Here is a 57,243-nt window from a genome sequence, read left to right on the forward strand (position 1 = left end):
CATAGCTTAATCCATCGTTCCACACTTTTGATGTAATAAACAGGTCTTCACGTTGTAAACTAGTGGATGTTAGTGCCTGTTTAATACCTTCTCCTACACCTTCTTCATTGCCATAAATAGCAGCTGTATCGATGCTTCGATAGCCGACCTCGATGGCGTTTTTGACCATTTCTGCAGTAGCGCCATTCTCGACTTGGAAAACACCTAAACCCATACCAGGCATTTGTAAGCCATTATTTAATGTGATTGTATCTTGTAAATGAGTAATCATTTTTATTCCTCCAATATGTGAGTTTGCTTGATTGCTTTTTCATTATGATGTTTCGATAAGGTGAAAAAAAGTACGCACATTTTTGTTTCATAGAAACGTCGAGGTAACTTTTGTGAGCTGACAATGGTTAGAGGAATAAAAAATTTTGCTATTAAACAAAATGGTAAGCCCCTAATTGGTCACGCATCTTCTAATCAGAAAAATATGGGGCGCTATGGAATGACAATTGCCTGTACAAAGAGTATTTGGACTGAAGTAAACGAATGACTTTTTTTGTAATAAAGGGAATTTTTGTTGGATAGCGAAATTAAATTAAAAATAGTAAAACTTTATAAAGGGGAATTGGAAGATGAATCGGTTAAATTTAATCACATTAGGTGTTATAGATATGGTGAAATCACTAGCATTTTATCGAGAGGGGCTTGGCTTTGAGGTAGTCGTGTACGGAGACGAAACGAATCCAGATGTGATGTTCTTTAATAATGGAGGAACGAAAATATCGCTTTTTCCAATTGAACGCTTAGTCAAAGACATCAATGAAGCCAACCCACCAGAAATTGGCCGTGGCTTTGGCGGAATTACACTTGCCTATAATGGTAAAACAAAAGAAGAAGTAGATCGTGTATTTGCATTAGCAAAAGAGGCTGGAGCGACAATTGTGAAAGAGCCAGAAACTGTGTTTTGGGGAGGCTATAGTGGCTATTTCCAAGATCCAAATGGCTACTACTGGGAAGTAGCCTATGGTGACATGTGGCAGTTTGATGAAAATGATATGCTGATTATTCAATAATAATCCAAAAAGAGAGCAAACTAGAAACATTAGTTTGCTCTCTTTTGCATGAACTGTTAAATATCCTAAGTTTTGAGCAGCTTTAGACAAGTAAAGAATCTTTTCATCCACAGGGCAGTAGGATTTTGTATGTATAGCTGCCTATTCCCACAATTAATAAGATTTTACCCTATAATAACCATGTATGGGATTTATATTGTTTTTAATTTCTAATTAAATGTATAATGCAAAATATGGTATTTTAATATAATTTTTAATTAGTAATAAGGAGGGTGACCATTGATTCGTATATTGTACATAGAAGATGAGAAAGAAATAGGGCAATGGGTCAGTAAGGAATTAACTGAAAGAGGCTATGAAGTAACCTGGTTAGAGTCTGGAGAAGATCTTGAGCAACATATTGCCTCAAAGGATATTGCTATATTGGATGTGATGCTACCTGGCTTAGATGGTTTCTCCATTGGCAAAAGAATTAAACGAGAAAATAAGGACTTACCAATATTAATGTTATCAGCTCGAACGGCTATTGAGGATAAAATTGAAGGGCTCCACTTCGCTGATGATTATGTAACAAAGCCATTCCACCCCGATGAACTAGTAGCAAGGCTTGAAGTATTACTGAGAAGATATCAAAAAAATGATGATGTCCTAGCATTGCAGCACCTAAAAATTTATACGAAAGATATGCGAATTATCAATACATTGGATGAAGAAGAAATTCTTTTGACTGGTAAACAATTTTATTTATTGCAGTATTTTATACGTCACCTCAATCAAATTTTAACGAAGGAACAACTCTATGAGGGTGTTTGGGGTGAGAGTTATATAGAAGGTGATAAAACATTGATGGTACATATCCGTTACTTAAGAGAAAAGATTGAAGTAAATCCTGCAAAGCCTCTGATTATCGAAACAATTCGAGGTATAGGCTATAGGGTGAAACTATGAAATTTTTCCGATCACTATTAGCAAAATATATGCTAATTATTTTATTAGCCATATCAATTGTGCAAATATCCTATCTGGGTGTTGCGATTTTCGTGTTAGGCATTACAAAAACAGCGTCTGGAGAATTTTCAAGTGATGTTCTTCTGGAAAGTGAAATCGAGGAGCAATGGCATACAGAGGCCAACAGCATAAAACAAGCTTCAGATCATACTGTTGCCGAGTTTTTTCAAAAATGGCAAGAGCAATATCCTACAGCCTCTATGTTTTGGGTAAGTGAAGAGGGCAATCTCCTGACTTCTGTCAATGTGAAGGAGCAGTTACCAACAAAATGGACACCAGCCTATACAACTCAATTTATAAAGGAACGCTATGGAGGTAATCCATTTACTGTTATGGCTTTCGTAGGCGGTGATGTATCAAATGGCTTTATTGTATTAGAGATTTCAAGGGAAGCCTTTAATCCACCGCTTATTAAGGTCTATGATAACTATGGTAGCTTCTTACTTTTTGGTGTAATTGCCGTTATTTTATTTTTTATTGTCGTTTCGCTTTTATTTTTCAAAGGAATCCGAAAAAGATTATTACATCTCCAAGAGGCCATGGAGATACGTGATGTAGACGGTCTACCTATTGAGATTCATGTGAAAAAGCGGGATGAAATTGGGCAATTAGAGCATAGCTTTAACAGAATGGTTTGCGAGCTGAGAGATAGTAAACAGCGTCAACAGAAGGAAGAACAGCTAAGACGGGAACTGATTGCCAATTTATCACATGATTTACGGACACCGTTAACAAAAGTAAGAGCCCAGTCCTATACGATTAGCAAAGAAACCTTGTCAGAGGAAGGCAAACAAGCTTTGAAGGCAATGGAAACATCTATAGTGAATATTGATGCTTTAATCGAAAATCTAATGTCCTATACATTGTTAATGGCAAGTAAATATAATTTCGAACCGAAAAACATCAATGTTATTCGGTTTGTGCGGGAACATCTAACAACCTGGTATCCAGTTTTTGAGCGAGAAGGTTTTACGATCGACATTGAACTGCAAGCATTTGAACCTAATGAATGGCGTGTTGATCCATTATGGTTAGGACGAATATTTGATAATATATTCCAAAATGTATTGCGTCACGCTAACAGTGGGAAATATATAAAGGTGACAACGGAATCAACGGAGAGTTACATAGCATTTGTGATTGAGGACCATGGTCAAGGGATGAAAAATGAATCGAATGCTAAGGGGGCAGGAATTGGTTTATCCATTGTTGATGTAATGGTAAAGGGTATGGGTTTAGAATGGGACATAAACTCCAATCACTCGGGCACAAAAATTAGTATAAAAAATGTGATTCAATCTGCGAAGCTTGGGAAGTAAAAGCTCGCAGATTTTTTTATGTTGATGCAACAATTTTTTTGTATGGAAAGCGTTGCGGCAGAAAAAGAAAGGCTCTTATAAAAAGGTAGAAGTTTTTTAAACAAAATTTAAACTTGGTCCATACCTGTTTTTAACCTTCTCTTCTTATGATAGTAAATGAGGTGAGAACATTGGAATATATCGTACAAACACAAAACTTATCAAAACACTTTGGGAAAGAGCAAGCTGTATCAAATATGAATTTACAAATACAAAAAGGTGAAATATACGGATTTTTAGGGCCAAACGGAGCAGGGAAAACGACTACGATTCGTATGCTTCTTGGTTTAATGAAGCCTTCCACAGGTACCATTAAAATTTTTCAAAAAGACATTACGAAGGAGCGTATTCAAATCTTAGCCAATGTAGGTTCATTAGTAGAGAATCCTTCCTACTACCCACACTTAACGGCATACGAGAATTTGGAGGCACTAAGAAAAATAGTAGGTGTACCGAAATCTCGAATCGATGAAGTTCTCGAAATTGTCCGTTTGAAGGAAGCTGCTAATAAAAAGGTAAAGGGCTTTTCGTTAGGGATGAAGCAACGTCTCGGTATTGCTGCTTCTCTACTGCATAATCCTGAATTACTTATTTTAGATGAACCAACGAATGGTCTAGATCCTTCAGGAATTATTGAAATTCGCAATTTAATTAAAAGGCTACCAAAGGAATACGGCATGACCATTATTATTTCCAGCCATTTATTATCAGAGATCGATCAAATGGCGACTCAAGTAGGGATTGTTTCTAAGGGGAAATTGATTTTCCAAGATTCTATTGAGGCGATGCGTAGATTTGCTCAACCAAAAGTTCTATTTAAAGTGAACAATGGTGAAAAAGGATGGCGCTCTCTATTAGCCCATGGCATTAAAGCAGATTATCAAGATGGGGTTATTTTCTTAGAGGCATGCTCAGATGAAAAAGTTGCTCATATTGTCCATGTTCTTATTCAGGAGGGTATTTCAGTATTCCGAGTGGAGGAAGAGAAACGCTCATTGGAGGATATATTCCTGCAAATGACGATGGGAGAGCAGGCGATATGATGGGCAAGCTGTTAACTGCTGATTTTTTAAAAATCAAACGCAAAGGATTATGGTTTTTAACGCTCTTAGGTCCCTTAGGTGTTGTCGCTCTACAAATGGTCAATTATGGAGTAAGAAAGGATTACCTCTTACAGCAAAGTGAAGATGATTGGGGCTATTATTTACTAAATGTTCATTCATTCACACCGCTTGCCATTGTGTTGGGCATTGCCATTTTAACATCCTTCATGGCGAGTATTGAAAACGAGACTAACGCTTGGAAGCAGTTTATCGCATTACCTGTATCCAAATTAACCGTATATTTATCTAAATATACTGTGTTAGCTATCCTACTATTTTTGTCTTCAACACTACTCATGATTTTTACGCTGAGTTATGGGCTGTTTTTAAATCTAGGTGAACCTATTCCTTATATGGAGTTAGTTAAATTTAGTTACTTTCCTGCACTTGCAGCATTGCCTATTTTGGCACTTCAATTGTGGATTGCGAGTGTAAGCCATAATCAAGGGATTCATATTACAGTAGGCATTTTGGGGGTGATATTTGCTTATTCCTCCTATGTTCTACCTGACTGGATGATATGGAAATGGCCATCATTGATGAACCACTGGGATGAGCCGATAATCAATGTCGTGCTAGGTGTAGGGATTGGTATTTTACTCTATATTGCTGGCATGGTCGATTTTGCAAGAAGGGACGTGAAATAATGAACGCTTTACTGAAAGCTGAATGGTTTAAATTGCGTAAATCAAAAATGGTACCTATTATTTTGGCGGGGCCCATGATTGGGCTTTTCATTGGACTATCAGCAAATTTAGAGGACAATATGCAGGGACTGGAAATAAATGAATGGTATATTGCCTTATTTTCAATGAATTTAACATACGCATTATTATTTTTACCTCTTATTACGGGCGTTTTTGCGAGTCTCATCTGTAGATATGAACATCAGTCTGGCGGATGGAAGCAGCTTTTAGCATTACCGGTAACGAGAGGGAAAGTATTTGTAGCAAAATATGTGTTAATTATGCTGCTTGTTCTAGCGATGCAGCTCTTGTATTTAGGCTCCATCTTTGCTGTAGGTATGCTGAAGGGCTATACAGATCCTTTTCCAATGGGAATCGTATGGAAAAGTATTGTTGGAGGATGGGTAGCAACATTGCCTTTAGTGGCCCTTCAATTATGGTTATCCATAATGTTTAAAAGCTTTGCTGCTCCATTTGCTGTCAATGTCATATTTACGTTGCCATCAATTTTAGCGGTGAACTCTGAACGAATTGGTCCATATTATCCCTGGGCACAGCCTTTTTCAATGATGTACATAGGTGGCAAGACAGACGATGTATTCTTTGTGCCATGGGAGCAATTATTAACAGTAGTAGGTGGTGGGTTCATCCTATTTTTCCTCGGAGGATATTACTATTTCCAACGAAAAGCCATTTAACACCTTAAAGGAGAATTGACATGAGAATAATGAAACGAAGCTTCCGATTTTTAACTGCATCAATGCTATTAGTAGCTTTAGCTGGATGTGGGCAGGGGGAGTCTATAAAAGATGTCTCGCAGTATACTAGTGAAATAAAAGATATCAATATCCCTGATGATGTAAAAATTATTGGGTTTGGAGAAGCAACACATGGCAATATCGAATTTCAAACATTAAAAAAAGACCTATTTAAAGCGATGATTAAGAATGAAAATGTCCATGTTTTTGTCTTAGAAGGAGATTTTGGTGGAGCCCAGCAGATTAATCAATTTATTTTAAACGGTGTTGGAACGGCGGAGGAAGCTATAAAGGCTCTTGATTATGGCATTTATAAAACAGAACAAATGATTGAACTTGTTCAATGGATGCATGATTATAACTTAACAGTCGATGAACAAGATAAAATTTATTTTTACGGAAATGATATGCAACGCTATGATTATAGCAAAAAGGGATTGCTTGATTATTATGCACAGGTACATGCTGACAATGCTAAGAAATTTACGACTGAGCTAGAGCATGTTTCCAACAAAACGATGAGAGATTTATCGAATAATCAGCTAATAGAGCTTGATAAAACGATTGATACAATCATCAACGATTTACAATCAAACAAGGCGATATATGAGAAAAAATCATCAAAGGATGCCTTCTCCTTTGCTGCTCAATATGCACAAATTATGAAGCAACGTACGCAATTATTTGTAAATGATGGAAACTATATGAATTTGCGGGATGAATATTTGGCTGAAAATTTACAATGGATTGTGGAGTACGAAGCAACGCAAGGGCATGATAAAGTGTTAATGTCTGCTCATAACGGTCATATTGAGAAAACCTCTGCTTCGATGGCAGGCTATCAATCAATGGGACAATACTTAAATGAGCAATATAAAGAACACTATTTTGCGATTGGCACAGACTTTGTCAATAATACATTTCAAGCACAAAACGGCTCTGGTGAACGAAAGGAATATTCAATTGAACATCATAATGTGTTAGTGGATGCTTTTAGTGACATCGATAGCAACATCTTTTATGTGGATTTTGAAACTGCCAAACAATCGAAGGAGCTGGCAGATATCCTTTCCCAAAAGCAAAGAATGGGCAATATCGGTGATGATTTCCGTCCGTGGTATAAGCTAACACAAATGCTGTATACCATTAAAATGACACCTGAAGAGGCTTATGATGGTCTCATTGTTGTGCAAGAAGCAACACCAACAAAAATAATTGATTAAGTTAAATTTAGCAACTTCCATCAAAAAATCTCTTTCCTTCTTCAATATAATAAAGATGAGGTGAGTAACATGGAGTATAGTCAGGCAACACAAAGAACGATTGCCTATATCGAGGAGCAATTGATGGAAGAAATTTCACTTGAACGTCTTCCTAATAATGCTGGCTACTCGAAGTTCCATCTAAGTCGTATTTTTAAGCAGGAAACGGGGATTACGATTGGTGAATATATTCGTATACGTCGACTAGCCATGGCTGCGAGTTATTTGATGTACTCTAATGTATCGATATTAACCATTGCATTTACACTTCAGTTTCAATCACAAGAAGCTTTTACAAGAGCCTTTAAAGAAGTTTATGCATTACCACCAGGGAAGTATCGAAAATTGATGCAATCACTTAATATGTTGGAGGAGGAAAATTACATGGAAACAGTTGAACAGGTTAAAGGTTGGATGTTGAGTGGAGCGAATCCAGAATTATATAAATTTCATACAGATGACAAGGTGTTTCATTCAGGGAAGCGTTCAGGCGTATTGTATTCCACAGCTGCATCAGCAAATCAGGGACAATTTGCTACGATGATGCAGGGCTTTCAGGCTACTGACTATAAAGGAAAGCGCTTGAAAATGTCTTGCTATTTAAAGACGGCAGATGCCACAAAGTGTGGTGCATGGATGCGTATTGACAATGGTACGGGTGATACTATTCAATTTGATAATATGGATCAGCGTTCTGTGACAGGTTCTACTGAATGGAATCATTATTCTATTGTCTTAGACGTACCTGAAGAAGGTGACTCCATTTATTTTGGTGTGTTATTAATTGGTTCTGGGAAAGTATGGGCAGATGGTTTCCGATTTGAAGAGGTAGATGACAAAGTTCCAACAACGAATATGCTTTCACAGGAGCATTTACCAACCCATCCAGCTAATCTAGACTTTAGTATGGCTTAATGGAGGCAATGTAATCATCGATTGACTTTGTTTAACAACGTATTGTTTACCTCTAATTTGTTAAAACTAACAAAGAGGAGGTGTGAGACAATGGCACAAGAAATTCTTTGTGAAGTCAATAACTGCACATTTTGGGATTCTGGTAACAAATGTACAGCCGAAAAAATTTATGTTGTCAGCCAAAAGGGACAACATGCTTCCAACAGCGAGGAAACAGACTGTAAAACATTCGAACCTGAAACGCATTAATGCCAAAAGGGTAGCCATGTATATGGTTACCCTTTTTCCCTGTCTTTATTAATAAAAAATATCCACCTTTTCTTTACTAAATAAAAGTGCATGTGCATTGCTCACTTTTTCTTCCACATAATCTAACGAGTATTTACCAACGGAATCTGTTAAATCACCAATGGCCCGAGATAAATTATCGATAATTGGAATGAGTTTGTGTAATTCAGTACGGTCTTTGTCTTTGTGCATCTCATCCATGATTTCATATGCAAGACGCTGAATTTTCCTTAATCGCAATTTTTCAGATTGCATTGAATCCTCCTTATTAAGCAATTTAAGATGTCTCATTATATGAGCTACAATAAGGTTTCATGAATTTTTTTCTTTAGAAGTAATTGCTAGGACTTTGAAGGGCTGATGCAATTTCCCTTATGCCAACGTTGATTTTAGATTCCTCCACATTGGACACATTTAGCTTTAATATTCGCTCATGATCAAATGCATCTAAATAATTGCGGTTAATCGTATCTAGATAAATTTTGTGTTGCATCAAATGCTGAATAAGCTTTTGAGTATTGACCTGTCTTGGTAGAACGATATGGCTATGCATACAGACTTCTATTGATGCCTGATATTGGGCTAAATGCGTTGCTATGGATTGCTGAAGGCTATTCGCTCGGCTTGCATAAGCTTCGGTGACTTTCTTTTGATAACGTTCAAACATACCACTTTTCAAGTAAAGCTCTAAGGCAGCCTGTGAAATCATGGAGCTATCAATATCAGTGGTATTTTTGTACTGCTGAAATGTGTCAGTAAAGACATCTGGTAAAACGGCAAGTCCAATACGTAAGCCAGGAAACATGATTTTAGAAAAGCTTTTTAAATAGATAACATATTGCTGTGTATCATCTGTATAAATGGGATCTATTTTCGAATTTTGCTCGAAATCTGCCAAATAATCATCTTCAACAATGTAAACATTATATTGATAAGCAAGTTTACGGATTAGATCTTTTGTCTTTTTACTATAAGAAGTACCTAGAGGATTGTGCAGACGTGGCATCGTGTAAAAAAACTTTATGTCATGTTTACTAAAAATGCTTTCTAATTCATGTAAATCAATGCCATCCTTTGTTCTTTTGATGCCGATTGCCGAAACTCCATAGGTTTTTAAATAATCCATATATAAATGGTAACTAGGTTGTTCCACTAAAATGGTTGAACGACCATTTGGAAATGGCATAATACTTAGCAAAGTCAGGGATTGCTGGACGCCAGAAGTAATAAAAATATTTTCTTCTTTTGCGAATACTTGATAGTTTGCTAATAATTTTTTCGCTTCTGTTATTAAAGATGGTAAGCCTTTTGGTGTTCCATATCTAAATAGATCTGTTTGGTATGTATCAATAGCTTTGTTTATACAATGTTGAAAATCCTGATATGGGAAAGCATTCCAACTGGGTGAAGATGTAGCAAAATCTATGTGATCTCTTTCCTGTGGTTGTAAGGGTAACTGATGGTCAACAACATAGTAGCCGCTTTTCGGTAATACATAGATAAGATGCTGATCCTCAAGTTTTTTTAAAGCAGTTAAAATAGTACTTTTACTACAGGAAAATTGCTGTGATAACTGGCGGATAGAAGGTAGTTTTGCCCCTGATTGAAGAGTACCTGCTTGTATTTGAGTCAGCAGCTGAGAATAAATCCATTCATATTTAAGCATAGACAGCCTCCAGCACATCTGTATCGGTACAGATGTGTTTTTTTCATATCGTCTATAGGTTCTCTTTTTAATACGATAACTATACCGGCCGGAATGATTTGAGAAGGAGCATTATCGTATGTCAGAAAAAAGAAAAGCCTATATAGCAGCGATTTCGTATGCATTTATCATTGGCCTTTCATTCATGTTTGTGAAAGTTACATTAACGGTGGCGAGTCCAACTGATATATTAGCCCATCGCTTTACGTTTGCCTTCATCGGTATTGTTATTTTAATGGTATTTACGAAAAATAAGCTAACAATAAAAAAATATGATTTACTAAAAATTTTACCGTTAGCCATATTGTATCCCATTGTTTTTTTCACTTTTCAAGTGCTTGGGCTTGCTAAAATTTCCTCTTCAGAGGCTGGAATTATTCAAGCAACGATTCCTATTTTTACATTAGCACTAGCAGGTTTATTATTAAAGGAAAAAGCTACTCGTGGACAGCTCGTCTTCATTAGTTTATCTGTACTTGGAGTTATCTACATGCTAATTATGAATGGGGCCAATGCAACTACAGGAAATGTCATCGGCAGTGGACTTATTTTACTTTCAGCCCTTGCTGCGTCGCTTTATAACGTGTTTGCACGAAGGCTTACAAAGCAATATTCATTACTGATTTTAACGTATGTAATGACATTATGTGGATTTGTCATTTTTAATGGGGTGGCTCTTGGAAATCATCTGATGAATGGTACAATCGATGAATTTTTTCAGCCATTAACACATGTTGATTTTGTCATCGCGATTTTATATTTAGGGCTATTATCCTCGCTCGGTACGTCCTATTTATCCAATTATGCGTTATCTAAATTAGAGGCTTCTAAAATGAGTGTTTTTAGTAACTTTGCTACGCTCATTACAATACTTGCAGGCGTTTTGTTTTTACAGGAAGTCTTTCACCTTTATCACTTTATTGGTGGAATCATCATCATTATTGGCGTCATAGGAACAAATTATTTTGGGCAGAGGCAGGTAGTGTAATGAGAAAATACAGCCTTTTGCTATTAATAAGTTGTATATGGGGCTCTCAGTTTTTCTTCGTAGCATTAGTTACGAATGATGTGGGAGCTGTCACTTTATCTTTGTTAAAAGCTTTAATCGGTGCAATCTGCTTAAGTATTATGGGCTTATTTTTGAAAAAAGAAAACTACTTAGCAAATAGTAAATTATACATTGGGATTGCCATTTTTGAAGTAGTGATTCCCTTCGTCCTCATTGCGCAAGGTCAAAAATATGTATCCAGTAGTATTGCGTCTATGCTCATAGCAATGGTCCCGATTATCACGTCAGTTCTCTTTGTTTTTTTCTTTAATAAAAAAGTTAGTTCGTTTCAAACGATTAGCATTCTATTAGGCTTTTTGGGGGATCATCATTCTTTCTTGGCCAATACAAGGGGTGAGTGGTTCAGGGACAGTATTAGGGAATGTGCTGCTACTATTAGCAGCACTGAGCTTTGCATTTTCGTTAATTTTAATGGAGAAGTTAGAGGGTGGTTCACCAATCGTTCATATGAGAAATGTTTTAGGAATTGCCACTGTGATTTTATTACCAATGGCATTTATCCTTGAACAACCATTACGATTAAGCATAAATGGGATTCAGGTCGTCTCCATTGTTATATTAGGCATTTTCCACGCAGGGATTGTGTATATGCTTTATAATCTTTTAATTAAAAGTGAGGGTGCTTTATTTGCCTCTTTTAGTAATTATATCGTTCCTGTAGTAGGTGTTCTACTTGGATATTTGATATTGAAAGAACCGTTATTAATCAAACATTTCATAGGGATATGTATTATTCTTTGTGCTCTTTTGTTGTCGAAAAGAAACAAGAAGTGAACGTTGGTTATAAAAAATCACCTCGATAGTGTACGAGGTGATTTCAGACTGTAGACAAGCTCGAAATAATGAAGAGCTTGTCATACATTATTTGAAAAATCTATAAATCAAAATAGTAATTTATTGTTGCTTTATTTTTATTCTTAAAATCATTTTATGATAAAGTGACAAAATCATATAGGCTATCATAGAAAACAGTCCAATGACAATTAAACTTATAGTAAAAGCATGTATATAATTTAACAAAGAAGCGCTCTCTAAACTTGTTCCTAAATAATAAGAAAATAGTATACTAATACCTGCGACTGCTAAGGAATTTGCTAAGTACATAAAGGTTGTAAATAGACCAGCAGCAACCCCCATATGAATCTTTGGAATGTTACCCAATATGGCATTTGCTAAAGGTGTTGTAGCAAGACCAAGTCCAAGGCCATAGACGAATAAAAGGATTATTGCATCAGTTCTGAGTAAATTATATTGCTCCATCCATAAAAAGAAGACAAGTAAAAAAGTACACATACTCATACATAATGCACCCATTTTTAAAACAATAAAACCATACTTATTAATAATTTTTGAAGAAATAATAGACGTTACAAAAAATCCAATTCCTATTGGTAGAAAAACTAAACTCGTTTCTCCTGTATCATACTTTAGGCCATATTGTAAAAAGTAACTAAGGATAAAGAAAAAGGCAAACATACTTAAGTAAATAGCTAGCACAGAACAAATGCCAAATACAAAAGGGCGATGCTTAAATAAACTTAGGTCTACGAGAGGTGATTGTTGAAGTTTTTGCTTAAATCGCTCAAGATAAATGAACAGAATAAGTACAACAAATGAAAGCAGTAGACAGCTAAAAATCCATGTTTGCCATCCTTGTTGTTGGACTTCGGATAAAGGATAAATAAGTAGAAATATACTAACCATTAATAAAATTGAACCCATCCAATCAATATGATTGGATTTCTTATCCGTTGACTCCGGTATAAAAGGGAGCAAAAGGAGTACTAGCATGCCAATTGGAACATTGAAAAAAAATACAGTTCGCCAACCGCCGTTAAATATATTCCATTGAACTAATAATCCCCCTAATATTAAGCCAAAGGTAAAGGCTACTCCAATGACAGCACCATACAAGCCGAAAGCTAAATTTTTTTCTCTAGGCGGAAAAATTTCCTGGATTGTTGATAAAACTTGAGGCTGAATAAGGGCTGCGGCTAAGCCTTGAACAAATCGAATCCCAACTAATAACAATGGGCTTGAAAGTATTCCTCCTAAGAAAGCAGTAAGGGTAAAGAACAATACGCCAATCCATAATATTTTTTTTCTACCGTAAATATCGCCTAGTTTACCTCCAATTATTAGAGCAGTTGCAAGCCCAACCGAATATCCTGAAAATAGTAATTGAGCGTGAGAAAAGGATATATGCAAGTCGTTTTGAATGGAAGGTAATGCAATTTGTATCATGTAAGTATTTAAGGAGATTAATAATGTTGGAAGTAATATCACCGCTAATGCCAACCATCTATATGAATAGAACGTACTTGATTTTTCTGATGAAATTGGATTCATAGATACTCCTCCTTATATTGATTGGTTGTCAGTCAAAAATAGCTTTAGTGATTAGGTAAAGCTGGATGATACGCAACGACTATATTATTCGTATCATTATTTTGATAGATACAACAGTCAACTTCATAAACCTCTTTTACTAATGAAGGTGTTAGTAGCTTCTCAGGCTTGCCATGTGTTAGTATGCGACCATTTTTTAGTACATATAAATATTCACAATACATGGCAGCAATAGATAGATCATGCAATGCGGCTAGTGTACCAATCTGTAATGATTGCACTAGTGATAAAATTTGAATTTGATATTTAATATCTAGGTGATTTGTAGGTTCATCTAAAATTAAAAACTGTGGTTCTTGAGCTAAGGCACGTGCGAGAATGACACGTTGCTTTTCACCACCAGAAAGATAAGAGAAATGTTTTGAAGCATAATGCTCTAAGTTTACTTTTCGTAATATGTTATCCACAAGTTCAATATCATTTTTTGTATCTGATTCTAACATTCTTTTATGTGGTGTTCTTCCCATCATCACCATATCACGTACAGTAAAGTCAAAATTCGAGTTGTTAAATTGTCCAACAACCCCCATTTTTTTCGCGATTTCTTTGGCAGAGGATTTAACAATATCTATATCATCTAAAAAAATCTTGCCACTAGTGGGTTTTATGACTTTATAAATGTTTTTTAATAGTGTTGATTTTCCACAACCATTCGGTCCAATAATGCCAACAAATTGTCCTTCTTTCACCTTTAGCGAAATACTTTTGATAATTTCAACATCTGATACTGCGAATGAAACATTTTCTACATCTAATTCCATATTAGTTACCCCCAAAACCATATTTCTTTTTTATTAACATGTGCATAAATACTGGGGCACCTAATAATGAGGTTACGATGCCAATTGGTAATTCGCTGTTAGGAATGATTGACCTTGCTAATAAATCTGTCCAGATTAAAAAGATAGCCCCTACTAAAATAACAATAGGTAGTAGTTGTTGATGATTTGACCCTGTAAAGATGCGTACAATATGTGGAATGATAAGCCCAACAAAGCCAATGATTCCACATGTTGAAACTATAATGCCTGTCAAAGCGGCAGAAATAACTAAAAATACTTTTCGATAAGTATTTATATTAATACCTAATGTCATAGCAGCATCATCTCCCATAAGCATTGCATTCATAATGCGCCATTGGGAGAGGAAAAATACAGCTATAATAATAATAGTAGTAGCGATTAAAGGCAGGTCATCCCAATCAGCAGTGGACAAACTCCCCATTGTCCAAAATGATACTGAACGTACACCTTCCGCATCTTTAGCAAAATATATAAATAGATTAGATAGAGCTGTAAATAGTGCATTGACAACAGTTCCGGCTAGAATAAGTTTAATAACAGACATTTTTTCCCCAATACTTGATAGCAGCAATACTAGAAATGTTGCCAATAACGCACCTAGAAACGCCCAAATCATTAAATTTGATTCTCCAAAAAGGCTGAGCTGATACCCTAATATGATAGAGAATGTTGCACCTAGTGAAGCACCTGAGGAGATACCAAGTAAATAAGGATCTGCAAGTGGATTCTGAATGGTTGCTTGCATCACACTACCGCAAAGTGCCAAACCACTCCCGACGAATAGTGCTAATAAAACTCTGGGAAAACGAATTTGCCATATGATTTCAAGTGTCATGTTAGAAATAGTTGTATCTATATGACCTATGTTTATTCCTGTAATTTGATATAAAACAATTTTGCAAGAATCAAGAAATGGTATACTGACTTGTCCTATGGAAACAGAAGCAATTATAGAAATGAAAACTAGCACTATCAAAAATAGAAGTAGGGTAAAAAAAGAAAATTTACTTTTGAGCATTTTTTTTCACTCCATTAACTATTTCAGGGTTGATAAATGCAGCTACTTCCTCATATAAATCAGCAATCTCAATACCACCATTTATAGCTCCTGTATATTCTACGGCCATAACTTCATTATTTTGAATGGCTTTTACAGTTCGAAGCTTTTTATCATTCATTAAATTATTTTTTGTTTTTTCTTGATCAGGCTCTTGGAATTCTGTGATGATAATTTTATCTGGATTTGCTGCAATAATTGCCTCTGTTGAAAGCTCAATATAGTCTTCTTTCGAAAGTTCTAAATATGTAGCGCCTGCACCTTCAATCATCTCGTCAATCATGGCCCATTTTGCTGAGAAGTAGAAATACTTACCTCTAGCGCCACTTATCAATAGGACAGTAGGCTTTTCTTTAGAATCCTTAACTTTAGAAGTAATGGCATCTATGCGTGTTTGTTGTTCAGTTAGATATTTGTTCGTTTTATCTTCTATATTAAAAACCTTCCCAAATGTTTGAATTTCCTCAAAGTAAATATCTATGCTACGTCCTATTGTAAAGTTGGTGGAAGAAACAACAGGCAGTCCACGGTTGTTCCAAGAAGGGATACTTCCAATTAATTCTTCTCTAAATGCAGAAGCAATAGAGTAGATTAAATCAGGTTCTAGAGCCATGATAGCCTCCTTAGCTGGCCACATTTCACTAACTAAAGGTAGTTTGTCAATGTCATCTTTGTAGTCTGAATTTGTTAAATCACTATATGCAAATCCAACGACTTTTTCTTGCTGTCCAAACTTAACTATTAACTCTGCGACAGCTGAACCGATGACCATCACTTTCTCGGGAGCATTGGGGATAGTCTGAGAGATTTTCTGTCCTTCATAAGTGTAGGTATCTAGTGTTAATGGATAGTTTCCATTAATAGTTGTATTGTCTTTTTTCTCAGAAATAGTTTCCTGTGATTGTGCACAACCTAAAATCAGCAATATAAGTGTGAAACCTAATAGAGAAAGGGTTTTTTTTAACATTTAAATCCTCCTAAAAATTAGTATTTGACTGACAGTCACTCAATAATGTTTCACAATATTTCTTCTCACTCTGATCATTTGACTAGTTATTAGTCAAATGCTTAAATGAAAAAAGGGGGTAGTTCAGAAAATGATTAGAGTAACAAAAAGTGCATCAGAACGACGAAATGAGATTTTAGATACAGCAGAGTCTCTTTTTAGTGAAAAAGGTTATGAAAAAACCTCAACTACTGATATAACTAAAAGGATGGGAGTAGCACAGGGAACGCTGTACTATTACTTTAAATCCAAAGAAGCATTGGCAAATGCATTAATTGATAGGCAACTTAAAGGAATAAAGCAAGAATTTACAGAAGTCATCTATAATGAGACACTTACGGCGTATGAGAAAATTGCATGGATTTTTGTTTATGAGCTTGATGATCCAACAGGCCATGTCGAAATCTTTAAATATTTACAACATGATAGTAATGCTACTCTGCGTCAAATATTACATGTACAAACCATTTGTCAGTTTACGCCACTGCTAACAGATTTAAATATACAAGGCAATAAAGAGGGGCTCTTTCACATTGAAAATCCAACGCTAGTGGCAGAATTTTTCCTATCGACAATCCACCATTGGGTAGATTCATCGTTATTTAAATGGAATAAAGATGAACGTATTGCTAGAATTAAAGCCATTCAATCTACGTTCGAACATTTATTCGGAGTCCCTCATGGAAAATTTGATTTATCCCTCCTAAGACAAACTGTGAAAGTTAAATTTAATTATTGAGTGAAAGCATCTTAAATGATAATCAATATCAATTAAGATGCTTTTATTATAATTATTGACTGACAACCTGTCAAATTGTTTTTATTAGATCGAAGCTAGAAATGATATGGAGTTAACGCATAAAAATTTGGAAAATGAACTTCTATGTATTGTAACTGTTTGTTATTATTTTTAAAGTACAGCGAGTATGGTGCAAATTTTCCATCATACCTTTTTAATTAGGGAGGACAACAATACTATGGAGAAGATTTTTCAAGAAATATTGGAATCGATCAGATTTGCTGATAAAAGGATTATTATTGGCATTTCAGGTCATGGAGCTGCAGGAAAAACAACATTTGCTGAAAAGCTTTTAAAAGTTTTAAATCAAGCTGAAGTGAATTATTTGAATACTGATCCTTATATTGTTAGTTCAGATATTCGCAAACAGACAATGATTAATTATACATATCAAAATGTAAATCATCGTTTTAAAATGACCGCTTGTCATCCCGCTGCCCATCACCTTCCTTCATTGGAAAGAGATGTTCAGATGATAAGAGCAGGGCTGGATTTATTGACAATCGGTACACATTATATGAAAAGCACATTAATTTCTTCAAAAAAACAGATCACGATAGTAGAAGGAATGAGTGTAGCATTTATAGATCCAGAGTTATTGGATTTCAAAATTTATTTTTATACAGATGGGGCTACAGAGCTTAAGCGAAGATCAGATCGTGATGTACTTGATAGAGGGACAGATATAAATTATTTAAAACAATCACATGATGAACGACGTATTCAATATGAATTATTTATGCATCCATATTGCCAACATTTTGATATGGTTATTAAAACAGAGGATGATGAAATCCTTATTGAAAAAAATACACTTGTAAAATAAATGAGAGCCTTCTACTAATCAATTAGTGGAAGGCGCCTGTCTTTAGTATTGGAATTTTACGCGGACAGTAGCATCAATAGCAATTTGTCCCTGTTCTATAGGCGTAACTCCTGAGGAAACAGCCATAGAGCGGTAAAGGATCGGTGTGTTAGCTTGCTCTTCCACAATTTCTATAGGGAGTGGCTGTAAAGGAAGATGCATGGTTTCTGCTATTGTTTTCGCCTTCAACTGTGCATTCTGAAGAGCAAAATTTAATGCTTGCTGATAGTAAGCGTCTATATGGTCCAATTTGAACTGAATGTTGGCAATACGATTTGCTCCATTTTCTATGGCTGTATCAATGACTAAGCCCAAATTATCGATGTTTGATACATTGACGGTAATGGCATTGACCACTTCATAGCCATTAAAAATTTGTTTGCCATCCTCAAAATGATACTGTGGTGTAACTGTATAACTAGCTGTTTGTATTTGTTCTCTTGGAATACCGAGGGCTACTAGTGACTGAATGACTTGATTCATGATCCTTGCATTTTCCTGCTGAGGGCCTTGTACATTATTGCCTTGTGTTTGGACTTCTATTTGTATTTGTACAGAGCTTGGAGTAGCCATTACCTGGCCATTGCCAGTTACCGTAATAACGCGTGATAGATGGGGTACTTGTTGATTGACTTGTGCATAGTACATACAAAACCACCTTTCGTAAGGTATATAATAATGCTATGCAAAGAAATTTATTCCTTGTTTAGTCTTTTTAAATATTTATCATGAAGCTTTGTGAAGAAAAGTAAAGTTAAAATAGTTCCCAACAAGGCTAAAAACATGTCCCATTGTGCATCCCAGCGATCTCCCTGCATGCCTAAAAAATCTTTCGTCCCTTTACTGCCCTTCGAGATTCTTGTACTTAACCATTCGATGATTTCATAAAAAGCAGCAATTGCGAGCAAAATACTAATTGTAATACCTGTTAGCCAAGCTCCTTTAGTAAGCTGCGTCTTTCGAAGTAATATTTCCCTTATCACGATGGCTAATAAACCTTTTAAAAAATGACCGAAACGATCATAGTGATTGCGTTGGAAATGAAATTCTTCTTTTAGCCAATTAAAAAGAGGAACCTCTGAATAGGTATAATGTCCACCTATAAAAGTAAGGATCGACAATAGGGCAATGATGATATAAGAAAATGTGGTGAAGCGAAATTTATGATAGATACAAACTACGACTATTATTGCCACAACTCCTGGGCTAACCTCAGCCAGCCAATCTAAATAAGAGGATGGTTTAATGACTGACCAGGTAAATACAATTAAGACGATAGCAAGTAAGGTTAGATGTATCTTAAAATGTTGACCATTATTCATAACAACAACTCCCTTTGTCCCACAGTATGTGGAAGGGGATATTTGCTTATTCAACTATCGGTTGGCAAACAAAAAAGAAAAGCGTCTAGTTGACGCTTTTTTATAGCCAATTAGATCATTTTTAAAAGTGCCTCTACGCCAGTCATTCCTTCAGTAATACCAAGTTGTTCTGCTTCATACGTTACCGATTCTAATGGGGCTGTTAATAGCTCATCAATTGTTTTAACACCTACTGCACGACCAGCAACGATTTTCCGATCAACTAAGCGACTATTTAATAGGCCAACATCTAAAGCTCCACACATAATGTAGCCTGTCGTATTAGAAATGGTCAGTAGCGTTGTTTTAGGTAATTGAACAACTACTGCAGTGAAGAAATGCCCTTTAATCATAATAGGTTCAATTGTCACCATCGAAATCACTCCTTTTCTCTATATACATATGGTGATGACTAGCAAGGTGTTCAACATTTCCTTGAAAAAAGTCATCAGATGAATAATGCTGAAAACGAATGAGATGATGGATGAAGTTAATGGAGGCAATTAAAAAGGGAATCTACTCCTGATGAATAGATTCCTTGTATCTCTTTACCTTGTATAAGAAAGCAGAGCAGTTTGTTTAAATTTATGTAATGCAGTTGTTGCTTCACTTTTAGAACGATATTCAAACATTCGATAAGTGTTTTCTTCAAATACTGTAATAACCCACATATATGTCATCCCTTCCATTGTGTTACATAACATTATTTTTTTATAAAATTGTTATATATCAGTTGTGATTTTATTTTACATCAATAAAGAAATAAATAAAGCACTAACCCTTGTTTTTCACATATCGTTCAAAATTGTTATGAAATAATTAAAAGGAGAAAACAGACAATCCTTCACAAGTATATTTCATTGCAATTCGTAAATAGTAAGTTGACGGAGTTCTGTGAATTCGGACTTGGGAGGTGATGCTATGACACGTATACATGTATTGGTTTTTACAGTTTGCTTTTTAATCATCTCGGGATTTTTAGGAGAGAAAGGCTATGCTGATAAGGGTCGCCCTTATTATGAGGAAACAGGAGAAGTGGTATGGGATATCAACACAGAGGATAAAATTGTCGCCCTCACCTTTGATGATGGCCCACATCCCAAGTACACTGCGGCAGTGCTTGATTTATTAGCAAAATATGATGCCAAAGCAACCTTTTTTATTATTGGAAAGAATGCAGAAAAATATCCAGAGCTTGTTTTACGTTCTTATACAGAAGGCCATGAATTAGCCAATCATACGTATACACATCCGTTTAAAGTTTCCATCAAAAAATTGCAAGAGGAGCTTCAAAAGACAAATGACACGATTTATAGTATTACTGGTTTTTCCCCAGTTTTATTCCGTCCTGTAGGTGGAAATTATACGGATGCTATGATTAATGCTGCTGTAAAGGATGGCTACAAGGTTGTGATGTGGTCTTGGCATCAGGATACGCAAGATTGGAAAGAGCCTGGTGTAAAGAAAATTGTGCAAAAGGTGATGAAGGGAACGAGGCCTGGAGATGTCATTTTATTTCATGATGGTGGTGGGAATCGTACACAAACCATTAAGGCATTAGAAGAAATCCTCCCTGCATTAAAAAAACAGGGCTACACATTTGTCACAATATCCGAGATGATTGAAAGTAAACAACAGCAACAGGAGCAAGTTCAATAATGAAAAATGAGCCATCTCAACAAGGTTTGAAATGGCTTATTTTTCACATATATTAAAAGTTTGAGTTAGAAGAATATGATTGGAGCTAGTGCAATCCCTAAGATTGTTCCTAAAGCAATTCCATAGCCAAAACCTTCCCCACCAAATCCTCCAAATCCCCAAAAACCTAAACCATAACCACTATGTCTTCTATCAGGTAGAATCCATACCTGTCTTCTGTCTACCTTAGTGATTTCCCCAACATGTACCCTACCAGATGAATCCGAGATTCGAACGCGTTTGCCATGATATTTACAGCAAAGATTATAAGCATCAGCTGGATTCAATATTATCCCTCCTTTCGATGTCATTACAAGCTAATATATGCGATCCGAAGCATTTATCACTAGCCGATTGTCTATTCACGACATATGCTGAGAAGAGGTGATGACATGGCAGTTGTGCCAACAGATAAGTGGTTAGATGAATTTGTTTATGCCAGAAAATCCACAAAAAAAGATGAGTTACATAGTTTGCAATGCTCCATTCTTTGTGATCATTTAGTCGAATTATTTCAAGATGGCTTGTCAGAAGAAATACACTATTCTTTACAGCAACAGGGACTTTTTCTACCAGATGAGACAGTCGATGTAGAGCAATTAAAGCAGCATAATGTGTGGGATTGCGTACAGCAAGAATTTATATACTTGCAAAAGAAATGGAATGGTCCGACTATACCGATTTATATTTTCCCAATTACCCAACAGCAAACGATGACCAATAAAAACGGTGTGGCTTATCCTCAGGCTCTTTTTTTATTTATTGGAGAAGTAGAGACACAGGAACTGCAAGCATTGTTCGCACATGAATATAATCATGTCTGCCGTTTACACAATTTAAAAAAATCCCTCGATGAGATGACTTTGTTGGATGCTCTGATTTTAGAGGGCTTAGCAGAAAGTGCAGTGAAAGATTTATACGGAGAAAAGTGGCTTGCACCATGGTTAAAAAAATATTCAGCTACAGAGCTTTTAGTTTTATGGAAAAGTCATTTTTTGCAGAATTTACAGGTTGAAGGAGTAGAAAAACATAGGCCGTTTTTATACGGTGGTGAGCTGCCACCTTGGATAGGCTACTGTATAGGCTATAAAATTGTTCAGTCGTATAGTAAGAAGCATTCATCCCGACATCTCCTATTTACGTCAAGCAAAGATATACTTGCTGGTTCAGATTTTCCGCTACAATAGAGGAAAGGAGTGATTGTTGTGTCCAGTGAAATAAAAAATGTATTATTACCAGTCGTAGATTCAGCAACAAAGGTGCTCATTGTAGGCTCAATGCCAGGAAAGCAATCATTAGAAAAGCAACAGTATTATGGCAATCCACGCAATCACTTTTGGCCCATTATGAGTGAGCTGTTAGAGACGGAGGTTCCTGACGATTATGTAAAGAGAATCGCATTGTTAAAACACAATGCAATCGGTCTTTGGGACACGATTGAAACTTGTGAGCGTGAAGGAAGCTTAGACGCAGCAATTCGCAATGAAAAACCAAATGATTTTCAAACCTTATTTGAAGAATATCCTAATATCCAGTTAGTACTCTTTAATGGAGCGAAAGCATTTGAGGTTTTTAAAAAGCATATAGGTCTAGAGCTTTTAGAAGAACGAGCTTATAAAAAAATGCCATCAACCAGTCCGATCCCAGGAAAAAATATAAAATCTTTTGCTGAAAAGCTAGAGGACTGGCGGATTATTCAATCCTATTTATCCTCTTAAGTCAGAGGTAGAATTAGCGTGATGAAATGGTTGTCTTTGTGTGAATAGCATTTCTTGTGCTTTTAAACCATTGATAAAAAAGGATATAAACAAGGATGATTTCAATTGCATCGCCACCATAGTACATGATCTTGGCACCTAGCTCTGCCTGTGTGACAGGGACATGCTGAGGAGGATTTGCATAAATATATTTTGCCAATATAGAATGAGCTGCTAGTGCTACTACTAATATAAGTGATCGAAAGACATAAGGGTATGGATGGGGTGTAGGATCAATATAAATAAAGGCAATGGTAAACACATAGCCTGCTAGAAAAATGTGAAGGTGAATGAAAATATATAGAAGTATATGTTCATGCATAAGATTGAAAAGTGATGTCGTATAGAGTAACCATAAGCCACCTACATTTAAAATAGACGCATTAATTGGGTGAGAAATAAAACGAACATAAGGATTCCTCATTGTACGAGAAAGAGTACGAGCCGTATTCACTGATAATGTCCTTAAAAGGAGTGCCATGGGAGCTGCTAATGCCATAAGTAGGGGGGCAAGCATGCCAAGCAATAGATGCCCTATCATATGTGCTGCGAAGTGGACATGACTAAGAGAAGCCAATGGACCGATTAGTGTCACGATGGCACTTACATTTCCCACAAGCCAACAGATAGTACGAAAATGCGGCCATTGTTTTTTATGTTGATTCGAAACAATGACAGCTACGATATAAAAAATAATGGCTATAAAAAATGGCAAAGCTATTAGTAGCTGTACTATAATGGGAAAGCTTTGAGCATGAGCAGAATGCAAAACGGGCAACCTCCTAATGTCCCTTTTGGTTGGTTTGGAGTAACAAGACCACACCAATAACAATTAATAGAGCCGCTAATATGTTCCAAACCACATCATATGGGAGAATATCAACATGATAACGAATTTGATGCAGTTTCATGAATTTATGTTGAATAATCCCGTCGTATAATTGAAATATGCCAGCTCCTAGAAAAATACCACCAAGCCATCTTTTTAGCCAAAATCCATGCTTTCTATGTAGGTCAGCCAATAAAAAAGCAGAACCAATCGTCGCGAAAAAGCTGAATGCATGAAATAAACCATCTGACACTAACCCAATAGCAGCTGTAGATTTATCATAAAAATGATGCCAATGTAATAATTGATGGAAAATGACCTCATCTATAAATGCCACAACCCCAAGGCCGAATAATATGCCTGTCCACATATTACGTTGTTTATATTGAAAGCGGTTTTCGTGTTTATGATTTTGTTCCTCGTACATCTTTGTCATACCCAATCATATCACCTCAAGCTGAATTTCTTTTAGTCTACCCATGAGGTGAGCACTTAAACAAAATACCCCCACAAAAACAGTAGTGTTTTAGAGGGGGGATATCATCACTGCCAGGTATTATAGTATGAACCAGCAGGGCTATAAAAGAATTTAAAATCAAACTTCTCAGCTAATACACGACTTTTTGTTTCATCTTCAAAACTAATTGCCATAACCTGTGTACCAAATTCATCTCGTATATGGACGAGTTTTTGCATCATATCGAGTGACCATTCGTCTTTTCCTACCACTGGGTAAGAAAAGTCTTCCCACATAATAAAGTCGACATAGGGTGCTGTATAATCAGCTAGTGTTTGAAACCCCCAATTCTGAGCAACAGATAGATCAGGATTGTGTTTTTTAATTTGTTGGAGAAATGATAACATGGCTTCATTTTGCCATGTTTGCTCGTCTTGGGGTAAATAAGAATTAATATTACCAACCGTATCTAAAAACACACCGTCTAAGCCTTTCTGTACAATTTGCTTCTGGATTTCCGTTAGTAAAAGTTCTTGATAATGACTCGAAGTCATATCCATTAAATAGGAATCCCATTCAGCAAAATACACTTTTTCACCTTGTTTATTTCGATAAAAGTCTTCTTCGTTTAATTGATGGTAGAGGGCTTTGTTCCATTTATCTGCCTCCATTGCATTAATATAGCCATACACTAAAGTACCGCTTTTTTGGGCACTGTCAATATACTTCTGCTGCATTTCAATAGGTTCTACAATCACTAGATCAAGCTTCGTCATGTCCTTACCAATGGCAGCATTGCCTTTATCTAAGTAGTATTTGTAATCTTTCACGTCAGCAATTTTTGCTTGGATACTAGTGGAAGAAGATACTGGATTTTGAGCAAGTAGCAACCACATACTTCCTGCGATAAGAATGGCTAGTAAGAGTAACAGTAATTTTCTCATAAGGACTCCTTTTAGAAAAATATCCCTTTCATTATACATTAATAGGTAACGGATTACCTTCGATAGATGGGCAATGGCTCAACGGTTAATCGCCCTTTTACATATATTGAGTAATGTAAAAGGAGGGTTTGTGTGTACAATAATCCATTTAGAGAAGATAATTTTAGAAGACCTGGCTGGGGAGATTATGATGATTTTGAAACAACGTCATTTGGGCCAACTCATTTCGGACCTCCTCCGGTAGGACAAATGCCCATGAGCACACCACCAGGTTTTTCGCCACCGATTCCTGCATGGCGAGTAGGATCAAGTGGTATACGTTCTTGTTTGTTTAGAAATACGTATATTTGGATGAACACTGGTCGGAGTTTTTGGTTTTTCCCAACTGCTATAGGAAGGGAAATCATTGCGGGTTTCCGCTGGAGCCGCAGATATGGCTGGTATTTCCGTACCATTTCAAGAAATCAAATTCGCTCCTATGAATGTTTTAGATAAACCTACTCTAGAGTAGAGATTTTTATTTTTTAATAAAAGGTGTTACAATGACGGTAACTAAAAATGAAGGGAAGATGGGTGGCTAATGAATAACTAATCTTATTTTTTACACATGAAATTTATATTTCACGAAAAACAAAAATAGGATTAGTCTGCCCATTTTCCATAATAATAGCTAAATATTGGCCCATAGTTGCTAATATTTAGCTCCTCCAAAACTTGCTTTTGGAGTGATAAATATAGCTATTACAATAGCTTATTTGTGCATGATATTGTAGCGACTAATCCTTCCAAAATAATTGGAGGGATTTTTTGTCCCTCCAACTGGAGAGGGTGGATAGTATGAAGGAACTTTTAAAATTACAGGATGTACGTTATGAAATAAAGGATACTTTACTATTTGAACATGTGACAGGCACCGTAAAACAAGGTGAGGTTATCGGCATTATTGGAAGAAATGGTGCTGGGAAATCGACATTGTTACAGTTGATTCAAGGTGCATTATTGCCAACTGCGGGAGTAATACAAGGGTTATCAGCTGTAAAAATCACAATCGTTGAACAGGAGCTAGCTCATTTTGACAAACCAGCAATATCTGCAAGAGAGGCTGATTTGCTGGCAAAATGGCAGGTACCCAATAGATCATTTGCAGCTTTAAGCGGTGGAGAGAAACTTAAAATGCGTCTTGCAGAAGGTTTTGCTCAGAATGCTCAAATTCTATTGCTTGATGAACCGACGAATCATTTAGATGAGCAAAGTACCGCTTTTCTTATAAAACAAGTACAAAACAATAAGGGAACGATTATTGTGGTCTCACATGACCGTTATTTTTTAGATAGGGTTGCCACAAAAATTTGGTCTATTGAGGAACAGAGCTTAATTGAACATTATGGCAATTATACAAGCTATATGGCTGAAAGAGAGCACCGAAGATTGACGCAGCAACGTGCCTACGAGAAACAGCAAAAAAACATTGATCGGATTGAGGCCCAAATGCAGGAACTCACATCTTGGTCACAAAAGGGTCATGCACAGTCAACAAAACTAGAAGGCTTTAAGGAGTATCATCGTGTGAAGGCAAAGCGGCTAGACGCACAAGTGAAATCTAAGAAGAGGCGATTAGAGGCAGAGCTTGCGAAGGCAAGGGTGAAAGCGGTGGAGCCTGAAGCAGACATTCGTTTTTCTTTAAACACGAATCAACGTGTTGGCAAGCGATTATTGGAGAGCAAGCATTTATCTTTATCTTTTGGTGATCGTACGTTATTGAAAGATGTCAGCATCACTGCTCAATTTGGAGATAAAATTGCTATTACAGGAAAGAATGGTAGCGGAAAAACAAGCTTTTTAAAAGTTCTTTTAGGGAAGCTAGAAGCTGAGGGAGAGGTGTGGCTATCCCCTGCAGCAACCATAGGTTATTTAACACAGGAAGTATTTGATTTACCACTAGATCAGACACCAGAGCAATATTTTTATCAAGAAACATTTGAAGAGCGTGGGAAAGTCCGCAATCTGATGAAGAATCTAGGATTTACACCAACACATTGGACATCTGCTATAGGCAAGATGAGCATGGGCGAGCGTGTCAAGTGTAAACTGATGGCTTATATTTTAGAGGACAAAAACGTTCTTCTTTTAGATGAACCAACGAATCATCTTGACCTACCTTCGCGTGAACAGTTAGAGCGAACACTTGCGCAATATAATGGGACATTACTTGTCGTCTCCCATGATCGATACTTTCTAGAAAAAGTAACGAATAGCGTTTGGGAGATTGACAATCAGCACATCAAGAAAAAATGGAGAAAAGATGCTCCGAAGCAAGTAGACGACACAGTCGCACTTCGTTTAAAGCTTGAAACAGAACGACAAGAGATATTAGGTAAACTGAGCTTTTTGACAGCTAAGGATAAGGATTACCCAATGCTTGACCAAAAGTTTAACGAGCTGACGAAGCAAATCAATGAGCTTAAATAGCTAAGCGTTTAAATAAACTGTTGCCAGGGAAAAATATGGATTATAGGTAAACTGGTAAATGGAGGTTTAAGCGATGAAAAAAATAATATTTCTCTTTTTGTTGTTAAGTATGACTATAGCAGGTGCTTGTGCTGATCAAGCTACTAATCATCAAGCACATGACAATAAGAACGATACATCTGTAAGACAATCTAATACTGATACATCGATGACACAGACTGAGGCTCTTCAACAAATAAAGGAGCAAATACATGTGAATGTACCAATAAAAATGCCAACCGCTTTACCCATTGCTAAAGGAAGCTTTTTAACAGCTACAACAAGGACTGATGATGACCTAGTTGAAATTATCTTTTATGAAAGCAAAGAGAATATGCCAATTAATGATATTCGATTAAAGAATTCAGCGACTGTCATTGGAAGATTGTTGGTCAAACAATATAAAAGCGCAGAAGGGGCAAGCACACAGATTGCATTTGATAACTTTAGTCAAAATGGCGGGCAAAAAATTGACCTAGGGTATAATATAAAAGGTTATCAAGATGCGGGTGCTGGCTCATTATGGACTGGTTGGAATGAGGGACGATGGTCCATTGCCTCGCATACACGAATTGATAATCCTGAAGCAGGAGTAAAACTTGCTAAGCAGGCAGTAGAATATTTAGAGAGTCATATGCTGCCTATTCCTAAGCAATATGGCATGGCTCAGCTGGATGTTTATCAATCAGGCAATTTAATCGTGTGGCAGGATGAAAAGCTTGTCTACACACTCGATTCGATCAAAGATCCTTTAAAAGCATTGGAAATAGCCACTGCCTTTTATCCATAATAGTGATCCTAGAGTAATGGTTACTCTAGGATTTTTTATAGCTATCCAGCAGTTCTTTGTATTCGTTGAATCGTTGTTGCCACTCCTCCATTGGAAAGCTATGATGTTCAATGCCATCCAACAAATCTGTTAACAGATCAAGACATATATGCCACCCTGCTAAATCCCTTGAAGTGTGCTGCGTTAGCTCGTGCAAAGTCTCTGCAAAAAGCAATAATGAGCCATTGTCTGTAGAAGACAATTCAAATCTCACTGAATCTGTTCCCCAATCAAATTCGAGTACCTTTTTCTCTATATAATCTGTTATAGCTATTTCCTCATAGGTATTTGTTCCATCGTTCATATTAAAACGCATTTTACCATTCTTACGTAGATCAATGATTTCAAGATTACTCATCCATTTTTGCAATTTTTCATTGGTAGTAATCACTTCCCAAACGGCGTTTACTGAATGTGGTAACGGTCGTTTGTACTTTACGACATGACGATTAGATTGTTTTTCAATAGTTGCTAACATCAGCTTCCTCCTCAATTCTTCGCCTTTAGAGTTTTATCTTCATTATAGGCTGTTAGAGCAAAAAATCACACGACAATCATGAAATTTTAGGATAATATTGTTAAAAAAGGGGAGAAATAATGACACATCAACAGGCATTAGAACGTTATATACAAGCAACAAATACGCATGATTTTAAAGAAGTAAAGGCAATTTTGCATCCACAAGCGGTTTATTGGTTTTCTGATAAAACATGCACAACTATAGAAGAGATTGAGGCATACTTCAAGCATGCGTGGCATGTCATTAAAGAAGAGGTTTACTCGGCTAGTAATGTAAAATGGTTAACAATTGATGAAAAGACGGCTACCTGTCTTTATACATATCACTATGAAGGTTATCATAACGAAAAATTTGTATCAGGTAGTGGTAGAGCAACAAATATTTTTACTTGGGTGAACGATGAATGGAAGTTAATTCATGAACATTTGAGTGGTGCCTATTAAATTATTTTCAATGCGACTTGGACAAACAACAATGAAATAATGAGTGTTAGTAGTATTTTAGCTACTTTTAACGGAATATTTGGCAGTGCTAGGAAACCTAACTGGGAGCCAATAAATGCACCTGTACAGCTTCCAAAGATGAGGACACATGTGAGCTGAACAGCCCTTATATAACTGTGGTATATAAATTGGAGGCTAATGAAGTGAGATTACTACAAACGGAGGAAGAACTAAGAAATTTAATAGTAGCAGATGATTGGATGATGAATATTTTATCAACAATCAATACATTGCAACTCCCCGATTGGTGGGTATGTGCTGGGGTCATTCGTTCCATGGTATGGGATTATCTTCATGAAAAAGAAGAAAGAACACCAATTGCTGATATTGATGTGATATATTTTGATAAAATCAATTTAGCAGAAGACATAGAAAAACAGTATGAACAGAAACTTAGAAAGATATCTCCAAATGAGCCGTGGTCTGTGAAAAATCAGGCAAGAATGCATGTGCTAAATGGTAGTAAGCCGTATCAATCTGCTGTCGATGGAATCGCTCATTTTCCTGAAATCCCAACGGCAATTGGGATAAAATTAATAGATGATTCACTAGAAATTGCTGCACCATATGGCATTAGGCATTTAGGAGCTGGCATTGTAGAGCCGACACCATTCTTCCTCGAAAGTAAGGATTATTATACAATTTATCGCCAAAGAATTCTTCAAAAGAAATGGCATGTAAGTTGGCCAAAATTAGAAATTAATCTTCAGTAAAAAAAGGAGGGGAGTCCATTGCAACGAGATAAAATCTATATCATCAAACATGATGAAAGATCAATTGACTGGATAAATGATTTGAGGAGACTATCGGAGAATCAATGGCGTATGGCGATCGAACCTGAAAAATGGTCAGTTGCTGAGGTCATCGGACATCTTCCGTCATGGGATGAATTTGTCTTGAATCATCGACTTCCTTTTCTTTTTACAGAGGAACCTTTACCAACAGGACCTGATGCAGCACAGTTGAATAAGATGGCGGCTAAAAAAAGTCGTGAACAGCCTATGCTTGCAACATTGACAGATTTTATTTTCCACGAGGAGTCGATTACTTCAGGCCATACAACAATTGACAGATGAGCAATGGCAGCAATCGTTTACAATTGGGCAGTCGGAGCTGACAATTGTGGACTATTTTGTAGGATTAATCAATCACGATGTACATCATTTTTCACAGCTTCAGAAAGCTATACAGGTATAGGAGTTTGCCTATGGATATCAAATATTTAATTGATTATTTTGCACATGCTTCTGTAAAATTTACAGATGTGTTTACTAAAAAAATGGAACCTGGTGAAGTTGATAGAGGCAGAACAACAGCACCAGAAAAGTGTGGATTAGTTGTTCCCCTTGCAGGTAGTGCAATCTTTAGCTTTAATGGAACTCCCTATGTGATGGAGCCTGGAATGATTGTCCACGCAGGGCCTCAAATGCCAATCGAAGTGAAAGCGACGGGCCACAAGGGTTGGGAGTATGCAGTCGTTCACTACAGTCTACCAACAGAGGAAGTAGCTCTTTTTCCACTTTCAGAGCAACATTTTTTAATTAATACAGGGTTTAATACGCAAATTATTAGTCATGTTCAGCAATTGATAGAAAGCTATTCCTTTCCGGGGAATATGGCTATATTTAAGTCTAAGACTTTATTTATGAATTTGCTGGAGAATATTCTTTTAGCGGCAAAAATGAAGGTTCTAGATAGTGCCAGTGAGTTAATGGAACAGGCATTACAGTATATACATGAAAATTATGCGGAGCAACTTTCCGTATCAAATATTTCTAAGGAATTTGGTATTGAGCGTCGCCGCTTTGCTTATTTGTTTGAGCAGCATACAGGCATGAATCCGAGCACATATATAACAGAATATCGTATACGACGTGCAAAGGAATTGCTCGAGTATGATGTGATTCCTGTAGCAGAAGTAGCTGAATGTGTCGGATATGTAGATTGTTTTTATTTCAGCCGAGTTTTTAAAAAATGTACGGGCTTGTCACCTTCAGCATACCGAAAGGAAAAAATGGAGGAAGCTAACTATATATAAAAACTGTTTCTTCATAAAAAAGAAGCAGTTTTTTTTTGATGAAATCGGCAAAAATCCATGTCATTTTCGAAATCGTCCATTCACAATCTTTTTTCACTTTGTTAGGATAGTATCCGTAAATGATAATGAGTATCAATTATGTATTGACATACATATGAAAACGATTATCATTATCAATATGAGCTCGTTAGGAGAGAATATCTATGAATAAATATTTTAAAATGTGTGCTCCAGCACTTTTAGCATTATCTTTGGCTGCATGTGGAACAGATAAGGCAGAGGAGTCTACGTCAACTACTAATACAGCAGAAACAAGTGCAACGGAATCACAAACTGAACAATCTAAAACACAGACAATCACGTACTTAGGTGAGAAATATGAGCTTCCAGCAGAAGTGAACAATATTATCGCTGCAAGTCTTGAATCTATGGAAGATGCTGCAATGCTTGGTATTAAGCCAGCCGGTGTACTTGAAGTTGGTGGCAAAATTCCTGCTTATCTAGCATCAGATTTTGAAGGTGCTACACTTGTAGGAAATAAAATGGAGCCAAATGCAGAAGCCATTCTTAATCTGGACCCTGATGTAATCGTGGGTACTTCGAAATTCCCTGAAGAAACGGCTGAAAAGTTGAATAAAATTCAAACAATGATTCCATACTCACATATTTCAACAAACTGGAAGGAAAATTTAACATTGCTTGCACAGTTAGCTGATAAAGAAGAGGATGCTAAGAAAATCATCTCAGACTATGAAGCAAAAGTTACTGATGCACAAGTGAAATCCAAAGAGCAATTAGCAGATAAGCAAGTGTTAATCATTCGTGTTCGCGGTGGCGTAATGTACATCTATCCAGCAGGTGTGTATTTAAACCCTGTACTATATGAAGATTTAGGAGCACCAGTTCCAGAAATTTTAACAACTGCAAAAGCACAAGCTGAATTATCACTTGAAACATTAGCGCAAGTAAACCCAGATGCCATTTTCCTTCAATTTGAGGAATCAGAAAATACGGATTCTCCAAAAGCGTTAGAGGAGTTACAAAAGAATCCAATTTTCACTAGCTTAAAGGCAGCACAAAATAATCAAGTTTTCGTCAACACAATTGAGCCATTAGCACAAGGTGGTACTGCTTGGTCTAAGGTGAAATTTTTAGATGCCGCAGCTGAAAAATTACTTAAATAAGATAAACAGGCTGGTAGTAGATTTGGTGATATCACCGGGCTATTACCAGCCTTTTGTAAGATATCGTATTTTTTCATTGAAGGTAGTTGTTTTCCAAAGGGTATATCACCTGAGTAATCGACATTGTGTTTCGCGAAATGGATAAAGAAAAAGGTGTGAAAGTTGAAAAAAACAAACATCGTGTCATTTTCAATATTAGCGGTATCTCCTTTCCTGATTGCCCTTATAGCACTCGTTTCCGTTCTGTATGGAACTAAAGATATTAGTGCAATGACAGTGTGGCAGTCAATGACAGCATTCGATCCATCTAATGTTGATCATCAAATTATACGGACAGGACGTATTCCTAGAGTAGCCGCTGTATTGCTAGTTGGAGGATTTTTAGCAGTAGCTGGAGCAGTCATGCAGGGGATTACACGAAATTATTTAGCATCTCCTTCGTTAATGGGGGTCAATGATGGCTCTGCATTTGTCATCACATTAGCTATCGTCTTTTTTCCAGGGCTACCAAATTATCAAATGATTTTATTGTCAATGCTAGGCTCTGCATTAGGGGCAGGGATTGTCTTTGGTTTTGGCTCGTTAATTCGCAATGGTCTATCACCAGTAAGGCTAGCCATTATAGGAACGGTCATTGGTACATTTTTAAGTAGTATTGCTACAGCGATTGCTATGTATTTCCAAGTATCACAAACAGTAAGTGCTTGGTATAACACAAAGGTACATATGGTAGATATGGATATGCTCGTCCTTTCTATTCCGTTTGGTTTGACAGGATTAGTCTTGGCTCTATTATCTGCAAAAGCAATTACCATTACTTCACTAGGTGAAGATATTGCCATGGGACTAGGGCAGAAAACAAAAGCAGTGCGTATTATTAGCATGCTAGCTGTAGTATGTTTGACAGGGACAGCAGTAGCCCTAGTAGGGAAAATTGCCTTTGTAGGGTTAGTCATACCACATATTACACGCTTCCTTGTTGGTGTTGATTATCGCTATATTATTCCTTGCGCGGCTGTCATTGGTGCCTTTTTCTTAGCGCTCTGTGACGTTTTAAGTCGTGTTGTCAATTATCCATTTGAAACGCCAATTGGTGTCCTAACAGCATTGGTTGGTGTACCATTCTTCTTATATCTAGTTCGTAAGCACGGAGGTGAAAAACGTGCGTAAAAATACCTCAAGTGTATTCTTTTTGACTATGTCGATGCTTGTTTTACTGATTTTAGTTGCGAGCTATCTACATATTACAAATGGTGTTTTCGATATGTCTGTAATGGATGTTATCAAAACACTATTGCGTATTGAGCCAAATTCTAAATTTGACCTTGTTATTTTTGAATTTCGCTTACCTCGAATCGTCATTGCCGGACTCGTTGGCATTGGCTTAGGAATGGCAGGAGTAGTTTTACAAGGTATTACACGTAATGGACTAGCAGACCCAGGTATTTTAGGGATAAATGCAGGAGCAGGTGCGGCAGTCGTCATATTTATGTTCTTCTTTCAATTAAAGCTAGTGAGTGCAGATATGAGTAGCTGGCTGTCTATTTTAATGATGCCATTGTTCGGTTTTATCGGTGGAACGATTGCGGCTATCCTGATTTTTTCTTTTGCTTTGAAAAATGGTCATCTCGATATGCAACGATTAATATTAACGGGTATAGCCATTAACAGTGGGTTCGGAGCTTTATCCCTGTTCTTATCCTTAAAAATGAGTGCACAAGATTTTGAATCAGCAGCCATTTGGATGGCAGGTTCAATTTATAATGCGAATTGGATTTTTGTACTAACGATGATTCCTTGGCTTGTCATCTTAGGCATTTATGTGCATAGGAAATCGTATTTACTGGATTATTTTCAGCTTGAAGAGGATAGCATCACGAGTTTAGGGATTGCGGTTGAAAAGGAGAAAATGAAGCTTTTATTAGCCAGTGTCGGTCTTGTTAGTGCTTGTGTATCCGTATCAGGAAGTATTGGTTTCATCGGTTTAATGGCACCACATATTGCGAAGCAACTTGTTGGTATTCAGCATCGTTATGTCATGCCCGTGAGTGCGTTAATTGGTGCAGGTTTGTTAATTTTAGCTGATTTTATCGGCAAAACCGTATTTGCACCATCGGAGCTAGCTGTTGGAATTGTTGTTTCAATTATTGGGATTCCATATTTCTTGTATTTACTGGTGAAATCTAAGGCATAGGAGGAAAAGATGTGCAAACTGCATTTAGAATGGAAAACTTGGCTTCTGGTTATGAGCAGGTTCGTGTCTTTGAGGGATTAAATTTAACGATAGAGGAGGGCAAAGTGACAACAATCATTGGCCCGAATGGCTGCGGTAAATCAACCCTCCTTAAGACGATTGGACGTATTTTAAAAAAGCAACAAGGGACGGTTTATTTGCAGGAGCAAAACATGCAAAATTTATCGACGAAAGATATAGCCAAGAAATTAGCCATATTATCTCAAACACCTGTTGCTCCAGGTCAGTTAAAAGTGGAGGAGTTAATTGCGTATGGTCGCTATCCACATCGAAACAACGTCAATCGTTTAACGAATAAGGATGAGGAAATGATTGAGTGGGCGTTAACGGTCACGAATACGATGGAGTATCGCAATCGGGAGCTTGCACAGCTTTCTGGGGGACAGCGTCAGCGTGTATGGCTAGCGATGGCATTAGCACAAGAAACAAATATTTTGTTGTTGGACGAACCTACTACTTATTTAGATATGGCACATCAGTTAGAAGTATTGGATATTGTCAAAAGTTTAAATGAGCAGCACAACTGTACAATTGTGATGGTTCTACATGATATTAACCACGCTGCCAGATATTCAGATCATCTTATTGCGATGCGCAAAGGTGTTATTATGCAATCTGGAACGCCACAGGAAATTTTAAGTGCAGAGGTGATGCGCAAAGTATTTAATATTGATGCTCGCATTATGGAAGATCCTGTAACGAATACACCTGTGTGCTATGGCTATGACATTTTGAAGGAGGACAACAAATGAGTACAGCTAAAACAGAGTATGCTACACAACAAATAACTTCAAAATTGACAGATTATACGTATACGATTAATATCTTTGTACCAAATGAGGAAGCACCAAAAGAAGGTTTTCCAGTGTTGTATGTACTAGATGGCTCATCTTATTTTAATCTTGTAAAGGAAGCCGTACGTCTACAAAGTCGTAATGCACCGAAAACAGGAGTTCAACCAGCCATTGTTGTGGGCATTGAACATGGTGATGATATGCGTGAAAGAAGGTTTTACGATTTTACAGCGCCAGCAGAGACGTATATCTATCCCGCACGATTTAAAGGAAAAGGTCATGAAAAGCTTGGAGGAGCAGTAGATTTTAGCCGCTTTATAGAGGAAGAGTTAAAGCCAATAATTGAGGCTCATTATCCAGTAAATAAAGCTCAGCAAGCATTATTTGGTCACTCCTTAGGCGGTTATTTTACGCTTTGGCAACTATTTCACCATCAATCTAGCTTCCAACGCTATCTAGCTATTAGCCCTTCTATTTGGTGGAATGAGCACGAATTAGTACAATGTGCGTCAGTATTTTTGAACGAGCATCAAGATATGAATGAAACATTGTTTATTAGCGCAGGTGAACTTGAAACCTTTATGGTGGATGATGCACGACAAATGGCAACGGTGTTAGAAAAAATAATGGAAGTTGATTTTTATGAAGCTTTAGATGAAAATCATGCCTCTATCGTACCAACTGTTATGAGTAGAGCAATACGTTTTATGCAGAAAACACAATAATAGGTAGACCGCATTGTCTTTTGATAATGCGGTTTCTTTTTTCATTAATAAAATACTTGAATTGTACGCATAATAAAGGAAATTTGGTCATCTGTCTGGGATAAATGGAGGCGCTGTATGCAAAATAAAATTTTAAAGAACCCAGTATTTCTTATTTCTAGTGGGGCAATTTTACTCTTAGTCATTATCGGAGCAACGATACCGGAAAAATTTAAGAACGTAGCAAACAGCGTATTTCATATGACAACGGATTATTTTGGTTGGTTTTATTTAATGGCAGTCTTTATTATCGTTATTTTTCTATTTGGCTTGGCGATTAGCAAATATGGCACCATTCGCTTAGGATCTGAAGATGGTCGTCCAGAATTTAGTTTTCTAACATGGATTTCCATGCTCTTTTCAGCTGGACTAGGTGTCGGACTGGTTTTTTGGGGCGTGGCTGAGCCTATGAGTCATTACTTTTCACCACCCTTTAGTGACACAGAACCTCTTTCAACGGATGCAGCCAGATTGGCAATGGGTTATTCCTTCTTTCATTGGGGATTAAGCCAATGGTCTGTTTATGCCATATTGGGGCTTGTTATGGCCTATGTTCAATTCAATAAAAAAAGAAATATGCTCATCTCTACCGCTTTAGAGCCTATAACGGGAACAAATCGAGTCGTTAAAGGAACGATCGATATTCTTGCGGTCATTGCTACAGTTATGGGGGTAGCCACATCCATAGGGCTTGGCGTGCTACAAACGAACGGAGGTTTGACTTTCGTCTTTGGTTTGCCGGATACATTTATCTTGCAAGTAGCCATTATTCTTATCATGTTTATTGGCTATATGTTGTCTGCAACGACAGGACTTCAAAAGGGCATGAAGATCCTGAGTAATGTCAATATGACTTTAGCGATTGTCTTACTGTTATTCGTTTTTATTACAGGTCCAACGATTTTCATACTTGAGACGTTTACATTAGCGATAGGTGATTACATTTCTAACTTTATTCAATACAGTTTAAGAATGCAGCCATATGTTGGGGGAACTTGGGTGAAGGATTGGACAATCTTTTACTGGGCATGGGCAATCGCTTGGTCACCCTTTGTTGGCTCCTTTATTGCTCGTGTATCCAAGGGGAGAACCATTCGAGAATTCATTATAGGGGTATTAATTATTCCGCCTATTATTGCTTGCTTTTGGATTGCCACATTCGGTGGAACGGCTATGTGGTTTGATTTACATCAAGATGCAGAAATCGCTCAATCTGTTCATAATGATGTAACTGTTGCCCTATTCCAGTTGTTAGAACACTTGCCAGTTTCAACGCTTGCCTCTGTGATTGGAATACTGTTAATCGTTATATTTTTAATTACCTCTGCCGATTCCGCCACATTCATTATGGCAAGTATGACAACAAAAGGTTCTTTAAATCCGACAATATTATCGAAGCTAGTATGGGGTATTTTAATGGCTGCAATTTCAGGTGTTTTATTGTACACAGGAGGGCTTGAAGCATTGCAAACCGCCTCGTTAATTGCCGCATTGCCCTTTACCGTGATTTTACTGTTACTCATGTTTTCATACATTAAAATGATGAAGGATGAAGTTATTCCTCTGAAGAAAAAGGACATTCAACGTTTAAAAATAGCAAGAAAGCATATTGAAAAGGAAACAAAAAAATAAAGAAAAAAATTAAAGTAGTAAACCGTATTCGTGCATAATACGGTTTCTTTTTGTTTAAATATATGAAGAAAGGTGATTGAAGAGTTGTTGAGCTATGAAGGTAATTTTAGCAGAGATAAAGGATGCACCAATGAATATATAAGTTGATGCTACAGGCTTTGCAAGAGTACGAAAAAGCTCTAGTACACTGAGTGCAACGACAGAGTTAATTGAATATGCACTAATATGATCAAAAAAGGAATTTAGCGTAAAGTATGTATAAGTGTTCTACGAAATATTGAATTATACTGCTCGTTGGGTAATGTTGTAACGAATGAAGAAATGGGAGAGCAGCTAGCTATAGCTGCAATGGAAAGAGGGGGACAATTGATGAAAAAACTTGGCTGCTTGCATGCTCATCATTCAAATATAGAGTACATAGAGCAAGCTTTTCAAAGTGAGGAAGATTTAGAGCTGCTTCATTTTGTAGATCCTGGCGTTTTACAGCATGTGTCGAAAGGTAGTGATGGTGTAGCATATAAGGTTAAGGAGCAAATAGAATGGATTATTAGCTGTGATGTGGATGCGATGTTAATAACGTGTACAAATTATATTGCTTTATTAGAGAATGAGGCTGTGTTCAATGCCCCGATACCCATTATAAAGATTGACGAGCCTTTTTTTGAAAGCATATGTAATGTGCAACAGCCTCAAATTATTCTTTTTACAAATCCTGCGACAGTAGAAGGAACGATGGCAAGACTTCACCAATATGCTAGGCAGCATGGGAAATCAGTAAATGTTGAGGCAAAAATCATCAAGGGGACATTTGATCTCATTATGCAAGGGAAAAAGAAAGCTTATAATGATGCTATTTCACAAGCTCTACATAAGTTAATGAGTGAGCAAAAGGCCATCTCCGTAGCTCAGCTCTCAATGATGGATGCGGCAAGACAATTTGAAGAGCAGACCGCTCAAACAATTATTCATCCACTAAGGGCTTTGGTTGAGGTCGTAAAGAAGCAAATGGAAGTAACGTTATAAAACAATTTCTATTTTAATAGGCAATACTGTTAATGGTACCATGGAAAAGTAAGAGAATAGAAACGGAGGAGATAGCACTATGACAGATCTACGATACCCTATTGGACAATTTCAATTCCCAAAAGAAATGACTCCACAGCGAGTACAGGAATGGATTGTAGACATTCGTTTATTTCCAAAACAACTGGCGGAAGCATTAAGTGGTGCAAGCGAGCATGCATTGGCTAAATCCTATCGTGAAAATGGCTGGACAGTTACACAGCTAGTCCATCATATTGCCGATAGTCATATGAATAGCTATATCCGTTTTAAGCTAGCGCTAACAGAGGATGTCCCAACCATTAAGCCATATAATGAAGCGGAATGGGCACAATTACCAGATTCTGAAATGCCAGTAGCAACTTCTTTTAATTTAATTGAAAATTTACATGAACGTTGGGTTTATTTACTGACAAGCTTAACGGAGGAACAATTACAAAGAGCCTTTCATCACCCTGATTCAGGGCTAACAACATTGGAACATGCAATTGGTCTCTATGCATGGCACGGTAAGCATCATTTGGCTCATATTCAGCATGCTTTGACGAACTAAAGAATAGTATTTTGTGAAAGAAATAAGTGATTTCCTAGTTACTGGAAATCACTTATTTGCTTGCTTAACTTTATAGTATATTTTATACGATAGTAATGCCTGCACTAGCGTTACCAGTAAGAGTTGCAATTACTCCTGTCGAAGTAGCGGAGAACACCATTAATAAACGGTCACCTGCAGATACTGGTACTGGAGTAACATTTGCTGTACCACTTGCTAGAGTACCTAGAACTACTGTTGAAAGAGCTGGTGCTAAGTCAACAAATGCTGTTGTAGGAGTGAAGACATTGCTTCCTGCTACCGCGTGATAAACTTGTGCTCTAACTGTTGCCGAGCCTATTATAGTTACACCAATAGTTGCAGAGAATGTAGCTGAAATAGATGTAATGGAACCTGCTCTAGAAACAGAAAAAGCTTCTGTTCCAACTAATGCTGATAAATCGATATTAGTACCTGCAAGGGATACGCCTGGAATAGATGTACCGAATCCCACAAGGCTTACTGTATCCACTAAACCTGTAGCAAGTGATACTAGTATAACCGGAACTGTTCCAGAAGCGAATGGGATGAGTGAGCCTGTTGCTACTGGTGGAGTAATACATGCTGCATCAATCGCTACAAAAGGTCCAAGTGCACTACATTCACCATTTCCATGACCGTTACCTGAACAGCCACACATTGAGTTATTAAAACACATTTTTACACCCCCTTTCTTCATTATTCTATTCAGTTCAGATTGGGGGTTAAGGGCAATTATCTTCTAAACCTACAAATTCGATGAATTCTTAAAAGACAGTTTTTATTGGAAACAAAAAGACATCCACTATGTGTGTAAATACATAGTGGATGTCATAGTGTTGAAAAACAAAACCATCCATAGAATTTATGTGAAAGGTGAAAATGGATTTCCGTTGCAGGCTACTTGCTTTCCTGTGGGCGAGCGCCGAGCCGCTTCCCTGTTTAGGGGCTCGCCTGTCTCGCTATCCCACGGGACTCAAGTAGCCTTCCACCCCATAAAATAAATTTAGCAAAGGTTCAAGTGAAGGCATTCACTACTCTTTTATGGAGGGTATTGTCACACATCACTTCTCCACATTGAAAGTAAGAGGCTATCCTCTCTTATACTATAAATAATGGGCTATTTTGTTCAGGAAAAGACACTTTTGCAGAATGGTTGATTGGAGTGGAGCCAGCGTCACTCCTAGGGGATTTAGCGTCACAGAGGAGACCCTGGAGCGAACGCAGTGAGTGAAGCGGCTCATCGGACGCCCCCTGGAAAGGACGCTGGCGGAACGGAAATCAACCCCTCGCCTTACAAAATTGCTTATTATGCCGTTGACATTACCTTTTTTCAACAACATGACATCCACTATGTGTGTAAATACATAGTGGATGTAAAAAATAAATAAGTTAACTCCATCTTTTAAAGAAATCGAAAAATGAGTTCTTTCCCTTCTTATTTTCTTCAATCGGCTTATTTACAGATTCAGGATGCGTATTCTCCTCTTCAAGGGACGAATGAACCTCATAAGCTGCTCCGGTTTGATACACTTCAACAAACTCCTCTGTTTCTAAAGAAGGAGAATGATAAATGTCAACAGGGTCAGCTATTGTTTCTGAAATGACTTGGTCGAGAGGTTCGCTAACTATTGCTGTAATATCTTGACTAACAGGCTCGCTAGGCAATTCCGAAATAACTTGTTCAAACGATTCTTTAGATATTTGGGAAAACTCAAGATTGTTATCCTCTTTTTCAGAATGCATAACCTCGCTAGGATCGTCTACTATTTCCGTTCCAATGCTAACCGATTCATGAACAATAGAAGAATTATTCTCGATGTTTTCATCACTTGAAGTAGGCTGTACAGCAGATGGGTCATAAATACTTACTGGAACTTCCTTTGCATCCGTGGCATTTTTAAAATGGAAGGTGGATTCAACTGTCGTGTTTCTGTATAAACCATTGTATATTTGGCTTGGGTGCGTATTAATTGATTGAAAATATTGTTGATTAAAATGTCGCTCTTCAGGCTTAGTTGCCTGTAGATCATTGCCAGGAGAAGGAGCGCTATTATTTACATTTAGTTGGTGGTTTGTAGCTTTACCTGCCAAACTTTGCAGTAGTCTATAAGAGGGCTGTGCTGATGTAATCGTCGTTTGATCTGTTGTCTGAGCCATTCTAGGTTGTCTAGGTAAAAGAGTAGCCGAAGTTTGAGAAGGCAATTCAATGGAGGAAGGCATGGTTGTTGTATCATTTTCTTCAACTGTTAATAATTTGTTTAAAACCGCTAAAATCTCTTGATTCATCCCTTCAATGGTTTGATTCAAAGATTCAATCTGTGTTGAAAGAAGCTTTATTTGGTCATCATAGCCTTTTATATACGAATTTTGTTTACTATCTAATGTCTCTGTGATCCCTTCTAAATGGGCCATTTGTGTTTTCAGTCCATCAAACTCCTGCTGCATATAAAGGAAATCTTCAATTGACGTTCCCATCTTTAATGAAGTTAACGATTCTCTGTAGGTTTCAATTTTTTGCTTTAATTTTTCAATTTCTTGAGTGGTATACAATTTTGACTCTTCCATTGTAGTTCACCCCTTTCAGTCCATTATTAGTTTATTAAAAATATTGACTTTCTGTTACAAATATACCGGTCCTTTCAACATTTTAGTCTTCCTATAAAGAAGAAAGTGTGTGAAAAAATGATCCTTTGCTGATTTTAACAAATATCATAAGGAACTATTTGTTAGCCCATGCACTTATAGCTGAAAAACATATGCTACAAACGAAAGATAAAAATTTTATGGAGGTGTCAAAAGGATGCAAGAGCATATGCCATCCCAGGCGCAGGAACTAATTTGTATAAATGTCGATAAGGTATATGACTGGATTGTAAAAGAAATGTCATTTGATATTTCTCCTACTGGAGCAATTACATTCCCAGGCGTAACACCAACGACTGACTTAACTGGTGCAATTGTTACATGTAGAGTAATTCCAGCTGCTACAAACCCAATTGTGATCCTGAACCGTGAGAATCGTCAATTCTCTATTGATGGATCAACTGTTTGTCTGCAACATTTAAATATTCAAAAGAACTTCATTCTAACGATTGTCGTTACTTTACCTAATGGTACTGTTTTCACAAGTGCTGAAATTCCAGTTTCTCGCTGTGAGCAAGTGACATTATGTGCTCCTAAAGGTACAGATGTTGAAATCTTATACACAGATTTAGATTGCTTCGTATGTACAACTGGAACACTTGCAGCTGGAACAGGTACAATTACGTTTTCTGCGTTAACAATTACTGTTGCCGTTTGTCAAAGCATTCAGTCTACATTCCCAGTTACTGTGGAATTTTTAGCAACTTTCTGCGAACCAAGAGCAGACTTACCATTCTCATGTCCAACTGCAGTTCGTCCACAACAGTGCCCTATTATTTTCCCAACTTTAGGTTAACGGTGCTAACAAATAGAGGAAAGTCATATCATGAAGAGAGGATAATCCTCTCTTCAGATTGTAGACAAAAGCCCATCGAGAAGTTCACTCTCGATGGCTTTTGTCATTTTTCTTCCTATTTTATTTTCAACATTTGGTAATATACTACCAAATTCAACATACTCTTCGAGCTTAGTTGCTCTCTTAAGCTACTTGCCACGTCCAAGTAGCCAGTTTCTTTAAATTCATGGCAGCAAAAGTAAGCATCGCCTGCATGGACAATTTTTTTAGACCTCTTAAGGTTGTCCATCGCATACCATGCTTTTCTTTTGCATCGGCAAAGACACGCTCAATCGTTTCTTTGCGCTTTGCATAAATCTGTTTGATGTCATAGGAATGGCGTAAATGTTCAGCTTCCTCCACATACGACTCCCAAATATGGCGTTGAATGAGTTTTTGATGATGCTTACTTTCTGTACATTGGGAAAGGCTTGGACACTTCGAACAAATCAAAGGATTCGATTTATATTGGCGATATCCTTCCTTCGTCGTTGTCGCATACTTCAATATCTGCCCTTGTGGGCAAAGATAACAATTATAGTGCTCGTCATATGTATACTCGTGCTTTCGGAAGAATCCATCTTTCGTTTTAGGACGTGTATACGGAAGAACAGGCAACATTTGATTCTCTAACAAAAAGTTCGTAATCGCTGGTGTTTTATAGGCTGCATCTGCCGCAACGGCGATTGGTTTTTGAACGTTTTGAATGACCCTTTCCACAAGTGGCTGTAATACATGGCTATCGTGCACATTTCCCGGAGTCACAATGGTACCTAAGACAAAGCCTTTTTCGTCTGTGGCTGCATGAAAGGAATATGCAAACTGCTTCGTACGTTCATCCTTCACGTAATAGCCACTTTCAGGATCTGTCGTGCTTTCCTTTATTTCTTTCCATTCTTCTTTTTCAAATTTCTCCGGGGGAAAGGGCTTTTTTCCGTGTTCCTCACGATCCATATTTAACTCTAATTGAAGCTTCTCTTCATAAGCCCGTGTTTCTTTTCGCACGACCTTTTTATCATACTTCCGTTTATTCGCACTCGCTTTCACATGCGTAGAATCGATAAATAAATGGTCTGCATGGAGGAGTCCTTGATGCATAATCTCTTTTAAAATACGATAGAATATCTGTTCAAATATATCGGTGTCTTGAAAGCGACGGACATAATTTTTACCGAAGGTAGAGAAATGCAGGACTTCTGTATGGAAGCCAAATCCTAAAAACCAGCGATACGCCATATTCGTTTCAATTTCTTTGATCGTTTGACGCATGGAGCGAATGCCAAAAACATATTGAATAAACGTCATTTTAAAGAGAACAACAGGATCAATACTTGGACGCCCATTAGGTGAATAGAGATGTTCTACTAAAGGATAGATAAATGAAAAATCAATAGCAGCCTCCAGTTTTCTCACTAAATGATCGTTGGGAACTAATTGATCAATCGTTAACATTTCTAATTGTTCACGTTCATTGGTATGATTTTTCGTCATCATGGTTGATCACCTCAAAAGTTTACTTTTTATCAATAGATGAATAAGGAATTCCTTATGTAGAAGTTGATTGGAACGAAGGGCGGCGACTCCTGCGGGAAAAGCGGGAAAGTCGAGATCCTGGACTGAGCGAAGCGAGGGAAGCAGCTCGACCCCGCCCGCGGAAAGCGTCCGCCCGTAGTGGAAATCAACGGCTTTACTTTATTTCATTGTAAAAGAAAAAAGACTGTAGGCAAACTCAAAATTCATCGAGTTTGTCTACAGTCTGAAGAGAGGATAATCCTCTCTTTTTTTTATTTTAAGTCAGCGGATGTCGCAGATTTCCAAAATAATCTGGATACCATTACGCCTAGGCACAATTGATGGAAAATAGTAAGGAGGTACGGAGTGAAAAATCGTGTAGAAGACAAGATACAGGAATTAAAAGAACAAACAAACGCTTATGTTTATGAAATTAAACAGCTGGTCGAGGGGCTGACCATTCCAAACAGAGTCAACCTCATTAGTTATTTTACAACCTCGTTCAATATTTCTTATGACCCTGAACAAGAAAGTTTATGTTTAGGCTCCTATCATATTCACAATATCGGTAGTACAGCCATTACAAACCCCTATCTGTGTATAACATTACCGAAGGAATCGCCATTTTACTTTTCTGGGAGATATGTTCATGAAAATTTTACGCCAAATTTTAAGACACAGGGACAGAGCAACTGGGAACGTTTTAACGATAAATTAAGCAAAGAGGAGTACTGGCTGAAACCCGTAGGAAAATCAATAATCGAACCGAATGAAACCATTTCATTTACTAATTTTCAAATAAAATGGTCACATAATTTACCATATTCAGGCACTATTATGGGTTTTACATATTGCGATCAGCTTACAGATGGTATTGTCGTTTTAAATCCGATTAATCTCAATGGAATGGGCCAAACACAGGAGGAAGACAATGAGTGAAAATGAAAAACAAGAGTTTGGTAGTGTGCTCCATCAATTATTGAAGGAGCAACTAAGTCGCCGTAATGAACAGGATAATAGCTTTGCATTTCTTGAAAAAAGTACATTACATTTATTAATCGCCTCTCTTGTCTTAGGCGAAAAGAGTGATGCTGAACAATCACAACATCCACAACAAGAAGCGGAGTGGATAAAGCAGTTGGATGAAATACTAGAGGAAAGTAGAATGCAGTTTGAAGAGGTGGTTGATTTACTAAAAAGGTATTCTGGCTAGGGGGTATGATGATGGACAATGATATTGTAAAAAACAATGATCCAATACAGCTCCAACAAATGATTATTTTTTTAAGGGCCGAATTAGCCAAGTATAAAAATGAAGTGAAAAGGCTTAGAGATAGTGATTATTATGCTTTAGTTCTGCGGCTCGAACGAGAAAATATACAATTAACAAGACTAAGAAAAGATCTTTCGATGGAGCTATTAAAGTTGAAAAGAGACTTTGACAAAGAGCTTCAAGCCTACGATGAAGAAATTCAAAAACGAGAAGGACAAAGAAAAAAACAAATTGCATCCATAGAAGTATTATTAAAGGAAGTTGCCGAATTGCGAGCTGAAAATAAGTCATTGAAGAACCGTGTTCAAGTCTCACATAAAGCTTCGATTGAGACAAATGATAAAGCTATTATTGAAGGTCTAGATAAAAAAATAAGCGACTATACAACAGTAACAGGTAAACAAATGAAGCATATTATAGAGGCGCTAGAAACATATCATAGGGATAAAGTAGAAGCGGACAGCCTTCAACAGCAACTATTAAGAGAGTTGGAGATGAAAAATTTAGAAATTGAAAGATTAACCCATGAATTAGTTGAATTCAAAAATCAAACTGATGGTAGTAGCTCATCGATAAAGCAACAAGTCCAGATAGATGAACAAATAAATTTCAGATTAAGGGTGCTCGATGAATTAGATCAAAAATTGAACGAGCTAGCTTTAGAAATCAATAGAAAGCAAGTATAGCTGAAAATTTTATAATGACTGTTTCAAAATGTATACCTTTGAAACAGTCATTTTTTAGTTGCTCGATTTGAAGGGATGTTGGAGGTGCTACGTTTGATGGAAGGGAAAGCTGCTTGAGCTCCGCTCGAGAAGAGCTAAACTTCGTTCTCAAAATAGAGTAGGTCGCTCAAAGGTTTGCCAACAGCGTTCTCAAAGTGTGGAAACTGGTGTTAAAGAAAGCCCCATCTGCTCCAAGATTAGATAACCTCGCACTTGCCCCTGCTCCAACAATAGAGAAATCCACTCAATAAATGCATCAGCACTACTCCAAATTTATCCCATTGCAAAATTATTTTGTTTCTCTATGGACTGTTACGCGTTTCAGGCGAGGGGAGTATTTTTTAAGCTCCAATCTTTCTGGGTGATTGCGTTTATTTTTAGTCGTTATATAGTTTTTATCACCTGTTTCAGTGCAGGCTAGTGTTATTTGAACACGCATGTATGACCCTCCTTTTAAATAGTAATTGTTACGATTTAAACAATATATTTCTCACCGAATATTGTCAAGTTTATTTTTGTAAGTAATAAAAAGCTTTGCATTTTCCAATATTGTATGATTTAATTACAAATTGTAAATAGTAATGATTACGATTTAAGGAGTTGTAATAATGACAAAGAGAATTCCCGTTACAGTATTGAGTGGTTATTTAGGTTCTGGTAAAACAACTATGATGAATCATGTATTGCAAAACAACAAGGATTTACGTGTCGCGGTTATTGTGAATGATATGAGTGAAATTAATATTGATGCGGAGCTGATTGCTAATGGCAGCGGTATATCGCGTACAGAGGAAAAATTTGTAGAGCTATCCAATGGCTGTATTTGTTGTACATTAAGAGAGGATTTATTGCAGGAGGTGGAACGTCTTGCGAAGCTTGGCAATATTGATTATATTTTGATTGAATCGACGGGGATTAGTGAGCCAATTCCAGTTGCACAAACATTTAGTTATTTAGATGAGGAGCTTGGCATCGATTTAACGAAGTTTTGCCAATTAGATACAATGGTTACTGTCGTGGATGCACATCGCTTTTGGCATGATTTTCAGTCGGGAGAAAGCTTATTAGAACGTAAGGAAGCGGTTGGTGAATTAGATGAACGTGATGTTGCGGATCTGCTCATTGATCAAATTGAATTTTGTGACGTCCTGGTCTTAAATAAGTGTGATTTAGTATCGGCAGAGGAGCTTGAACGGTTAGAACGTATTTTGCGTGCATTGCAACCAGAAGCGAAACTTATTCGTACAACAAACGGTGTGATTGATCCAGCAGATATTTTAAATACAGGTCGCTTTGACTTTGAACGGGTTTCAGAGTCGGCTGGTTGGCTAAAGGAATTAGAGCTTGGTCATGAAAATCATACACCAGAGACAGAAGAGTATGGAATATCTTCATTCACCTATAAAAGCAAAAGACCCTTCCATCCGATGCGTTTTGTTGAGTGGTGTGATCAAATGCCAGAATCGATTGTACGAGCAAAGGGAATTGTTTGGAGTGCAAGACATCAGGATGTTGCACTATTATTATCTCAGGCTGGTTCATCTGCAAAAATTGAACCTGTTTCTTATTGGGTAGCAGCCCTACCTAAAGCACAGCAGCAGGATGTATTTCAGCAAAGTCCTGAAGTATTGGAGGATTGGGATGAAGAATTTGGAGATCGAATGACACAGCTTGTTATTATTGGGATTGATTTAAATCGAGAAGATATTATCAAACAATTGGACAACTGTTTATTAACGGATGAAGAGTTCCATAATCCTTGGGAGCGTCTACAGGACCCATTCAACTGGGAATGGCATTAAGAAGAAAAGAAGATTTCGGTTAAGACTCCGAAATCTTCTTTTGAAATACACGATTATAATTAGTAGCATCTCGTAATGCTTTTTCTTCTATAGGAATTCGTACAGAAAGCATTGTAATATTTAATAATGTAAAACAAAATGCTGTAAAGTAAGCCTGAAACATGAGAGGTAGTAAAAGGATTTCCAAACAAACTACCGCATAATTGGGATGACGCATATATTCATATGGCCCTTTACGGACAACTTGAGCATCAGGTAATATAAGAATTTTTGTATTCCAAAAGGAGCCCAAAGAGCGAATACACCAAATCCTTAAGGCCTGCACAGCTATAAATAATAGAAAAAATAATGGGAATAAGGGCGAGATACCATTGTTATTTGTGACGATTTCTACAATTAAAAACAGAAAAAAACTAACATGCATTGTGACCATATAGGGATAATGAGAGGCACCTACTTCATAGGCTCCTTGTGAAAACATCCATTTCTCATTGCGTTTGGCAATGACAACCTCTGTCAGTCTTTGTAGAATGACAATAGTTAAAATAAGATAGAAGATCATGTTACTCCCTCCAGTTTAATAATACAGCTTCTGCACAAAAACCAGGGCCAAGAGCGATGAGTAAACCTGTATCCTCCACTTGTCCTTCATGTAGCATAAATTGCTCTAATACATACAACACAGTTGGTGATGACATATTGCCATGTTGGCGCAATATTTCCCGAGAAATGTCGGTTTTTTGGGGAGACAAATAAAGTGTATCTTCATAAGCTTTTAAAACCTTTTTCCCTCCAGGATGAGCGATGAAATGAGTAAGTTGCTCACTATATAGTCCTTGTTCCATTAAAAATTTTTCAATGAATGGTCCAAGCCAATTAGTAATAATGGCAGGAATACTTTTTTGAAAAATAACATGAAGTCCATTGTTTTTTACATTCCAACCCATCACATTTTCTGAATCTGGCATCCATTTAGAGCCTGTTGCCAAAATAGAAGGTGTTGTTTTTTTTGTATCGATGGTTAAGTCGTCTCCGCAAACGAGAATACAAGCAGCACCATCTGCAAAAAGAGAAGCACCGATTAAATTACTTTTAGAAAAATCATTTGGCTGAAAAGTGAGGCTACATAACTCGACACAAACGACAAGCACCTTCGCATGTGGATGGGCTTTACAAAAATCAAAGGCTCTACTTACACCTGCTGCTCCGCCAGCACATCCTAACCCCCATAGTGGAATACGTTTCAGTCGATCTGAAAAGGGAAGTTTATTCATCACACGCGCATCAATGCTTGGTGTTGAAATGCCAGTACTACTGACAAAAATGATGGCATCAATCTCTTCGGGAGAAATGGGTGAAGATAAAAAAGCATCATTTTCTAAACATGCCTGGATGACGTTCACGCTGTATTGTGTAGCTAATTCAATATATAAATCATTGCGTTCCTCAAAGGAGTGATTCGTACGATGCCATTCTGATGGAACACAAAAATGGCGGGTGTCGATGCCACCATTTTCAAAAACCTTTAAGTAGCGCTCTAGTTTGGGGATTTTTGCATAGAAAAGCTCTTTCGTTAGTTCCTCTGCATTTGATTGCTGTAATGTGTAAGGTGGTTGATGTGTGCTAATAGAAATGATTTTAGGCAATTCAACATCTCCTCGCATTTAGTGGTCTTGTTCATTCTATGCGTCGAGGATTAGAATAAATGCTTATAAGATTATAATTGACAATTTCTGAAAATTTAGCTATATTGATAACAACTAAATGGAAAGAAGGTGATGTGACATGATGAATAGATCTATTTTTAGCGAACTGCAATTCGGTTTGTTCCATTTCACACGCCTAAAATATACAAAGTGACGCCGTGCTATAACTCGGGGTATTTGTGTATCTTTTAAACGTGCCTGTGAAACCTTGTAACTGCCGAATTGCAGCTACAAGGTTTTTTTCGTGGTTCAAAAAATGCTGAATGACGATAGAGTCTCTGGCGGATATTACAGACATTGCGCTGAGGCGTCAAGGATATGTACGTTTAGGAGGAAAATAAATTGAATTTAACAACAGTAGGTTTTACAACGTATTTTGAAGAGCAAATGATGGAAATGAAAAAACAGCCTAAATTGAAGAATTGTGTGCCTGCAAGGGTTACATTAGAGCATAAGCATTCTTACCGAGTGTTAGCCGAAGAGGGCGAATGGCTTGCGACAATTGCTGGTCATTATGCGTATACGTCTTTAGCTCGGGAGGACTATCCAGCAGTTGGTGATTGGGTGCTAGTAGAGAAAATGCCCGGTGAGGAACGAGCAATTATTCATCAGCTATTCCAACGAAAATCTGTATTTTCACGTAAAGTTGCAGGAACTGAAATTCAAGAACAGATTGTCGCATCAAATGTCGATATCGTGTTACTTGTTATGAGCTTGAACGCTGATTTTAATATTCGACGTTTGGAGAGATATTTAGTAGCTGCCTGGGATTCAGGGGCAAGGCCAGTGATTGTCCTGACGAAGGCAGATTTATGTGAGGATACTGCAAGCTTGGTACAAGAAGTTGAGTCTGTAGCATTTGGTGTAGATATTTTTGTGACGAGTGCTTTATCGGGCGAAGGCTTAATGGAAATTAAGACATTGTTCACGGAGGGAGTGACAGGGGCATTGCTAGGCTCTTCAGGGGCAGGGAAGTCGACCTTAACAAATGCTTTGTGTGGGGAGATGCTGATGAAGGTTGCTGGTATTCGTGAGGAAGATGCTAAGGGTCGTCATACAACTACTCATCGAGAGTTAGTCATATTACCAGATGGGGGCTGTTTAATCGATACACCAGGGATGCGTGAGCTTCAATTATGGGATCAAGGTGATAGTTTAGCTTCAAGCTTTCAAGATATTGAGGAACTAGCAACAGCTTGTCGTTATCGTGATTGTACTCATCAAAAAGAGCCTTATTGTGCTGTCCAGCAAGCTATTGTTGATGGAGAGTTGGATCAATATCGCCTCCAAAGCTACTTTAAGCTCCAAAGAGAATTAGCTTATATGGAACGCAAAACCAATGCACAGGCGAAACTTGAGGAGCAACGTAAATGGAAGCAGATTTCTAAAGGAATAAAAAAAGGTAAAAAATAAGCATTAGGAGCTTAGTTATGACCATTCAACATATTAATCATTTACTATTTTCTGTATCCAATTTAGAGGAATCCATCGCATTCTATGAAAATGTTTTCGATGCTAAATTGCTAGTAAAGGGGAAAAGCACAGCCTATTTTGATGTAAATGGGCTGTGGCTCGCCCTGAATGTAGAGAGGGATATACCACGGAATGAAATCCATCATTCCTATACCCACATCGCCTTTACTATTTGTGAGGATGACTATAATAAAATGTATGATAAATTGCTACAATTAAAGGTCAATATTTTAACAGGGCGTCAAAGAGATGAGAAGGACAAAAAATCGATTTACTTTACAGACCCAGATGGTCATAAATTTGAATTTCATACAGGAACTTTGCAAGATCGTTTGGCTTATTATAAGCAGGAAAAGCCTCACATGACGTTTTTTGATAATTAATCAGGGAGTGATTCTATGAATAAAGCTTTTATTTTTGATATGGATGGCACGTTATTTCAAACAAATCTTATATTAGAGCCTGCGCTCGACGCAACATTTGATGTGCTACGGACAAGTGGCTTGTGGCAAGGAGAAACACCGATAGAAAAATACAGAGAAATAATGGGCGTTCCTTTACCTGTTGTGTGGGAAACATTATGTCCTATGCATGCAATAGAGATACGTGAAGAGAGCAATGTTTTGTTCCATATAAAGCTGATTGAGCAAATACGCAATCATCAGGGAGCTTTATATCCACATGCTGAACAAACTCTTGCAGCATTATCAGAGAATTATCCGTTATACATAGCGAGTAATGGACAGGTTGACTATTTACAGGCGATTGTTGAAACCTATCAATTAGAGCGTTTTATAAAGGGAATCTACAGCATTCAATCTATTGCAAGTGGGCATAAATCAGATCTAGTAAAACGAGTTGTAGAAGAAAATGAAATCGAGAACGGGGTAGTGGTGGGAGATCGTTCGTCGGATATTCAGGCTGCACATGACAATCAACTACAGTCGATAGGCGTTCGTTTTGACTTTGCACAGGATAACGAATTGCAAAAGGCAGACATTATAATAGATGATTTAACAGCGTTATTAAACATCACATTCAATTAATTGCTTAAATTTTAATCTTTATCGAAAAATAGAGTTGATTTAACGACAATCATTGCATTTCATCACTAGAAAGCGTAAAATAGTGCCAATCCTATAGGAAAAGCATTGAAAAGGAAAAGTAAATTGGAGCAGCATTTTGTAGAGAGCCTCTGTTGGTGGAAATGAGGTAAATGAACCCTTTTGAAAATGACCTTTGAGCTTCGTACCGAAAGCTTTTTAGCAAGTAGATTACGACGAGATGGGCACTCGTTACAACAGCGGCAGTATCTCTCATTTTGAATGGAGACGTACTGATGGAGACAAATAGTGTGAGCTATTTGTAAATATAGGTGGTAACACGGGTATACTCGTCCTAATCAGATTTGATTAGGACGATTTTTTTTACCATTTTTTAGTGAGGGGAGCAAACTAGAATGACAATTGTTATTGGAGGCGCTTGGCCATATGCAAATGGTTCTTTGCATTTAGGGCATGTTGCCGCACTATTACCAGGTGATATTTTGGCTAGATATTACCGACAAAAAGGTGAGCAGGTTTTATATGTATCAGGCAGTGATTGTAATGGTACACCTATTTCTATTCGTGCAGCACAAGAAAATACAACAACAGAGGCCATTGCCAATCACTATCATGCTGAATTTACGCAGTGCTTTCGTGATTTAGGATTTACCTATGATTTATACACTAGAACAGATGCAGAACACCATCATGAATCCGTAAAGGGCCTATTTTTACAGCTACTAGCTAACAATTTTTTATACAAAAAGAAAATTGAACAGGCTTACTGTGAGACAGATCAACAATTTCTACCCGATCGATTTGTTGAAGGAATTTGCCCAAATTGTGGTGCAAAAGCAAGGGGAGATCAATGTGATAACTGCTCAGAAATCTTAGACCCACTGGATTTAATAGATAAACGTTGCAAAATATGTGGCAATGAGCCTGTTATTCGTGAGACAGAGCATTTTTATTTTACCTTTAGTCAATTTCAAGGTAGATTGGAGTCTTATGTGGCAGAAGCGAAGGCCCATAAACGTTGGCGAGATAATGCTTTAGGTTTAACGGAGCGTTACTTGGCAGAAGGGGTTCCTGACCGAGCAGTAACAAGAGATTTACCAAACGGCATAGATGTCCCAGTGCCAGGCTTTGAAGGGAAAAAAATATATGTATGGATTGAAGCAGTAGCTGGTTATCTATCAGCAAGTCTAGAGTGGGCAAAAGAGCATCAAATAGCGATTGAAGATTTATGGAATGAAGAGACCATTTCGTATTATGTCCATGGGAAGGATAATATTCCTTTCCATACGGTTATTTGGCCAGCTATTTTAATGGGAATTGGGGCGCAAGCATTACCAACACATATCGTATCGAACGAATATTTAACATTAGAAAAACGAAAATTATCAACTAGTCAAAATTGGGCTGTGTGGGTTCCGTATATTTTAAGTCGTTATGACGCAGACGCCATTCGCTACTTCTTAACGATGAATGCGCCAGAAAACCGTGATACTGATTTTTCATGGCGAGAATTTATTTACAGTCATAATAGTGAATTACTCGGTGCCTATGGTAATTTTGTCAATCGTACATTGAAGTTTATTGAGAAATCCTTTGCCAGCCAGGTGCCACAGGCTGAAGTAGATAGCAATATTCGTAAACAAACCGTTCAGCTGTTTAATGAAGCGGGCAGGCTGATTGAAGGAGGGCATTTTAAACAAGCGTTAGAAGCCATTTTTGAGTATATTCGAGGGGCTAATCGCTATTTTGACGTACAACAGCCATGGCAACAAGTAAAAGAAAATGTGGAGGCTAGTAATCGTACACTAGCAACCTGTGTCTATATTATTGCTAATTTAGGACAGCTACTGCATCCTTTCTTACCATTTTCAGCAGAGAAGGTAAGGAATATGTTAGGCATACAGGAAATGATGTGGCATGAACAAGTAGAATTGCCTCAAATGATTCAAGCAGTAGCTCCTTTGTTTGAACGTCTTGACATTGAACGAATTGAAGAAGAGTATCAAAAATTAGTGAGGGACAGTCGTTAGATTTGAAAAAGCAGTATGACTCATATGATCTGACCCCAAAAAGATAGATTGATGTCTAATTTTTACGGGGTAGTTCACATACGACATACTGCTTTTTTCAATTCAATTTAATTCATCACAGGTGTTAATTTTGCTACAACAATGCTATTGATAGCATTAATATAGGCTAGGGCACTGGCCTTTAGAATATCTGTATCAGCTGCTTTGGCAATATACTTTTCGCCATCATACTCAATCGTAATTTTCACCTTACCTAAAGCCTCTTTGCCTCGTGAAACACTATTGATATTGTATTCCACTAGTTTTATATCTATGTTTGTAATTTCTGCAATGGCTGAATATAAGGCATCGATTGGGCCAGAGCCTACTGCACTTGCTTTAAAGACTTCGCCGCCTTTACGAACTTTCACACTTGCAGAAGGGAAGCTAGTATTGCTGACGACTTGTAGATCGTCGATATCAAAGAATTGGTCACTATAATGTGTGGCATTTTTATTATTGGCATCATGTTTTTCATAATAGCTTTCCACAATAACGTATAAGTCGTGATCATATACTTCCTTTTTCGCATCCGCTAGCTTTAAGAAGCCTTCAAAAATGCCTTCAAATTCATCTGTAGAAAGATTAGTAAACCCTAATTTTTCAAGGGCATTTTTTACTGCATGGCGACCAGAGCGAGCTGTTAGTACTAGCTCCATATCATCAAGACCTACGTCTTCAGGGTGGACAATTTCATAAGCATCACGAGATTTTAGCAAACCATCCTGATGAATACCAGAAGAATGCGCAAACGCATTATCTCCCGTAATAGCTTTATTGACCTGGACATCTAGACCCATAAAGCTAGAAACAAGGCGTGAAGTATTCATAATCTCTTTTGTATTGATACGTGTCTCAGCGTTGTAGACGGAGCTACGAGTTTTTAGCGCCATGACAACTTCCTCTAATGCAGCATTACCTGCACGTTCACCGATACCATTGATTGTACATTCCACTTTATCCGCCCCATTTTTAATGGCAGCAAGTGTATTAGCCGTTGCCATCCCTAGGTCATTGTGACAATGAACGCTTAGAAGAACGCTATCGTTTAAATTTTTCATACGGTCATTTAATTTAAAAATCATCTCTCCAAATTCTTCTGGTTCTGCAAAGCCAACCGTATCAGGAACATTAATCATAGTTGCGCCAGCTTTCATAACAGCTTCGATTGTTTTCCAAAGATATTCAAAATCTGAACGAGACGCATCCTCTGTGGAATATTGAACTTGCGGCAATAATGATTTAGCGTACTTCACAGCATCTACACCAATTTGTAGAATTTGATCCTTTGATTTGCTGAATTTTTTCTCCACATGAATGTCGGATGTTCCAAGTACCATGTGAATCATTGGATTTTCTGCATATTTTACAGCGTTATAGACGGCATCAATATCTGCCTTCACTGCACGTGCTAATGCTGTAATCATGATGTCGTTCGTGTTGCCGACCTTTTCAGCTACGGCCCTGACAGCATCAAAATCACCTTGTGATGAAGCGGGGAATCCAGCTTCGATAATATCGACCCCTAGTTTTTTCAGTTGCTGTGCAATCTCTACTTTTTCATATAGATTTAGCTTTGCACCAGGCACTTGCTCGCCATCACGTAAAGTTGTATCAAACACCCAAATTTTTCTTCCCATTCTCAAACACTCCTTTTGTCGTAATTAGTATCTAAAATCTACACGTAGGCCAAAGTCATTAAAAAAATAAAAAAACCCATCTCTATATAAAAATAGAGACGAGTTTATGCTCGCGGTACCACTCTAATTGACCTTCTCATTACAGAAAAAGTCCACTTATCGACAGCTATCACTGTCTATCCTGTTAACGGGGGAAACCGACATCCCTTACTACTATGTTCAGGGAGTAGCTCATGGACGAGTTCAAAATGTGTGTCTACCGATTTACACCAACCATCGGCTCTCTACAAGTACACAATCACTTTTACTATTTCCAATCTTGGCCTGCAATGTGTTGTTGAAAGCAATAATACTTGGATATTAACTTCCTGTCAATAATATTCTAAATTTTTTTTTAATTCTGTCTTAAACGATGTGTATCTTATTAATCATTTGATATTTAGTGAAATGTATAGGAAACCACTAAAAATAGTAATTTCTGTGAGATAATAATGGAGTAATTGAACACCATGAAAGGAAGGAAACACCATGAAATTTGTCTTTGATTTAGATGGGACTATTTGTTTTAAAGGGAAACCGTTAAGTGAAGGAATCATCAATGCTTTAGAAGCATGTAGACGGCATGGACATGAAGTGATGTT

65 protein-coding genes, 1 pseudogene and 2 other annotated features (2 of these 68 running past the window's edge) are annotated in these 57,243 nt (G+C 37.3%); of the genes and pseudogenes, 43 read left to right on the forward strand and 23 right to left on the reverse strand.

What is annotated here, in order from left to right; genetic code table 11:
• Positions 1-271: the 5' end (the start) of an aldo/keto reductase gene (locus AC6BKE_RS04925; protein ID WP_499856067.1), read on the reverse strand. The gene continues 575 nt to the left of window position 1, outside the view; only the first 271 of its 846 coding nucleotides appear in the window; its start codon is at positions 269-271; its stop codon lies off the left edge, out of view.
• A 349-nt stretch (positions 272-620) separates the two neighbouring features.
• On the opposite strand from AC6BKE_RS04925, the gene AC6BKE_RS04930 reads away from it, so the two are divergent.
• From AC6BKE_RS04930 to AC6BKE_RS04970, 9 genes are all read left to right on the forward strand, one after another.
• Positions 621-1,061, forward strand: a complete 441-nt coding sequence (locus AC6BKE_RS04930) for a VOC family protein (protein WP_499856069.1) — start codon at positions 621-623, stop codon at positions 1,059-1,061.
• Positions 1,062-1,340: 279 nt separating this feature from the next.
• A complete protein-coding gene (locus AC6BKE_RS04935) occupies positions 1,341-2,009 on the forward strand; it encodes a response regulator transcription factor (protein ID WP_342504351.1) in 669 nt (222 codons plus the stop codon).
• Complete coding sequence (locus AC6BKE_RS04940; RefSeq protein WP_499856071.1) at positions 2,006-3,388, forward strand: sensor histidine kinase; 1,383 nt, start codon at positions 2,006-2,008, stop codon at positions 3,386-3,388. Before AC6BKE_RS04935 ends, AC6BKE_RS04940 begins: the two co-directional genes overlap by 4 nt.
• 170 nt (positions 3,389-3,558) lie before the next feature.
• Positions 3,559-4,470 (forward strand): ABC transporter ATP-binding protein, encoded by a 912-nt coding sequence (locus AC6BKE_RS04945; protein ID WP_499856072.1) that lies wholly within the window; start codon positions 3,559-3,561, stop codon positions 4,468-4,470.
• Positions 4,467-5,177 carry an ABC transporter permease gene (locus tag AC6BKE_RS04950; protein ID WP_499856074.1) on the forward strand — a complete coding sequence of 237 codons (711 nt, stop codon included), beginning with the start codon at positions 4,467-4,469 and terminating at the stop codon, positions 5,175-5,177. The genes AC6BKE_RS04945 and AC6BKE_RS04950 overlap by 4 nt, the downstream gene beginning before the upstream one ends.
• Positions 5,177-5,914 carry an ABC transporter permease gene (locus AC6BKE_RS04955; protein WP_499856075.1) on the forward strand — a complete coding sequence of 246 codons (738 nt, stop codon included), beginning with the start codon at positions 5,177-5,179 and terminating at the stop codon, positions 5,912-5,914. The genes AC6BKE_RS04950 and AC6BKE_RS04955 overlap by 1 nt, the downstream gene beginning before the upstream one ends.
• A gap of 20 nt (positions 5,915-5,934) precedes the next feature.
• A complete protein-coding gene (locus tag AC6BKE_RS04960; RefSeq protein WP_231745009.1) occupies positions 5,935-7,197 on the forward strand; it encodes an erythromycin esterase family protein in 1,263 nt (420 codons plus the stop codon).
• A gap of 69 nt (positions 7,198-7,266) precedes the next feature.
• Positions 7,267-8,151 (forward strand): helix-turn-helix transcriptional regulator, encoded by an 885-nt coding sequence (locus AC6BKE_RS04965; RefSeq protein WP_058843872.1) that lies wholly within the window; start codon positions 7,267-7,269, stop codon positions 8,149-8,151.
• A 90-nt stretch (positions 8,152-8,241) separates the two neighbouring features.
• Entirely contained in the window at positions 8,242-8,400 is a 159-nt protein-coding gene (locus tag AC6BKE_RS04970; RefSeq protein WP_004231699.1) for a DUF1540 domain-containing protein, read from the forward strand.
• Positions 8,401-8,448: 48 nt separating this feature from the next.
• Here the strand turns inward: AC6BKE_RS04970 and AC6BKE_RS04975 are convergent, their stop codons facing one another.
• Both AC6BKE_RS04975 and AC6BKE_RS04980 read right to left on the reverse strand, forming a co-directional pair.
• Positions 8,449-8,694: a hypothetical protein gene (locus AC6BKE_RS04975; RefSeq protein WP_036128699.1), complete on the reverse strand. Its 246-nt coding sequence runs from the start codon at positions 8,692-8,694 to the stop codon at positions 8,449-8,451.
• 73 nt (positions 8,695-8,767) lie between these two features.
• Positions 8,768-10,105, reverse strand: coding sequence for an aminotransferase-like domain-containing protein (locus AC6BKE_RS04980; RefSeq protein WP_499856077.1), 1,338 nt, complete (start codon positions 10,103-10,105; stop codon positions 8,768-8,770).
• Positions 10,106-10,223: 118 nt separating this feature from the next.
• On the opposite strand from AC6BKE_RS04980, the gene AC6BKE_RS04985 reads away from it, so the two are divergent.
• From AC6BKE_RS04985 to AC6BKE_RS04995, 3 genes and pseudogenes are all read left to right on the forward strand, one after another.
• Entirely contained in the window at positions 10,224-11,132 is a 909-nt protein-coding gene (locus tag AC6BKE_RS04985) for a DMT family transporter (protein WP_058843874.1), read from the forward strand.
• A pseudogene (locus tag AC6BKE_RS04990) lies at positions 11,132-11,503 on the forward strand (EamA family transporter); the annotation flags it as partial. The gene AC6BKE_RS04985 and the pseudogene AC6BKE_RS04990, both read left to right, overlap by 1 nt.
• A 43-nt stretch (positions 11,504-11,546) precedes the next feature.
• Positions 11,547-11,987 carry an EamA family transporter gene (locus tag AC6BKE_RS04995; RefSeq protein WP_499856080.1) on the forward strand — a complete coding sequence of 147 codons (441 nt, stop codon included), beginning with the start codon at positions 11,547-11,549 and terminating at the stop codon, positions 11,985-11,987.
• A gap of 120 nt (positions 11,988-12,107) precedes the next feature.
• Here the strand turns inward: AC6BKE_RS04995 and AC6BKE_RS05000 are convergent, their stop codons facing one another.
• The 4 genes from AC6BKE_RS05000 to AC6BKE_RS05015 are packed head-to-tail and all read right to left on the reverse strand — an operon-like array spanning position 12,108 to position 16,449.
• Entirely contained in the window at positions 12,108-13,562 is a 1,455-nt protein-coding gene (locus tag AC6BKE_RS05000) for an MFS transporter (RefSeq protein ID WP_101966884.1), read from the reverse strand.
• Positions 13,563-13,606: 44 nt separating this feature from the next.
• Positions 13,607-14,383, reverse strand: a complete 777-nt coding sequence (locus AC6BKE_RS05005; RefSeq protein ID WP_058843877.1) for an ABC transporter ATP-binding protein — start codon at positions 14,381-14,383, stop codon at positions 13,607-13,609.
• A 1-nt stretch (position 14,384) separates the two neighbouring features.
• Positions 14,385-15,443, reverse strand: coding sequence for a FecCD family ABC transporter permease (locus AC6BKE_RS05010; protein ID WP_036128690.1), 1,059 nt, complete (start codon positions 15,441-15,443; stop codon positions 14,385-14,387).
• A complete protein-coding gene (locus AC6BKE_RS05015) occupies positions 15,430-16,449 on the reverse strand; it encodes an ABC transporter substrate-binding protein (RefSeq protein ID WP_499856081.1) in 1,020 nt (339 codons plus the stop codon). Before AC6BKE_RS05015 ends, AC6BKE_RS05010 begins: the two co-directional genes overlap by 14 nt.
• A gap of 130 nt (positions 16,450-16,579) precedes the next feature.
• Between AC6BKE_RS05015 and AC6BKE_RS05020 the strand changes: the two genes are divergently transcribed.
• Both AC6BKE_RS05020 and AC6BKE_RS05025 read left to right on the forward strand, forming a co-directional pair.
• Positions 16,580-17,227, forward strand: a complete 648-nt coding sequence (locus AC6BKE_RS05020) for a TetR/AcrR family transcriptional regulator (RefSeq protein ID WP_058843879.1) — start codon at positions 16,580-16,582, stop codon at positions 17,225-17,227.
• A 238-nt stretch (positions 17,228-17,465) separates the two neighbouring features.
• A complete protein-coding gene (locus AC6BKE_RS05025) occupies positions 17,466-18,113 on the forward strand; it encodes a uridine kinase family protein (RefSeq protein ID WP_036128684.1) in 648 nt (215 codons plus the stop codon).
• 42 nt (positions 18,114-18,155) lie between these two features.
• Here the strand turns inward: AC6BKE_RS05025 and AC6BKE_RS05030 are convergent, their stop codons facing one another.
• The 4 genes from AC6BKE_RS05030 to AC6BKE_RS05045 form a co-directional block, all read right to left on the reverse strand.
• A complete protein-coding gene (locus AC6BKE_RS05030; RefSeq protein ID WP_058843880.1) occupies positions 18,156-18,800 on the reverse strand; it encodes an SIMPL domain-containing protein in 645 nt (214 codons plus the stop codon).
• 47 nt (positions 18,801-18,847) lie between these two features.
• Entirely contained in the window at positions 18,848-19,474 is a 627-nt protein-coding gene (locus AC6BKE_RS05035; RefSeq protein WP_342535156.1) for a DUF2238 domain-containing protein, read from the reverse strand.
• Between the two features lie 110 nt (positions 19,475-19,584).
• Positions 19,585-19,887, reverse strand: coding sequence for a YunC family protein (locus tag AC6BKE_RS05040; RefSeq protein WP_036128672.1), 303 nt, complete (start codon positions 19,885-19,887; stop codon positions 19,585-19,587).
• Positions 19,888-20,061: 174 nt separating this feature from the next.
• Positions 20,062-20,193 carry a hypothetical protein gene (locus AC6BKE_RS05045; RefSeq protein ID WP_280139374.1) on the reverse strand — a complete coding sequence of 44 codons (132 nt, stop codon included), beginning with the start codon at positions 20,191-20,193 and terminating at the stop codon, positions 20,062-20,064.
• A gap of 241 nt (positions 20,194-20,434) precedes the next feature.
• Here AC6BKE_RS05045 and AC6BKE_RS05050 point away from each other — a divergent pair, with 241 nt between their 5' ends.
• On the forward strand, positions 20,435-21,172 hold the full coding sequence (locus tag AC6BKE_RS05050; RefSeq protein WP_036128670.1) for a polysaccharide deacetylase family protein: 738 nt from the start codon (positions 20,435-20,437) through the stop codon (positions 21,170-21,172).
• Between the two features lie 65 nt (positions 21,173-21,237).
• Here the strand turns inward: AC6BKE_RS05050 and AC6BKE_RS05055 are convergent, their stop codons facing one another.
• On the reverse strand, positions 21,238-21,498 hold the full coding sequence (locus AC6BKE_RS05055) for a hypothetical protein (protein ID WP_036128668.1): 261 nt from the start codon (positions 21,496-21,498) through the stop codon (positions 21,238-21,240).
• Positions 21,499-21,603: 105 nt separating this feature from the next.
• Between AC6BKE_RS05055 and AC6BKE_RS05060 the strand changes: the two genes are divergently transcribed.
• The gene (locus AC6BKE_RS05060; RefSeq protein WP_036128666.1) at positions 21,604-22,398 is read left to right on the forward strand and encodes a DUF2268 domain-containing putative Zn-dependent protease; all 795 of its coding nucleotides are present in this window, start codon (positions 21,604-21,606) and stop codon (positions 22,396-22,398) included.
• Positions 22,399-22,416: 18 nt separating this feature from the next.
• Positions 22,417-22,929 carry a DNA-deoxyinosine glycosylase gene (locus AC6BKE_RS05065; protein ID WP_036128664.1) on the forward strand — a complete coding sequence of 171 codons (513 nt, stop codon included), beginning with the start codon at positions 22,417-22,419 and terminating at the stop codon, positions 22,927-22,929.
• A gap of 13 nt (positions 22,930-22,942) precedes the next feature.
• Here the strand turns inward: AC6BKE_RS05065 and AC6BKE_RS05070 are convergent, their stop codons facing one another.
• The 3 genes from AC6BKE_RS05070 to AC6BKE_RS05080 form a co-directional block, all read right to left on the reverse strand.
• Positions 22,943-23,737 (reverse strand): cytochrome c oxidase assembly protein, encoded by a 795-nt coding sequence (locus AC6BKE_RS05070; RefSeq protein ID WP_036128662.1) that lies wholly within the window; start codon positions 23,735-23,737, stop codon positions 22,943-22,945.
• Positions 23,738-23,750: 13 nt separating this feature from the next.
• A complete protein-coding gene (locus AC6BKE_RS05075) occupies positions 23,751-24,233 on the reverse strand; it encodes a DUF2243 domain-containing protein (protein ID WP_445668817.1) in 483 nt (160 codons plus the stop codon).
• A gap of 107 nt (positions 24,234-24,340) precedes the next feature.
• Complete coding sequence (locus AC6BKE_RS05080; RefSeq protein WP_342544409.1) at positions 24,341-25,198, reverse strand: endo alpha-1,4 polygalactosaminidase; 858 nt, start codon at positions 25,196-25,198, stop codon at positions 24,341-24,343.
• 132 nt (positions 25,199-25,330) lie between these two features.
• Here AC6BKE_RS05080 and AC6BKE_RS05085 point away from each other — a divergent pair, with 132 nt between their 5' ends.
• From AC6BKE_RS05085 to AC6BKE_RS05095, 3 genes are all read left to right on the forward strand, one after another.
• Positions 25,331-25,693, forward strand: coding sequence for a hypothetical protein (locus AC6BKE_RS05085; RefSeq protein ID WP_330493687.1), 363 nt, complete (start codon positions 25,331-25,333; stop codon positions 25,691-25,693).
• A gap of 342 nt (positions 25,694-26,035) precedes the next feature.
• A complete protein-coding gene (gene abc-f, locus AC6BKE_RS05090; RefSeq protein WP_499856087.1) occupies positions 26,036-27,667 on the forward strand; it encodes a ribosomal protection-like ABC-F family protein in 1,632 nt (543 codons plus the stop codon).
• 73 nt (positions 27,668-27,740) lie between these two features.
• A complete protein-coding gene (locus AC6BKE_RS05095; protein WP_271911278.1) occupies positions 27,741-28,496 on the forward strand; it encodes a hypothetical protein in 756 nt (251 codons plus the stop codon).
• A 25-nt stretch (positions 28,497-28,521) separates the two neighbouring features.
• Here the strand turns inward: AC6BKE_RS05095 and AC6BKE_RS05100 are convergent, their stop codons facing one another.
• Positions 28,522-29,013, reverse strand: coding sequence for an SRPBCC family protein (locus AC6BKE_RS05100; protein ID WP_058843886.1), 492 nt, complete (start codon positions 29,011-29,013; stop codon positions 28,522-28,524).
• Between the two features lie 119 nt (positions 29,014-29,132).
• Between AC6BKE_RS05100 and AC6BKE_RS05105 the strand changes: the two genes are divergently transcribed.
• The 13 genes from AC6BKE_RS05105 (at position 29,133) to AC6BKE_RS05165 (ending at position 39,839) form a co-directional block, all read left to right on the forward strand.
• A complete protein-coding gene (locus tag AC6BKE_RS05105; protein WP_036128648.1) occupies positions 29,133-29,498 on the forward strand; it encodes a nuclear transport factor 2 family protein in 366 nt (121 codons plus the stop codon).
• Positions 29,499-29,701: 203 nt separating this feature from the next.
• Positions 29,702-30,271, forward strand: a complete 570-nt coding sequence (locus AC6BKE_RS05110; RefSeq protein WP_342544406.1) for a nucleotidyltransferase family protein — start codon at positions 29,702-29,704, stop codon at positions 30,269-30,271.
• A gap of 18 nt (positions 30,272-30,289) precedes the next feature.
• Entirely contained in the window at positions 30,290-30,634 is a 345-nt protein-coding gene (locus AC6BKE_RS05115) for a DinB family protein (protein WP_230593980.1), read from the forward strand.
• The gene (locus AC6BKE_RS05120; RefSeq protein ID WP_255358797.1) at positions 30,624-30,755 is read left to right on the forward strand and encodes a hypothetical protein; all 132 of its coding nucleotides are present in this window, start codon (positions 30,624-30,626) and stop codon (positions 30,753-30,755) included. Before AC6BKE_RS05115 ends, AC6BKE_RS05120 begins: the two co-directional genes overlap by 11 nt.
• 10 nt (positions 30,756-30,765) lie before the next feature.
• Positions 30,766-31,596 (forward strand): helix-turn-helix domain-containing protein, encoded by an 831-nt coding sequence (locus AC6BKE_RS05125; protein WP_036128644.1) that lies wholly within the window; start codon positions 30,766-30,768, stop codon positions 31,594-31,596.
• Positions 31,597-31,799: 203 nt separating this feature from the next.
• Complete coding sequence (locus AC6BKE_RS05130; RefSeq protein WP_342544403.1) at positions 31,800-32,780, forward strand: ABC transporter substrate-binding protein; 981 nt, start codon at positions 31,800-31,802, stop codon at positions 32,778-32,780.
• 162 nt (positions 32,781-32,942) lie between these two features.
• Positions 32,943-33,950: a FecCD family ABC transporter permease gene (locus tag AC6BKE_RS05135; RefSeq protein WP_058843890.1), complete on the forward strand. Its 1,008-nt coding sequence runs from the start codon at positions 32,943-32,945 to the stop codon at positions 33,948-33,950.
• Complete coding sequence (locus AC6BKE_RS05140; protein WP_271911233.1) at positions 33,943-34,974, forward strand: FecCD family ABC transporter permease; 1,032 nt, start codon at positions 33,943-33,945, stop codon at positions 34,972-34,974. The genes AC6BKE_RS05135 and AC6BKE_RS05140 overlap by 8 nt, the downstream gene beginning before the upstream one ends.
• A gap of 29 nt (positions 34,975-35,003) precedes the next feature.
• Complete coding sequence (locus AC6BKE_RS05145; RefSeq protein WP_036128674.1) at positions 35,004-35,786, forward strand: ABC transporter ATP-binding protein; 783 nt, start codon at positions 35,004-35,006, stop codon at positions 35,784-35,786.
• Positions 35,783-36,553 (forward strand): alpha/beta hydrolase, encoded by a 771-nt coding sequence (locus tag AC6BKE_RS05150; protein ID WP_342535147.1) that lies wholly within the window; start codon positions 35,783-35,785, stop codon positions 36,551-36,553. Before AC6BKE_RS05145 ends, AC6BKE_RS05150 begins: the two co-directional genes overlap by 4 nt.
• Positions 36,554-36,670: 117 nt before the next feature.
• Positions 36,671-38,224: a BCCT family transporter gene (locus tag AC6BKE_RS05155; protein ID WP_058843891.1), complete on the forward strand. Its 1,554-nt coding sequence runs from the start codon at positions 36,671-36,673 to the stop codon at positions 38,222-38,224.
• A gap of 366 nt (positions 38,225-38,590) precedes the next feature.
• Positions 38,591-39,247 (forward strand): hypothetical protein, encoded by a 657-nt coding sequence (locus AC6BKE_RS05160; protein WP_499856091.1) that lies wholly within the window; start codon positions 38,591-38,593, stop codon positions 39,245-39,247.
• Positions 39,248-39,326: 79 nt separating this feature from the next.
• A complete protein-coding gene (locus AC6BKE_RS05165; RefSeq protein ID WP_499856093.1) occupies positions 39,327-39,839 on the forward strand; it encodes a YfiT family bacillithiol transferase in 513 nt (170 codons plus the stop codon).
• An 82-nt stretch (positions 39,840-39,921) separates the two neighbouring features.
• Here the strand turns inward: AC6BKE_RS05165 and AC6BKE_RS05170 are convergent, their stop codons facing one another.
• Together AC6BKE_RS05170 and AC6BKE_RS05175 are read right to left on the reverse strand one after the other, a co-directional pair.
• On the reverse strand, positions 39,922-40,536 hold the full coding sequence (locus AC6BKE_RS05170) for an exosporium glycoprotein BclB-related protein (protein WP_058843893.1): 615 nt from the start codon (positions 40,534-40,536) through the stop codon (positions 39,922-39,924).
• Positions 40,537-41,249: 713 nt separating this feature from the next.
• A complete protein-coding gene (locus AC6BKE_RS05175; protein ID WP_499856096.1) occupies positions 41,250-42,425 on the reverse strand; it encodes a hypothetical protein in 1,176 nt (391 codons plus the stop codon).
• A 235-nt stretch (positions 42,426-42,660) separates the two neighbouring features.
• Between AC6BKE_RS05175 and AC6BKE_RS05180 the strand changes: the two genes are divergently transcribed.
• Positions 42,661-43,299 (forward strand): BMQ_0737 family morphogenetic spore coat protein, encoded by a 639-nt coding sequence (locus AC6BKE_RS05180; protein ID WP_036128625.1) that lies wholly within the window; start codon positions 42,661-42,663, stop codon positions 43,297-43,299.
• 183 nt (positions 43,300-43,482) lie between these two features.
• On the opposite strand, the gene AC6BKE_RS05185 is transcribed toward AC6BKE_RS05180, so the two are convergent.
• Complete coding sequence (locus AC6BKE_RS05185; protein ID WP_499856098.1) at positions 43,483-44,832, reverse strand: IS1182-like element ISBsp5 family transposase; 1,350 nt, start codon at positions 44,830-44,832, stop codon at positions 43,483-43,485.
• A 384-nt stretch (positions 44,833-45,216) separates the two neighbouring features.
• Between AC6BKE_RS05185 and AC6BKE_RS05190 the strand changes: the two genes are divergently transcribed.
• From AC6BKE_RS05190 to AC6BKE_RS05200, 3 genes are read left to right on the forward strand one after another with little or no spacing between them, the layout of a single operon-like run.
• A complete protein-coding gene (locus AC6BKE_RS05190) occupies positions 45,217-45,789 on the forward strand; it encodes a hypothetical protein (RefSeq protein WP_036128622.1) in 573 nt (190 codons plus the stop codon).
• On the forward strand, positions 45,782-46,063 hold the full coding sequence (locus AC6BKE_RS05195; RefSeq protein ID WP_036128620.1) for a hypothetical protein: 282 nt from the start codon (positions 45,782-45,784) through the stop codon (positions 46,061-46,063). The genes AC6BKE_RS05190 and AC6BKE_RS05195 overlap by 8 nt, the downstream gene beginning before the upstream one ends.
• An 11-nt stretch (positions 46,064-46,074) precedes the next feature.
• Entirely contained in the window at positions 46,075-46,809 is a 735-nt protein-coding gene (locus tag AC6BKE_RS05200) for a hypothetical protein (protein WP_499856099.1), read from the forward strand.
• 328 nt (positions 46,810-47,137) lie between these two features.
• Here AC6BKE_RS05200 and rpmG read toward each other — a convergent pair whose 3' ends face one another.
• Positions 47,138-47,287 (reverse strand): 50S ribosomal protein L33, encoded by a 150-nt coding sequence (rpmG, locus tag AC6BKE_RS05205; RefSeq protein ID WP_036128616.1) that lies wholly within the window; start codon positions 47,285-47,287, stop codon positions 47,138-47,140.
• Positions 47,288-47,456: 169 nt separating this feature from the next.
• On the opposite strand from rpmG, the gene AC6BKE_RS05210 reads away from it, so the two are divergent.
• The gene (locus AC6BKE_RS05210) at positions 47,457-48,650 is read left to right on the forward strand and encodes a GTP-binding protein (protein ID WP_036128614.1); all 1,194 of its coding nucleotides are present in this window, start codon (positions 47,457-47,459) and stop codon (positions 48,648-48,650) included.
• A gap of 19 nt (positions 48,651-48,669) precedes the next feature.
• Here the strand turns inward: AC6BKE_RS05210 and AC6BKE_RS05215 are convergent, their stop codons facing one another.
• A complete protein-coding gene (locus AC6BKE_RS05215; RefSeq protein ID WP_101966888.1) occupies positions 48,670-49,212 on the reverse strand; it encodes an isoprenylcysteine carboxyl methyltransferase family protein in 543 nt (180 codons plus the stop codon).
• A gap of 1 nt (position 49,213) precedes the next feature.
• Positions 49,214-50,296 carry a type III polyketide synthase gene (locus AC6BKE_RS05220; protein ID WP_499856100.1) on the reverse strand — a complete coding sequence of 361 codons (1,083 nt, stop codon included), beginning with the start codon at positions 50,294-50,296 and terminating at the stop codon, positions 49,214-49,216.
• A gap of 402 nt (positions 50,297-50,698) precedes the next feature.
• Here AC6BKE_RS05220 and rsgA point away from each other — a divergent pair, with 402 nt between their 5' ends.
• The 4 genes from rsgA (at position 50,699) to metG (ending at position 54,923) form a co-directional block, all read left to right on the forward strand.
• On the forward strand, positions 50,699-51,769 hold the full coding sequence (gene rsgA / locus AC6BKE_RS05225; RefSeq protein ID WP_342504359.1) for a ribosome small subunit-dependent GTPase A: 1,071 nt from the start codon (positions 50,699-50,701) through the stop codon (positions 51,767-51,769).
• Positions 51,770-51,786: 17 nt separating this feature from the next.
• Entirely contained in the window at positions 51,787-52,212 is a 426-nt protein-coding gene (fosM, locus tag AC6BKE_RS05230) for a FosM family fosfomycin resistance protein (RefSeq protein WP_036128605.1), read from the forward strand.
• 15 nt (positions 52,213-52,227) lie between these two features.
• The gene (locus AC6BKE_RS05235; protein WP_036128603.1) at positions 52,228-52,875 is read left to right on the forward strand and encodes an HAD-IA family hydrolase; all 648 of its coding nucleotides are present in this window, start codon (positions 52,228-52,230) and stop codon (positions 52,873-52,875) included.
• 96 nt (positions 52,876-52,971) lie between these two features.
• Positions 52,972-53,233 (forward strand) — a binding site (T-box leader).
• 55 nt (positions 53,234-53,288) lie between these two features.
• Positions 53,289-54,923 (forward strand): methionine--tRNA ligase, encoded by a 1,635-nt coding sequence (gene metG, locus AC6BKE_RS05240; RefSeq protein WP_089933745.1) that lies wholly within the window; start codon positions 53,289-53,291, stop codon positions 54,921-54,923.
• Positions 54,924-55,030: 107 nt separating this feature from the next.
• On the opposite strand, the gene AC6BKE_RS05245 is transcribed toward metG, so the two are convergent.
• Positions 55,031-56,602 (reverse strand): 2-isopropylmalate synthase, encoded by a 1,572-nt coding sequence (locus tag AC6BKE_RS05245; RefSeq protein ID WP_101966891.1) that lies wholly within the window; start codon positions 56,600-56,602, stop codon positions 55,031-55,033.
• Positions 56,603-56,693: 91 nt separating this feature from the next.
• Positions 56,694-56,932 (reverse strand) — a binding site (T-box leader).
• Positions 56,933-57,130: 198 nt separating this feature from the next.
• Here AC6BKE_RS05245 and AC6BKE_RS05250 point away from each other — a divergent pair.
• Positions 57,131-57,243 carry the beginning of an HAD-IIB family hydrolase gene (locus AC6BKE_RS05250; RefSeq protein WP_499856102.1) on the forward strand. The gene runs 640 nt beyond the window's last position, so 113 of the gene's 753 nt are visible here — the first part of the coding sequence; it begins with the start codon at positions 57,131-57,133; its stop codon lies off the right edge, out of view.

The organism is Lysinibacillus sp. COL-1 (assembly GCF_059814265.1).

What these genes read in the sequence shown, in the direction of transcription:
- AC6BKE_RS05100 (WP_058843886.1), bottom strand. Translation starts at nt 29,013, where the DNA reads ATGTTAGCAACTATTGAAAAACAATCTAATCGTCATGTCGTAAAGTAC.
- AC6BKE_RS05000 (WP_101966884.1), bottom strand. Translation starts at nt 13,562, where the DNA reads ATGAATCCAATTTCATCAGAAAAATCAAGTACGTTCTATTCATATAGA.
- metG (WP_089933745.1), top strand. Translation starts at nt 53,289, where the DNA reads ATGACAATTGTTATTGGAGGCGCTTGGCCATATGCAAATGGTTCTTTG.
- AC6BKE_RS05170 (WP_058843893.1), bottom strand. Translation starts at nt 40,536, where the DNA reads ATGTGTTTTAATAACTCAATGTGTGGCTGTTCAGGTAACGGTCATGGA.
- AC6BKE_RS05025 (WP_036128684.1), top strand. Translation starts at nt 17,466, where the DNA reads ATGGAGAAGATTTTTCAAGAAATATTGGAATCGATCAGATTTGCTGAT.
- AC6BKE_RS05200 (WP_499856099.1), top strand. Translation starts at nt 46,075, where the DNA reads ATGGACAATGATATTGTAAAAAACAATGATCCAATACAGCTCCAACAA.
- AC6BKE_RS05155 (WP_058843891.1), top strand. Translation starts at nt 36,671, where the DNA reads ATGCAAAATAAAATTTTAAAGAACCCAGTATTTCTTATTTCTAGTGGG.
- AC6BKE_RS04940 (WP_499856071.1), top strand. Translation starts at nt 2,006, where the DNA reads ATGAAATTTTTCCGATCACTATTAGCAAAATATATGCTAATTATTTTA.
- AC6BKE_RS05105 (WP_036128648.1), top strand. Translation starts at nt 29,133, where the DNA reads ATGACACATCAACAGGCATTAGAACGTTATATACAAGCAACAAATACG.
- AC6BKE_RS05215 (WP_101966888.1), bottom strand. Translation starts at nt 49,212, where the DNA reads ATGATCTTCTATCTTATTTTAACTATTGTCATTCTACAAAGACTGACA.
- AC6BKE_RS05150 (WP_342535147.1), top strand. Translation starts at nt 35,783, where the DNA reads ATGAGTACAGCTAAAACAGAGTATGCTACACAACAAATAACTTCAAAA.
- AC6BKE_RS05030 (WP_058843880.1), bottom strand. Translation starts at nt 18,800, where the DNA reads ATGTACTATGCACAAGTCAATCAACAAGTACCCCATCTATCACGCGTT.
- AC6BKE_RS05175 (WP_499856096.1), bottom strand. Translation starts at nt 42,425, where the DNA reads ATGGAAGAGTCAAAATTGTATACCACTCAAGAAATTGAAAAATTAAAG.
- AC6BKE_RS05010 (WP_036128690.1), bottom strand. Translation starts at nt 15,443, where the DNA reads ATGCTCAAAAGTAAATTTTCTTTTTTTACCCTACTTCTATTTTTGATA.
- AC6BKE_RS04950 (WP_499856074.1), top strand. Translation starts at nt 4,467, where the DNA reads ATGATGGGCAAGCTGTTAACTGCTGATTTTTTAAAAATCAAACGCAAA.
- AC6BKE_RS05080 (WP_342544409.1), bottom strand. Translation starts at nt 25,198, where the DNA reads ATGAGAAAATTACTGTTACTCTTACTAGCCATTCTTATCGCAGGAAGT.
- rpmG (WP_036128616.1), bottom strand. Translation starts at nt 47,287, where the DNA reads ATGCGTGTTCAAATAACACTAGCCTGCACTGAAACAGGTGATAAAAAC.
- AC6BKE_RS04965 (WP_058843872.1), top strand. Translation starts at nt 7,267, where the DNA reads ATGGAGTATAGTCAGGCAACACAAAGAACGATTGCCTATATCGAGGAG.
- AC6BKE_RS05040 (WP_036128672.1), bottom strand. Translation starts at nt 19,887, where the DNA reads ATGGTGACAATTGAACCTATTATGATTAAAGGGCATTTCTTCACTGCA.
- AC6BKE_RS05075 (WP_445668817.1), bottom strand. Translation starts at nt 24,233, where the DNA reads ATGACAAAGATGTACGAGGAACAAAATCATAAACACGAAAACCGCTTT.
- AC6BKE_RS05210 (WP_036128614.1), top strand. Translation starts at nt 47,457, where the DNA reads ATGACAAAGAGAATTCCCGTTACAGTATTGAGTGGTTATTTAGGTTCT.
- fosM (WP_036128605.1), top strand. Translation starts at nt 51,787, where the DNA reads ATGACCATTCAACATATTAATCATTTACTATTTTCTGTATCCAATTTA.
- AC6BKE_RS05015 (WP_499856081.1), bottom strand. Translation starts at nt 16,449, where the DNA reads ATGTTAAAAAAAACCCTTTCTCTATTAGGTTTCACACTTATATTGCTG.
- AC6BKE_RS05130 (WP_342544403.1), top strand. Translation starts at nt 31,800, where the DNA reads ATGAATAAATATTTTAAAATGTGTGCTCCAGCACTTTTAGCATTATCT.
- AC6BKE_RS05245 (WP_101966891.1), bottom strand. Translation starts at nt 56,602, where the DNA reads ATGGGAAGAAAAATTTGGGTGTTTGATACAACTTTACGTGATGGCGAG.
- AC6BKE_RS05195 (WP_036128620.1), top strand. Translation starts at nt 45,782, where the DNA reads ATGAGTGAAAATGAAAAACAAGAGTTTGGTAGTGTGCTCCATCAATTA.
- AC6BKE_RS04955 (WP_499856075.1), top strand. Translation starts at nt 5,177, where the DNA reads ATGAACGCTTTACTGAAAGCTGAATGGTTTAAATTGCGTAAATCAAAA.
- AC6BKE_RS05235 (WP_036128603.1), top strand. Translation starts at nt 52,228, where the DNA reads ATGAATAAAGCTTTTATTTTTGATATGGATGGCACGTTATTTCAAACA.
- abc-f (WP_499856087.1), top strand. Translation starts at nt 26,036, where the DNA reads ATGAAGGAACTTTTAAAATTACAGGATGTACGTTATGAAATAAAGGAT.
- AC6BKE_RS05125 (WP_036128644.1), top strand. Translation starts at nt 30,766, where the DNA reads ATGGATATCAAATATTTAATTGATTATTTTGCACATGCTTCTGTAAAA.
- AC6BKE_RS05020 (WP_058843879.1), top strand. Translation starts at nt 16,580, where the DNA reads ATGATTAGAGTAACAAAAAGTGCATCAGAACGACGAAATGAGATTTTA.
- AC6BKE_RS05165 (WP_499856093.1), top strand. Translation starts at nt 39,327, where the DNA reads ATGACAGATCTACGATACCCTATTGGACAATTTCAATTCCCAAAAGAA.
- AC6BKE_RS05060 (WP_036128666.1), top strand. Translation starts at nt 21,604, where the DNA reads ATGGCAGTTGTGCCAACAGATAAGTGGTTAGATGAATTTGTTTATGCC.
- AC6BKE_RS04930 (WP_499856069.1), top strand. Translation starts at nt 621, where the DNA reads ATGAATCGGTTAAATTTAATCACATTAGGTGTTATAGATATGGTGAAA.
- AC6BKE_RS05180 (WP_036128625.1), top strand. Translation starts at nt 42,661, where the DNA reads ATGCAAGAGCATATGCCATCCCAGGCGCAGGAACTAATTTGTATAAAT.
- AC6BKE_RS05045 (WP_280139374.1), bottom strand. Translation starts at nt 20,193, where the DNA reads ATGACATATATGTGGGTTATTACAGTATTTGAAGAAAACACTTATCGA.
- AC6BKE_RS04980 (WP_499856077.1), bottom strand. Translation starts at nt 10,105, where the DNA reads ATGCTTAAATATGAATGGATTTATTCTCAGCTGCTGACTCAAATACAA.
- AC6BKE_RS05095 (WP_271911278.1), top strand. Translation starts at nt 27,741, where the DNA reads ATGAAAAAAATAATATTTCTCTTTTTGTTGTTAAGTATGACTATAGCA.
- AC6BKE_RS05185 (WP_499856098.1), bottom strand. Translation starts at nt 44,832, where the DNA reads ATGATGACGAAAAATCATACCAATGAACGTGAACAATTAGAAATGTTA.
- AC6BKE_RS05035 (WP_342535156.1), bottom strand. Translation starts at nt 19,474, where the DNA reads ATGAATAATGGTCAACATTTTAAGATACATCTAACCTTACTTGCTATC.
- AC6BKE_RS04985 (WP_058843874.1), top strand. Translation starts at nt 10,224, where the DNA reads ATGTCAGAAAAAAGAAAAGCCTATATAGCAGCGATTTCGTATGCATTT.
- AC6BKE_RS05005 (WP_058843877.1), bottom strand. Translation starts at nt 14,383, where the DNA reads ATGGAATTAGATGTAGAAAATGTTTCATTCGCAGTATCAGATGTTGAA.
- AC6BKE_RS05145 (WP_036128674.1), top strand. Translation starts at nt 35,004, where the DNA reads ATGGAAAACTTGGCTTCTGGTTATGAGCAGGTTCGTGTCTTTGAGGGA.
- AC6BKE_RS05050 (WP_036128670.1), top strand. Translation starts at nt 20,435, where the DNA reads ATGACACGTATACATGTATTGGTTTTTACAGTTTGCTTTTTAATCATC.
- AC6BKE_RS04960 (WP_231745009.1), top strand. Translation starts at nt 5,935, where the DNA reads ATGAGAATAATGAAACGAAGCTTCCGATTTTTAACTGCATCAATGCTA.
- AC6BKE_RS04970 (WP_004231699.1), top strand. Translation starts at nt 8,242, where the DNA reads ATGGCACAAGAAATTCTTTGTGAAGTCAATAACTGCACATTTTGGGAT.
- AC6BKE_RS04975 (WP_036128699.1), bottom strand. Translation starts at nt 8,694, where the DNA reads ATGCAATCTGAAAAATTGCGATTAAGGAAAATTCAGCGTCTTGCATAT.